This window comes from Providencia rettgeri, from assembly GCF_001874625.1.
In the GTDB taxonomy this organism is placed as follows: domain Bacteria; phylum Pseudomonadota; class Gammaproteobacteria; order Enterobacterales; family Enterobacteriaceae; genus Providencia; species Providencia huashanensis.
Genome location: NZ_CP017671.1, coordinates 3,631,925 through 3,689,595, shown reverse-complemented (window position 1 = coordinate 3,689,595; position 57,671 = coordinate 3,631,925). Strand labels below are relative to the sequence as shown.

Genomic DNA, 57,671 nt, shown 5'->3' with positions numbered 1-57,671 from the left:
ACTGGCATTCCGCCGTTAAAGTTCTTACTGGCGAATCTGCAGTAACTGCAATCGTGTCTAATGCAGAATAGTTAATGGTACACTGACCCGATTGACCACCCCATTTAACGTTAATACGACCAGTATTTGGTAACCCACTCATGTAAAGTTGGCCATTTGAACCCACAATTCCGGTATTGATATCGTTTTCATCGTCTTCTGATACTAACGTCGCGATCGCCCCAAAAGGTGGGATTTTCCCCGTAGCTTTCAGATTAATAATCGCTTGATAACCAATTTTGGTTTTAAACTTACGCTTAATAACCGCCCCTTCCGTTGGATATACCATCATCGAGGTGTCTTTAAAGGTCGTATCATCCGGTAATGTGTTCACATTAACCGCAATTTGGTTAGCCGTGTTACTGGATAACTGAGGAATAATGGCATTCCCAAAGCGGTCAAATTGCGCGCCAGAGGATAATGACGCCCCTTTTGCCCCCTCTGCGGTGATAATCGCAATCGTATCCCCCACGTTTGGCGACAATGTGACCCCATCTGAATGCGCAACTACACCGCCACTTAGGGTACCGTTCATTGAGCGGCTCATATCTGAATAGCTGTAACCGGCTGATAATGTTGCGTTGTTCGCGGAGTAAGTCCCATTCAGGCTTCCCCCGTAGTTGTTATTGTAACTGTCATAGTTCTGGTAGATACCATAACTAAAGCGACTCTTCATCGCGCTACCAGTTAACCCTGCTTGATGACGAGTTTCACCGTGCTGATCTACACTGACCCCATAACGCGCGCTCATGGTTTGTGCCATTTCACTGTTCGTCAATAAGCTGAGCGGCACAGACACATCAAAGGAAACCACGCGGTTCTCAGGCCAAGTATTGTTATAGCTCTTCACGCGGTCAACCATATAACTGAGACTATAAGAAACCCCTTTATAGTTATTGTTATAAGACACCCCAACCGAGGTATTTGAGTTTTGGCCGCCCCAATAAGTATTTTTTGACGCTCTTAAAGAAAGGGAACCATAAGAGTCAAAAGATTGGTTAATTGAGGTTTGGAAACTATAACGTTGACGCGCTCCCGTCCAAGGCGCTAAGTCATCTTTAATCGCATAACCGGCATTATTGTAATCTGAGAACGAATAGAAGTTCTCAGAGGTATAACGTAATGCCGTTAAGTCAAATGAGGTCCCCGTTGACAACAAACTTTTTGAGTAACGGATACGATAGGGTTGCCCTTTGAGGCTTTTCCCTGAAAACCGAGCATCCGAGTGGGTAATATCGGTAGATAACGCCCCTAATACACCCAACGATAAGCCGACCCCACCCACAAAGGAGTTATACCCATTAGAAACTAACACCCCACCATAAGTGGTAATGTTATGTGGTAGCCCGATGCTGAAGGAACCAAGCGTAAAGTTTTTCCGCTCAGAGTCCACGGCAATTCCGCCATTGTAACGACCCGCGGAAATTTCATAATTATAAGCGCCTTGGCGCTCCATCATTGGCAGCGAGGAATAAGCCTGAGTGAAAACGGTTTGTTTGCCATTTTCTTCTTCAACCGTGACTTCCATATCCCCGGCTAAGCCGCTGGCAGGGATGTCACGAATAATAAAACGCCCTGGCGCCACAAAAGTTTGGTAGACCACACTGCCGTTCTGGCGCACAGTGACAGTCGCATTGGTGTTCGCCACCCCTTCCACTATAGGTGCAAACCCTTGCATGCTGCTAGGGTCAAGCTGAGGGTTTGATTTTAGCGTGGCGCCTTTCATAGGAATGGCGTCAAAAATATTCCCACCGGTCGAGATTTCCCCGGCTTTTAGCGTTGATTTAATCGCATTAATGGTGCGATAGATATAAGTATTGGAAAAGTTGGAGTCACTTGTGCTGGAAGACCCACTGCTTTTACTGTAGTTATATAAATAGCTCGTTCTTAGGCGCCATGGCCCCATGTTAATCCCTGCATTGATATTACTAAACAGAGAATCACTGGTACCTGCTTTTTGGTGATATTTGCCCAGTTGGCGGTTATTACTGTAGTTAAAGACATAGTCCATCACTAACGCGGTAACACCATCATCGCGTAATTCAGGCGGTACATAGCCAGCAAAGTTTGGCACCATGGCAATTTGAGGTACGGATAAATTCACCGTCAGCGTTTGTACATCAAAGGTGATGGCAGCATCGGCAATGTAACTGGATAAGTTTTCAATCTTCGTGTCTTCACTCAAATCTCTTAACTTGGGCAGAGATGCCGTATTAACACCCAGTTTTTTCAGTTCGCCGACTGTAAAGACGGGGGCAACATGACCATCTTGCTGTTTTTCAAATGCGAGATTAAATTCCCCTGACGGGATCATGTTAACATTAACGAGCACGTCATAGACGCCGGGCGTTAATGTATTGTTATCCGCAAAGTCATTTAAATCGAGTTGAGAAACGTCTATCCCACTGCCGTGCATTAATAGGCCGGGGTCAAAATACGATTCGGCATGCATAAAAGAGGGGGCCATTGCATAGCAACAAATAAAGACCTCTAATGCAATTAATTTTATTTTCATCCCTTTCACTGCATCACCTTTCGTTATTTATTCTTGTTATTTATGTTTCAATCGATGTTTATTCTATGGATTGAGGAGGTAACTCCATTAAATTTTCATCGGTAAATCGCCATTCGATTTTTCCAGTTTGCGAGTGAACTTCATTTGTTTCGCTAAATAGTTTTTTGTTTATTTAATCGATTTAAGGCGATATAGATATTTAAAATAGAAATTAATAGCGAGTTGAAATCTATTTTCTATTTTAATTTATTATCAATAACAAGATTATTTCTTAATGGAAATTTATAATGAAATATAATTATAAATGGTTATGTTCAATAAATATTATCTATATATCAATCGGCATAATAGCCAATAGTTAATGTTGCAGAGAAATCACCATCGCTAGGGCTACAATTGCTTTCAGCGCAACGTAATTTGGCTGTCACCATTTTTGTTTCACTGACACTTTGAATATTATCCCAAATTATTGAGGCTGCATCTGGCTTTAATAATGAGCTCTGATTAACATCAATAACCCGATTTCCTTCTAATAACTGAACACCGATGACACCATTTGGGTCATCATTGAAGAAGTTTTTGCTGCCATTTAATGTATTACCTGATGCTAAATAAACCGCCGCCGTTTTTTGATCCGTCGTAGTACAATTTCTTAAACCAATCGAGAAGTTCTTTGCCACCGTATCCTTTTTAATTTCACTGACGGTTGTGACACCAGATGCATTACCAAATATAATTTCATTTGGGACATCGATTTCACAGGTCTTAGCTAAAAATAAAACAGAAAATTGGTATTCTACTTTGTAATCATCTGCCGCCATCACGGGGTAATGCATGAGGAGCATTAAAAAAGTCAGTAACCCCTGTTTTATTTTTTTCATGGCTCTTAATCCTGATAATATTCAAAAGTAACCGCAGCATTAGCATCGCCTGGCTTAACGTTATTCTCTCGTTTGACAAGGCTAACTTGGTAATTCACAACAATTGAATCTCTGGTTGTGGAAGGAAATGTGGAAATCCCTTCATCTTTCACCGCCTGACAATTTTGGTTGTTATTGTCGCAGGATTCAAGTAAAAAACCCGTTTTAGTTGTATCTGCTAATCCAAAAAAAATACCATTATTAAATGTTGTTGATGCGGCCGATTTAGATTTTATTTTAATTTTCTTTTCAGTACCTGCCGGGAAATTCTGACAAGTAATGGTATAAGAAAAACTTTCAGTTTTTATCGGTTGATTAATTGGGCTTTCGTCAACATCAGATGCTGTTAGCATTCCACTTTTATTAAAATCAATATATTTATCTAACTCACTGTTATCATCAAACTCACAAGTTCCTTTTATGATTTTGGTTTTGAACTGTATTTGCCCATTCTGAGCAATAATTGAGCCTGAGAATACAATGACACTTAGCGCTAATATCCCTTTACTCAACAGTCCCATGATATTCATTGTATCCTCCAAGGTCGTTGATAACAGCCCACTTAACAGCACCCACTTTTGATTGAGAAACAAAGTTCATTTCAGCAAATGGGGCAATAACATTATTTTGTTTATTAAGCTTAATCGCTTTGTTATTAACAGATAAACCAGCCAAATTGATATAGTAAGGCGAGTTATTGACTACCTTAACGCCATTGGAGGTACTTTTAGTTTTGATGCCTTTAAATGCTTCTTCTTGCTGCATCGGCAGATTAGCCGGTCGATAGAAAATTTTAATAACACTTTCTAACCCGACTTTTACCCCATCCGCTTTATCGGATTCAGGGACATTTCTTGAGTGAAAGTAATACATACTTTCACGATCTTTTGGAAACTTGTGTGTGAGCGCTTTTATTTTAATAATATTACGTTGTTTTGGCGCTAATTTAAAAATAGAAGGTGTAATGACAAAGTAACCTTCAGAAGGTGTTTTGCTGTCTAATTTTTGTGTAATAAAACTGGCGACTAAATACGATTTACTGTCTTCATTTCGTGCAGTAATTGCAGCAGAGTTTGTTGCTTCATCAATAACAATACGCGTTTGACTTAAACCGACACCCGCTTGAGAAGAAAACGAAAAAGCAAATAAGATAAAAAGTAAGGATTTTAATTTTAGCATTCTTTTTTTCTCTTATAATTTGCAGGCAGCAATAAATCACTGCCTGCTTTACTAGCTAAATTAACGCACGACGGTGATTAGTCGTATGCTACGCTGAATGTTACTGGCACATTTAAGTTTTGTGCGACAGCATCAGAAGCCGTTGCGTACAGACCAGCAACAACTGGGATGACGTAGTCATTTTTACCCGTTACTTTCAGGTCAGTAATTTCAGTTGCGATGTTAGGTTTAACTTCAGTTTTTGCTTTACCAGCAGCTAATTTAACACCGATTTGTGATGCTTGAGCGTCAGCAAACATATCTGAGTGACCAGTTAATGCTTCACCAGTTGCTAAGATAGAAACAGTCGTTGCATCAGCAGTTTGGTTTGTAGAATCGTCATAAACTTTAGTACAGTTATTTAAAACTAAGTTAAAGTTTGCTTCAGATAATGCTTTAGTAGTGTCTAGGTTTTCAGTTGAGTGTGTACCTAAGCTAACTAAATCTTTAGAAGCGCTGATATCACAAGTTGCAGCAACTAAACGTGCATTAAAGTTAACAGTTGCATCTTGTGCAGCAAAAGCTTGAGAAGAAAGAGTAGCAACCGCGAATGCACCAACTAAAGCAAGTTTATTCAATTTCATAATAATCATTCCTAAGTATGTGAGAACGCCTTAATTTAAAGATTAAATTAATGGGTATATAAATTTTAGAATTACAGATTAAGTTTTTATTTTATTAATGTAGATTTAATATGATTTATCTCATTATTAAATCCAAACAAATAAATATATTTATTCGGCCATTTAATAAAAATTAAACTAGCTTATAAGTAAAAACTTAACTTTAAAATATCTTCATGTCTATTTAATTAACTCTTGTCTACCAGAGTTCGTGGATAATATTAATTCTACTCATATAGGTTGTCAAACTGGTGAAAAATCCATTTTTAGGGTTTTTAAATAGTTTTCAAATTGTTATTTTCAATTAATATCAATAGGTTATGTTTTTTATGTGTAGCTTAACTAATATTTCGAGTTGTGATTCAGTTATATATTCTAAAAATAATTTAATTAACATGTTAATTCAGGCATAAATGTTGAAATTAACATTTACACACAATTTGTCGCTAAAAATAACACACAAGATGCGTATGCGGGCTAAATGTTACGAATAACTACGAGGTGTGATAAAAATGCCTATTATTTATTTTCTATTAACACTTAAATTAATCTTGATCATTTTTTTGGTAACTTACATAGAACACCATTAATTAAAAGAAGATAGTTGTTAGCCTCATCGAAATAGAGGGAAATGTGAAAACAATGTTTTTCTATTTTTTCTCTGGGATTATTCTTATAAAAATTTGCTATTTCTGTTTATTCTGAGTTTCACACGGGGAGATACTCGTTATAGTATCTAGTGTATAAGTGAAATCACTAAGCGATAGTGTCTGATTATCATAAAGAACAATTGATACAGGCTGACTTAAAACAAGGGAAAACCATGATGCATTATTTTATAAGTGTTCTTTCATTAGTTTTTGTCTCTTTTTTGTCTGTTGGGCAAGGCCTTGATGAACAATTTCGTTTATGGGTTTCTGGTGAGAAAGACAATATTCAGTGTTTTGACAACCAATCTTATTTTCAATATTGCTTACGCAAACTACCGAATAAGGGGTTAGTTGTGGTCGATAAGAAGGGGGATGAGGTTTATCAACTTTATTATTTTGATAATTGGCCTGATGAACCTCAAGAGGGGTTATATCGGTTTCGTAAAGGGAACAAAATAGGTTTTGCAGACGAAGTCACAGGGAAAATTGTATTCGATGCTATTTATGATTGTGCTTACCCTTTTAAAGGTGGGAAAGCGAAAGTCGGTATTGGTTGTGAAACACAAACGGATGGCGAGCACAGTTGGTGGGCAGGTGGTAAATGGACAACAATTACTCACTAGTAACGTGTTTTGATATTTAAACACATTAATTACGAATGATTGGCTGTTTTTACGTTTTATTTGCCATTTATTTACAATAATACTCATTTTAGTTAATTAATTTATAGTAATTAACTAATTGAAAACTAATTGTAATTGTTATTTAGATCACAGTTTTTATCTTGTTTAACCCCCCTAAAAACCATTCACAGCAAAAAATAAACCGCTTAAGTCTGTATAACACCGCTTAGCATAACTTTAAACAATGACGGCGTATAATTTATTACCATAGACCCCATGGCAGAACTCATTTTTATTTTTACCGTTCAACCACTGCCAATAAAAAATCATCAGTGATGAATGACACGCTAGCAATAAATAGTTATCCATTTTTCACTGATGGTAAATACAAAATCAAAGGCATGTTCGTTTTACCTCAGAAGGGTGTTCTATGAACAAAAATGGCATTTTAAAGCATATTCCGTGGATGATCCTTGGAATTATTGGTGCAGTCTGTTTAGGTGTAGTCGCGCTTAGACGTGGCGAGCACATCAGTGCGCTATGGATAGTTGTTGCTTCTGTAGCGGTCTATCTCATTGCATATCGATATTACAGTTTATACATCGCTAAAAAAGTGATGAAGTTGGATGAAACTCGTGCAACACCCGCCGTCATTAATAATGATGGATTAAATTATGTACCAACAAATAAAAACGTTCTTTTTGGTCACCACTTTGCTGCAATTGCAGGGGCGGGGCCATTAGTTGGACCGGTGCTTGCTGCTCAAGTTGGTTATTTACCCGGTACGTTATGGTTATTGGCCGGGGTTGTGCTTGCGGGCGCGGTGCAAGACTTTATGGTGTTGTTTATTTCTTCACGCCGTAATGGGGCATCATTAGGGGAGATCGTTAAGGAAGAGTTGGGGCCAATCCCAGGTACTCTAGCACTTTTTGGTTGCTTCCTTATTATGATCATTATTCTTGCTGTATTAGCATTGATTGTGGTGAAAGCTCTAGCGGAAAGTCCATGGGGGGTATTCACTGTTTGTTCTACAGTACCAATCGCATTGTTTATGGGGATATATATGCGATATATCCGGCCGGGACGTGTGGGTGAAGTTTCGGTTATTGGTATTGTATTACTTGTCGCATCAATCTGGTTCGGTGGGGTGATTGCTCATGATCCATATTGGGGACCTGCACTGACCTTTAAAGATACAACTATTACCTACGCATTAGTTGGCTATGCATTCATTTCTGCATTATTACCTGTTTGGTTAATTTTAGCGCCACGTGACTATTTAGCGACCTTCTTAAAAATTGGGGTCATCGTGGGTTTAGCCATCGGTATTGTTATTCTTAACCCTGAACTGAAAATGCCAGCAGTAACACAATTCGTTGATGGAACTGGCCCAGTTTGGAAAGGGACATTATTCCCATTCTTGTTCATTACCATTGCATGTGGTGCCGTATCTGGTTTCCACGCATTAATTTCTTCGGGAACAACTCCGAAATTATTAGCAAACGAAAAAGATGCGCGCTATATCGGTTATGGTGCCATGTTAATGGAATCTTTCGTTGCTGTTATGGCGCTGGTTGCTGCTTCAATTATCGAGCCTGGTCTGTATTTTGCTATGAATACACCGCCAGCGGCTTTAGGTATTACAATGCCTAACTTGCATGAACTCGGTGGGCCTGACGGCGCAGCTATTATGGCTCAACTGAAAGATGTTTCTGTTCATGCGGCGGCAACAGTCAGCTCTTGGGGCTTCGTAATTTCACCTGAACAAATTATGCAAACGGCGAAAGATATTGGTGAGCCGTCTGTTTTGAACCGTGCGGGTGGTGCGCCAACTTTAGCTGTCGGTATTGCATTTGTATTCCATGAAATTATGCCAGCGGCAAATATGGGCTTCTGGTATCACTTTGGGATCTTGTTTGAAGCGCTGTTTATCTTAACTGCACTTGATGCAGGAACTCGTTCTGGCCGCTTTATGCTGCAAGATTTGTTAGGTAACTTTGTTCCATTCCTGAAGAAAACGGACTCATTGGTTGCGGGTATTATCGGTACCGCAGGGTGTGTTGGTCTATGGGGTTACTTACTGTATCAAGGTGTTGTTGACCCTCTGGGTGGTGTTAAGAGCTTATGGCCATTGTTCGGTATCTCCAACCAGATGTTAGCTGCGGTTGCATTAGTCTTAAGTACAGTTGTTCTGATTAAGATGAAGCGCAGTAAATATATAATGGTTACCGTATTACCAGCAGTATGGTTATTAATCTGTACTACTTGGGCGCTAGGTCTGAAACTATTCAGTGATAATCCACAATTAGAAGGCTTCATGTATTTAGCTAAATCTTATAAAGATAAGATTGCAGCGGGTGGTGCGGAATTAACGGCACAAGAAATTACTAATATGAATCACATTATTATTAATAACTACACCAATGCTGGCTTGAGTGTTCTATTCTTAGTGGTTGTTTACGGTATCATTTTCTATGGTATCCGCGTCGGGATGAAAGCACACAAAAATCCGCAGCGTACAGATAAAGAAACACCTTATGTTCCTGTACCGAAAGAGGGCGTGAAAGTTTCATCTTCACATTAAGTCACCCTTCAATCATGCTGAGTTACCGAAAGGTACTCGGCAACTGAAAGGTCGCCCTACATTGTGTATTCATAATGTAGGGCATTTACATTGGAGAGGCTGATGTTTGGAAACCTCGGCAAAACAGGTAAGTACCTTGGGCAAGCTGCGCGTATGTTAATCGGTATCCCTGACTATGATACTTATGTGCAGCATATGAAAGATAATCATTCCGATAAACCGGTGATGACGTATAACGAGTTTTTTCGTGAAAGGCAGGATGCACGATATGGTGGCAGTGGCAAAGGCGGGTTTCGCTGCTGTTAATGATTACTTCGGTAAATGAATGCGGTGGGGGTAATAATGAAACCAATTAATGTCACAATTTTAACCGGTTTTCTCGGTGCAGGTAAAACGACACTCCTTAGTCATATTCTTCATACAGAGCATGGCCATAAAATAGCGGTGATTGAAAATGAATTTGGCGAAGTGCCTATCGATAATGCATTAATTGGCGATCGAGCGACACAAATTACCACATTAAGTAATGGATGTATTTGTTGCAGTCGTTCCAATGAATTAGAAAATGCATTATTAGACCTATTAGATGGGTTGGATAGTGGGAAATTAGACTTTGACCGTTTAGTGATTGAATGTACTGGCATGGCAGATCCAGGGCCAATTACTCAGACGTTTTTTTCCCATGAGGTATTGTGTGAACGTTATTTGTTAGATGGTATTATTACTTTAGTGGATGCCGTTCATGCAGAGAAACAACTGAATGATTTTGCTATTGCTCAAGCGCAAATTGGTTATGCTGACCGCATTTTACTCACCAAAACAGATATTGAGCCGAATACTGAAGCTTTAATTGAACGCCTACAACGGATCAATGCGAGAGCTCCGATTTACCCTGTTATTCATGGGGACATCAATTTAAATTTATTATTAGATATTGAAGGTTTTTTACTCGATTCAACACTGAATGTGAAACAACCTACTTTCCGTTTTGCACCTAAACAACAAAACGAGGTGGGGTCGATTGTACTTGAATTTGATTACCCTGTTGAACTGATGGAAGTTTCCCAAGTGATGGAAGATTTGTTGCTCAGTTTTGCTGATAATCTATTGCGGTATAAAGGTATTTTATCCATTAAGGATGAACCTAAGCGGCTCTTATTTCAAGGGGTTCAGCGTCTTTATAGTGCAGATTGGGATAGAGATTGGGAAGAGGGTGAACAACGTAGCAGTGTGTTAGTCTTTATTGGCATCGACCTTCCTGAAGCGATGATCCGTGAAAAATTTGCGGCATTAGAAGCCAAATAAAGCATGGCTGAAAAACGGATTTAAAGCGGTTTATTTCAACGAAAAGTCATTAGCGCTGATGGGGAGCAATGAATTTTAAGGTACCATCAGCGTTCAAGACGAAGAGTTAACGTGCTTTAGCCGCCATAATCTCAATGATTTGCACATCCGTATATTTCATTGAACCAGCAGCAAGTGAGCATAAATTAGCGATAGATTGGTCAACATCGTCAGAAACAATCCCATCAGACCCTTTGACACAGCTATTATCTAACGCCATGAGTACGGCTTTATAGGCTGCACTTGCACCCGTGGAAACTTTCATTGCACAACTGTTTGATGCACCGTCGCAAATCATCCCACTGACATCGCCAATCATGCTAGAAATTGCCATAGCGACAACTTCATAGCGGGATTCTAATAACCAGGCTATCCCCGCGGCAGCACCCATTGCAGCGGTAGTTGCTGCACATAGCGCCGACAGGGCTGGGAGTTGATTATGGATGTAAATTGCCATTAGGTGCGACAACATTAATGCACGAGCCAGTTGCTCCTCAGAGGACTGTAAATAATCGGCGGTGACAACAACAGGCATGGTTGCGGCAATACCTTGGTTACCCGAACCTGAGTTGCTCATCGCGGGTAAAACGGCCCCTCCCATTCGCGCATCAGAGGCAGCGGAGGTGCGGATCATAATTTCTGACATTAGATCTTTTGACAGCAAGCCACGGTCACGTTGAGTTTGCAGTGTTTTACCAATATGTAAACCATAGACATTACGTAGCCCTTCTTGAGATAACGCTTCATTTAAATGTGCGGCTTCTAAGATGAAACGAATATCTTCCAATGGTGCTTGGGTCGCAAATTGATAAACTGACTTCGCGGTGACAGGGGGAAGGGCAACATCTGCTGCACAGTCAGCAGCATCATCGGATTGAGGTTTGTTTAATGTAGCATCGAAGCATATTTGCTGGTTATGAATGATTTTAACGATATTTGTGTGAGAACCCGCAATAATAACGGTAGCTGAACCCGTTTGTGTATACACCGTTGCTTCTGAATATATAACGTCACTGCATGGATGTTTAATATCAACGGTGATAGCTCCTTGTTCTAACATCGTTTTACTTAGCGCAATGGCCTGCGCTGATGCGGATTTTAGAACTTCTAAACCTGCTTCTGCATCACCGCCAATGGCGCCTAATGCTGCTGCGATAGGCAAACCCACCATACCGGTTCCAGGAACGGTGACACCCATACCATTTTTCATTAAGTTTGGTGAAACAAAGGCACAAACACGAATAACTTGCCCATCAAGGAGGGACGCCGCTTTAGCGGCTGCATATGCCAATGAAATTGGCTCAGTACAACCTAAGGCTGGTTTGACTTCTTGTTTTACCGCATTGATAAAATATTGCCAAAGTAATGGTTGTGATTGAGCATGCATGGCAAGTCCCCCTTAATAAAATCTTTTTTGATTTTGTTATTTTAAACAACAAGCTGGAGAAAAACTTCGCTATGTTTGGGGGGATATAAGATGCAAAGAGAAAAATTTTCCCTAATTTAATTTATAAAGAATAAATTTTCCCAATGTTGAACTCGGTCACTTTGCCTTGCTGCTTAAAAATGAGCAAGACAAAGTGATCATAGTAGGTTACTAACTTTCAAGGTCTAGGCGTTTGCTTTGCCATTTGCGTGAACGCCAGCGCCATGCATTGGTTAAACCACGTAACCATTCATCGGCGAAGAAACCGAGCCAAATACCGAGTAAGCCCATTTCCATTTTAATGCCTAAGAAATAACCTAACGGAATGGCGACACCCCACATAAAGATAATTGCAGTGCACAGTGGAAAACGGGCATCTCCTGATGCGCGTAATGCATTCACCATCACAATATTAATGGTCCTACCTGGTTCTAAAAAGACAGACAGTAAGAACAGTGGCAATAGTAGTTCAATAATACCTTGGTCATCAGTAATGTTATTTAGGATAGGGTCACGTAATAACCAAAAGGCGATCACCACACCAATAGTGACGTAGAACCCCATCTTGAGGCTTTTCACTCCCCGATTAAAGGCATCTTCAAAACGTTTTGCACCAACAAGGTGACCAACCATAATTTCATTACCAATACTGATAGAAATACCAAATAGCATGATAAATAAGGATAATTGAAAATAGAGTGTCTGCGCTGCTAGTGAGGTTTCGCCCATTAAACCAATAAAGGCAGAAGCCGTCATAAAGTGTAGGATCCAGACAAGGTTTTCCCCTGCAGAGGGGAGACCAATATGCAAGATTTTGCCCAGCATTTTACGTGACCAGTGGACCAACATTATCGGCACAAATTTGATACGTAGGCCATAAAACAGCAGGCAAAAGAGTAGGATCACGGCAACAACACGACCGACAACTGTCGACCATGCAACGCCTTCAAGACCGTATTGAGGTAAGCCAAAGAAACCATAAAGTACAATAATATTTCCAAAAACAGTAATTACGTTGGCAATCAATGTAACCCACATGGCTGGCTGAGCCTTTCCATAAACCCGCAAGCATGCGGCTAAAATAATGGAAATGGCTTCAGGAATTAAGCAAATACCTAAAATACGTAAATAAGTATAACCGTCAGCCATCAAATGTGATGGCATATTCATAATGGTTAAAATACTGTAACCAAAAAATAAAGCGACGAGGGCACTAGAAAAGCCAAGAATAAAGTTAAATGCGATAGAAATATGGATCGCTTGGCTTGCCTTTTCACGGCGTCCAGCCCCTAAATATTGAGCAATAACAACACTGCACCCCACACTAATAAAGTTAAAAATAGTAATAAAAAGGTCAAACACTTGGTTACCTACACCCATTGCAGCTAAATAGGCAGTAGAAACGTGGCTGACCATATAGGTATTAATTAATAAAGTGGCCAAATGGAGAAAAATATCGATAAAAATTGGCCAGCTGAGCGAAAAGAGTGATCGCTCAGTCACATCGGATTGATGCATTGAGAACCTTTATATTCATAAGTATTTGGGAAAGTATTCTGAACCGCTAATTCTACATGGATTCCAACAATGAAAATAGGGTTAAAATGCTTCCATCTGAATAAAGCTAATGTTTTGTTTACTTTTACTTATTCTGTTAGATTTAATTTCGCTATAAATTAATTAATAAGCAACATCAGAACTGTATAGGAGTAAAAATGACAAAAATTAAAGCAGCAATAGTGGGCTATGGCAATATTGGTCGCTATGCACTAGAAGCTGTTCTAGCCGCTGAAGATTTTGAGCTGGTTGGCATCGTGCGTCGTAATACACAAGATATTCCTGCTGAACTTTCCGCTTATAAAGTGGTTGATGATATTGAAAAGCTAGGGAAGGTAGATGTTGCTCTACTGTGTTCGCCAACGCGTGCGATCGCGCCATTAGCAGAAAAAATACTGGCCAAGGGGATTAATACTGTTGATAGCTTTGATGTTCACTCAGATATTGTGGCGTTAAAACATCGTTTAGATGACGTGGCTAAACAGCATAATAGTGTGGCGGTTGTCTCTGCTGGCTGGGACCCCGGCTCAGATTCTATCATGCGTACTTTAATGTTAGCTATGGCGCCAAAAGGTGTGACTTATACTAACTTTGGTCCCGGTATGAGCATGGGGCACAGTGTGGCAGCCAAAGCCATTGATGGGGTAAAAGATGCTCTATCTGTGACTATTCCGTTGGGAACAGGGGTTCACCGCCGCATGGTATACATTGAACTTGAAGCGGGTGCAAAGTTTGATGATGTGGCTCAAGCCATTAAAGCGGATAGTTATTTTTCATCAGATGAGACGCATATTCGCCAAGTCGATAGTATTGATGCACTAAAAGATGTTGGTCATGGCGTTCATATGACCCACAAAGGGGTTTCAGGGGCAACACATAATCAGTTATTTGAATACTCAATGCGCATTAATAACCCGGCGTTAACCTCACAGTTTATGGTTTCTGCTGCTCGAGCTACCATGAAGCAAGCTGCGGGTGCTTATACTGTGATTGAAATCCCACCAGTGAATTTCCTGCAAGGTGACTTAGATACATTAATTGCCAAATTGGTTTAATCACAATAGGTAATTTTTCATTAATGGCATGGAGGTTCATTCCATGTCATCTTGTCTTAATTTATTACAGTTGTTCTTACGCTAAATTTGTTATTCAGATTTAAGGCACTGTTTATTATTTGTATTATCAAGTAGCTTATAAAGAAAAAATATATTGTTGAAAACGGAGTAAGATAATGGCGAAGTCGTCAGGGAATGGACAAGTGGAAACCAAAACAAATAAAAACCAAGGTTTTTTCCCAAAAGAACCAGCAGTAAAAAGTGTGCAAGAAAGTTCACATTCTTTTAGTCTTATTCGCGTTTTTTCAAAGCTAATTAATTATGGTTTCTCTCTTTTCTATGTTGGCTTTATTTTATCAGTGTGGTTTTTTCCTGAGTATTACACGGTGGAAATTATCTATAACCTAACGCTGATCCTGATCTTTGAATTTATTTTAGTTCACTCCGGTGTATTTATGGCGGTATTTCGTGATTGGCGGATATTAATGCTATTTGCGTTGCTATATGGTTTATTTGCATTAGCAATTAATATGGCAGTATTAGGTGACTCTCCGCTAATCTTATACTTGTATAGTGCTACTGTGGCGAACCGAATGCTTTTTGGTATCAGTAGTCGTACAGAACAAGAACGCGGAGAAAATATGGGCTATTCGGCTTTGATGGCATTAAATTTTATGTTTTGTATTTTCTTTGTAATTATTTTGTCTTTTCTTGTTCCTTATGGTGGATTAACGCCAGAGTATTTAAGGTCCATTGATTATTATTCCAGTATTTCTTCAGGCGGTGAATTTCCAGAAAAACCTCATGTGGCTTTTGCTTTTGGTGTTCTTTACTTTGGAATGCCGTTATTTATGGCCTGCCTAATGCATTTTTTGTGTAAAGGGCACTCTATTTACCAAAAAAAAGAGAAGTAATATTGTGGCAAGGAAGATCAGAAATAGAAAACATGCCAATAAACGCTCGACATCATTTACAGCGAAAGGGAAACGTCATTTTGTTGCATCAGACAAACAGCAAGGAATGATGAGTTTTTTACCTGAGTTAGTGGATCACGGCTTAACTATTTTTTATATCGGTTTTTTATTGTCTTTATGGTTTTTCCCCGATTGGTCGGGGGTTGAAGTTGTTTACAATATGGTGTTGATTCTGCTGTTCGAATTTATTTTAGTGCATATGGGCACGATGATGGCAGTGTTACAACGTGGTTTTTTCTTTGTTTTTGTGGCTGCTATTTTAGGCGGTGTGGCCTATATTTTTCATACAACACAGATTAATTCTTCTGCTATTCTTTATATTTACGCTGCTACGTTAATTAATCGAATTATCATTGGACGCCAACAAGGGAGCCAATTTGATAATTTTAATGCCTTCGATGAAGGGCTTGCAAAATTACGCCATTATGTTGCGTGTTTTATCATTGCTGTATTTCTAACGCATTATTTACCCCAAGGGGGGCTCACTGAGCAATACCTTGAAGAGAATAATTATTATGGCATGTTAAAAATGACAGGCATGACAGAAAACCCATTAATCATTATTCAATTTGGCGTTTTGTACTATTCTACTTCTCTGCTTTGGGTGTTGTGGCGTTTTTTAAAACGGCATAAAAAATAAAAAAGCGCCTATCGAAATAGGCGCCTGGTGTTGGCAAAACAAAAAAATAATAAAAATTAACGTGTTATTGTTTTAAATTGCTGTGTAGTCTTTGTGAGTGCGACTTCGGTAGGCAAACGTTCCATTGAACTTGCGCCATAAAAACCATGGCAGTCAGGGCAGTTTGCTAAAATATATTCGGCATCTTCAGGTGTTGCGATAGGGCCACCGTGACAAAGCACAATAACATCATCACGTACTGCTTTAGCGGCTTTAGCCCATTCATTGATTAGTGGCACACAATCTTTCAGTGTCAGTGCGGTTTCTGCACCAATATTACCACCTGTTGTTAGCCCCATGTGTGGCACGATGATATCAGCGCCTGCTTCAGTCATCGCTACAGCATCTTCAGCGCTAAATACGTATGGCGTTGTCAGGAGGTCTTTTTCATGTGCCATACGGATCATATCGACTTCTAGGTCATAACCCATTCCCGTTTCTTCCAAATTAGCACGGAAATTACCATCGATTAAGCCAACTGTTGGGAAGTTTTGTACGCCCGCAAAGCCTGTTGTTTTGATGTCATCTAAAAACTTATCAAATTGGCAGAATGGGTCAGTACCGTTTACACCAGCAAGAACAGGGGTGTGCTTAACTACTGGTAATACTTCTTTTGCCATATCCATGACAATTTCATTGGCATTGCCGTAAGCGAGTAAGCCTGCGAGTGACCCACGACCCGCCATACGGTAACGGCCTGAATTATAAATAACAATTAAATCAATACCGCCAGCCTCTTCACACTTAGCAGATAGACCCGTACCAGCACCACCGCCGATAATTGGTTCGCCACGAGCAATCATTGCTCTGAATTTTTTTAATAAATCTGCGCGGTTATGTTTCATAATTAACCTCTATTATTTGTTCAAAATATCCTGGTGTAGTTGAATAACCTGCTCACAAAACTCTTGGGAGTTAATGTGATAAGGACTCAAAATAAGCTGTCTTTTTTCTGTTTTAATTAAATTTTCATTGAGCGCATCAATAAAGGCTTGGTCAGCAATTGGGTCCCAGAAAGGAGCCCCATCGATATCTAATGCTGAAAACCCTGCTGTTGGAACAATAAAACGGATCTCTCCCTCACAACGATTTAATTTTTCGGCGATCCAGCGGCCCATCTGTTGGTTTTCTTCTTTTGTTGTTCTCATCAATGTGACTTGGGCATTATGATGATAAAATAAGCGGTCTTGGTAATGTTCGGGAACCGTAGAAGGGCGGCCAAAATTGACCATATCCAAAGCGCCACAGGACATAACGCAAGGTGTCTGAGTGCGTTCGATAGCGCCAAAACGATCTTCATCACAGGCTAACACGCCGCCAAAAAGGTAATCACAAACCTCAGTCGTCGTGATATCTAATACGGAATGAAGTAGCTTACTATCAATCAGTTTTTCCATCGCTTTACCGCCACTGCCTGTTGCATGGAATACAAGGCAGTCATATTGTTCTTCTAATTGCGCGGTTAATTGCTGAACACATGGGGTGGTGACACCAAACATAGTTAAGGCAATTGCTGGTTTCAAATCAATGTTTTCTTCGGTGTCTTGATCAAACCAAACAGCCCCAGCGATTTGGTTAGCGGCATTTTTTAATACCTTACGGGAAATTACATTTAATCCTGATACATCTGTTACGGAGTACATCATAGAAATATCACTGGCTCCGATATAGCCAGAAATATCTCCTGAGGCCATAGTGGATACCATGAGCTTAGGAATACCAACGGGTAATACTTGCATTGCTGGTGTGATTAGCGCAGTACCGCCTGAGCCGCCTAAACCAAGAATTGCAGCTACATCTGTTTGGGCTGAAAGATATAAGCTAAAGGCTTGTGCCATCGCTTCTATTGCTTTACCTCTATCGCCACAGAATACGGCGTTTGCACCAAGAGGGTGAAAACTTGCTACAGTACTTGCACTGACATCTGCATTTTTTTCTAATTGAGTCTTTTGTGTTGTCAGGTCAACAGTACGCACAGCTAATCCGGCACTTTTTATTAATTCACTGACATAAAAAACTTCAGCGCTTTTGGTATCAAGTGTTGTTGCAACATAGATAAAACCCTGATTTTTTTTCATTGAAAAATCCTTTCAGATAGAAGCGGGTCGTTGAATTTCCCATCACAATGAGACTATAGTATCATTTTGGATAAATGTAAAATGAGACTATCGTCTCATTTTTAGGTTTGTTGTAGAGGTAAATAGTTGTTAGTATCTATATCTTATTGATAAATATTAGTAATTGTTTTTATGATGGTGAATCAATGATTAGGTTGGTAATACAAAGTTACAGTATAATTTATCATGAATGATAATTTGTTTTATGGAGAGCAAGGAAAAGCTCGAGGTGACAGCGTAAATTCATCTTTTTAATAGAGATGGTTACTTGCTTGTTGTTGTGCTTTATTAGTGACATTGACTAAACTTGTGGTAAGAAACAGTATTTTAAGGGTAAATAATGCCGAAGATTAATTCAGAACTACAATATAAGGGCACTCGAAAACGTACCTATGTACTATTGGTCACTACGGCTTTAGATTTATTTGAAAAGGGAGCTATGCCTTCTGTTTCGGAACTCGCTTTAGAAGCAGGAGTTTCTCGTGCAACTGCATATCGATACTTTCCAACACAAACTGATTTAATTACCGCAGTAGTTAATGAGAGTTTAGGGCCTATTTTAACTTGGCGCCCACAAAGCGTAAAAACGGAAGAGCGCATTGATGAGCTATTAACATATGCTTTTCCTCGAATGTTTGAACATGAAGGAGTATTGCGAGCGGCGTTACAAGCATCATTACAACAATGGGCTCAAGGTCGGTCTACCCCACTCAGTATAAAAGACAAACGGCTGGAAAGAGGTAACCGTAAAGATATCCTAACGATGGTGACGTCACCAATGAAATCAGAATTTCCGCAAGAAATTATTGATAAAGTGATCCGTGCTTTTTCTGTTATTTACGGCTCTGAAATATTTTTAGTGTTGAAAGATATTTGGAAAATGGAAGATTCCCAAGTCACCGAATTAGCGCAGTGGATGGCAAAAGCGATCATGAACCAAGCCGTTGCAGATAATGCGAATAAGTAAATATTCGTTAACGGACTTAACTGGTTTTTATCGACTGAAGTCAAAAAGATAAAATCAAAGTCTGATAAATAATCAATTAGTAGTGAATAATTACTATGGTGATAATTAAATCGATACTAGCCCCATATGGCATCGTTAATATGATATAAACTAAGGCTATAAATAATCTGAACGGTTAATGCCATATGATGAAGTTATTGAAAATGATAGGTGGGATTGCCATCTGTTCATTGATCGGCGGTGGGCTTACTTACCTAGGTATCCCACTTGCACTTATGTTTGGGCCGATTATCGCTGTTATTATTTTTCATCGTTTTGGTGTTTCTTTTGCTGTACCTAAGCATACGATTACTTTCGTTCAAGTTACCTTAGGGACTTCTGTTGGCTTGATGTTTAATCAGGTTTCCCTTAATGAGGCAGATAATTTATTTCTTTTATTATTAATGTTAGTTGTATGTTTAGCGGTACAATTTTCATTTAGTTTTTTTTGGTTTTATCGAAAAGTTGGTTGGACGAAACAAGAAGCAATGCTTGGCTCAGTGCCTGGGGCAATGGCCGCTATTTTAGCCTTAACTGACCATACCCATACGCCACCACAAAAAATTGTTATTTCACATACAATTCGCTTAATTATCCTGATTCTATTAGCAGGGATTGTTGTAGGTAGTGATGGTGATCCGCAACCTATCATAGAATTACCAGTACTAACTTTAACCTCAACGCTATGGTTATTGGTGATTATAGCGGTTGGTTTGGGGGCAGGGCTTATTTTGCAGCGTTTAAGGGTTCCAGCCCCTTTTATGCTAACGTCATTAGCTGCAGCAACGTTGATTCAAAGTTTTCTAGATATCCCATTAAGTTTCCCATTGATGTTAACTGAACTGAGTATGGTATTAATTGGGATGAACATTGGTAATCATTTTATTGTTTTCCCACTTTCCTCATTGATTAAAAATATTTACTCCTCTGCACAAGTGGTTATCATTAATATCGCATTAACTTTCCTGATTACTGTATTTGCCTCTTGGGTAACGGGTTATGATATTTCTGTACTCTTACTGGCTTGGGCTCCAGGTAGTATGGAAGCAATGACCTTTGCTGCGATTACGATGAACCTTGATGCTGGCTTTGTTATGTCAAACCATATTATCAGAATGGTTATTATCCAAAGTATTCCATCGATTGCTTTATTTTGGCAGGAAAAAAAGGCTAAAAGGCAAGGTTAATGTAGCGTGGTAAAAAGAAAGAAAACAGACAGAAAAGGTACGGGTGTGTTTTCTTTCTTTTGTTATACTTGGTTTTAAACAACCTGTATTAATTCATTTTAGGGTTATTTAACGTAAGCAAAAAGGCCGAGGGAATCCCGAGCAAGTGATTGGCATTTAAACTCGGTTGTCAGTGGTATTCCTTTTAAGTCTTTATAACTTTCTTTATTGAGAACGGTCATTTTTTCAGAATTATAATTGCTCAGATCCCATTTATTACTTTTAGCGAAGTAAACAATAGCCCGTTCGATTTCCCTGTCAGGGATTTGGGAGTACCCACAGTCATATTTTAGATAAATGAAAACAGCCGTCAGATCAGCGAGATCTTCAGCTTCATTGTTAGAAAGTGCTCTGGAAGAATTGGTTATCCCTAACAGAGTCATCAGGCATGACATCAATATAAATTTGCGCATTCGTTATTCTATCTGTTTTCTATGTCAAGTTACGTTAGCATAAGAATAGAATTGTTAGTCAACTATATTTTTCTTAAATCCATGTAATAAACCCACAATTATAGAGTGGATTTATTGACCTTCCTGTAAGGGGAGGCTTTATCATTCCTTTATTAAACCATGTTTTGCATAGAAAGGGTAATTTGCCATAAATTACTCTGATAATGATTATTTATTTGATAAACAAAAGGAAGGTTATCAATGCTACGTCGCGATTTTCTTAAGTTAAGTGCTATCACATACGCTGCAAGTGCGCTGCCTATTTGGAGCCGCATCGCGGTCGCAGCCGAAAATTACCCAACTCTTGCTATTCCGCCATTACTAGAGCCTGATGAGCAGGGAAATATTCAGTTAGCAATTCAGCAAGGTGTTTCTCAATTTGTCCCTGGAAAGAAAACGACAACATGGGGCTATAACGGAAATTTACTGGGGCCTGCGGTTAGTTTGAAAAACGGGCAAAGTGTGAATGTGAATATTATTAACCAGCTACCGGAAGAAACCACTGTTCATTGGCATGGTTTAGAAATCTCAGGTGAACAAGATGGTGGTCCGCAAGCGATTATCCAACCAGGAGCAAGCCGTAAAGTCAATTTTACGGTTAATCAAAGCGAAGCAACTTGCTGGTTCCATCCTCATACTCATGGAAAAACAGGCCACCAAGTGGCGATGGGGTTAGCGGGCTTAGTGATAATTAAAGACGATGATAGCACCAAGCAGGGGCTGCCAAGTTCTTGGGGAGTGGATGATATTCCTGTTATTTTACAAGATAAACGTTTAAAAGATGATGGTCAGATTGATTATCAACTCGATGTGATGAGTGCTGCGGTGGGTTGGTTTGGCGATATGATGCTAACTAACGGGGCTGTTTATCCAAAACATGTGGCACCTAAAGGCTGGCTACGCTTGAGATTACTGAATGGCTGTAATGCTCGTAGCTTAAATATTTCGACCAGTGATGGGCGTAAAATGTATGTTGTTGCCAGTGATGGCGGTTTACTCGCTGAGCCAGTTGCTCTAACTGAATTACCTATTTTAATGGGCGAACGCTTCGAAGTACTTATTGATGCTTCAGATGGTCGCGCTTTTGATCTTGTGACCTTACCTGTTGGGCAAATGGGTATGACTATCGCACCTTTTGACCAGCCATTACCTGTTTTACGTATCGAAACAACATTAACACCGAGTGAAGGAAAACTGCCTTCAACGCTTGCTGCAATACCGGCTATCCCTTCTCTTGCTGGTTTAAATCGCCGCCGGTTCCATTTAATGATGGATATGCGTTTGGATATGCAAGGTATGATGATGTTACGTGAAAAATATGGTCCGCAAGCGATGGGCAATATGGGCGGACATGGCGCTATGATGGGAAATATGGGTCATGGGGCGATGATGAATAATGGAGAAATGAACCATGGGAACATGGGACAAGGAAATAAACGTGGTGGGATGGGAAATGGAGGCCATTGTGGAACTAATTCAGGTGATTTAGACATTCACAATGCAAATACTATTAATGGACAAGTTTTCTCAATGACGCATCCTGCATTTAATGCCCCAATAGGTAAGCAAGAGATTTGGGTTGTTTCAGGGCGTGGTGACATGATGTTACACCCATTCCATGTGCATGGAACGCGTTTTCGTATTTTGAAAGAAAATGGCCAAGCGGTAGCGCCACACCGGCAAGGTTGGAAAGACATCGTTAAAGTTGAAGGGCAAGTGAGTGAAATTTTGGTGGAATTTAATCACCCTGCAACACAGCAGCATCCTTTTATGGCTCACTGTCATCTACTTGAGCATGAAGACACCGGCATGATGATGGGCTTTACTGTAAGTTAAGCGATATCCTAATTTTTAGGACAAAATGCAGTACTAAATTTTAGTACTGCATTTTCCTTTATTAGTATCTAGGTTCTGCCTATGCTAAAATTACGCGCTTTCCATTTCCATAGATGCGTAATTGAAGATGAAACATACCCTTGAAGTCATGATCTCTGAAGAAGAGATTGCACAACGAATCAGTGAATTAGCAGATAAAATTAGCACTCATTATCAACAAGTTGATGGTGAGTTAGTCCTTGTTGGTCTGCTAAAAGGTTCCTTTATTTTTATGGCTGATTTGTGCCGTAAAATTAATGTTCCCCATGAAGTCGATTTTATGACTGTTTCAAGTTATGGCAATGCAATGACATCGAGTCGTGATGTGAAAATTGTCAAAGATTTGGATGAAGATATTCGTGACAAACATGTCTTGATCGTGGAAGATATTATCGATTCAGGCAATACCTTAAATAAAGTCCGTGAGATTTTCGAATTACGTGGCCCTAAATCAGTCGCAATTTGTACATTACTTGATAAGCCTTCACGTCGAGAAGTGGATGTCCCTGTCGAGTGGATTGGCTATTCAATTGAAGACAAATTTGTGGTTGGTTATGGTATCGATTACGCTCAACAGTACCGTCATTTACCTTATATTGGTCATGTAACCTTACTTGAAGATTAAGGTATAAACAACGAATAACTAAAAAGGACAGCAATGCTGTCCTTTTGTTTATTCTCATTGAAATTTCAATGAATTATTTTTAGTTATTCTCGATAATTACAGGATAACCAGTAATCTTTCCATTCTTATTATCAAGGTAAGGCGTAATCAGTGTAGTGATATCTCCTGAACTGATTTTTCCATAATAATTAGAAATAGAATAGTCTGCTTTAGCCGTTAAATCAAGACCTGCACTCATAATACCGTCATAGTTAGAAATCTCGTTCGCACTCGCATTTAGATTTCCTGCACTATTAATTTGAGCATAGTTATTAATGATTTCGTTGCCCATTGTAATATCAATGTCAGCTTGCCCTGCTGCGGGGAAGATAGCATTTGTCTGAATAATCCCTGACTTATTATTCAGCTGATAACCTTTGATATTAATGCTACCATCATTAGCGATAATTCCGCCTTTTTGAGATGATGATAAGCCAAGGTGGAAGGTACCTCTTTTAAAGTCGGCAGCATTGGTATTGCTAACGTATTCAGCATTCATCACTATATTATTGTCAGCTTTAATTAATCCACTACTATTATCTAGATACTTAGAGATAAAGTTAAGATCAAAACCTTTAATATAGCTTAAATTGTTTACCAAATTACCAATGTTGAATGTGGACTTACCATTGTTAGAAACAATAGTACTACTCTTAACATTGGTTAGCTTCGGTGATGTGATATTCATCAATTTGTCGCTACTAATAGTCGATACAGTATCGTTGATGATTTCTCTGCTGGCGGTGATGTCCATTCGACCCGTTTCCGCTTTAATTACCGATTCTTTGTTTGATAGGTAAGTACCGTCAATATTCACACGACGATTAGCATTAATGGCACTAGAACGATTCTCTAATTCAGTGCCCGTAAAGCTAAAGTCCCTCCCAGCTGTTATAGCTGAATGTTCATTTATTATCCGAGCATCAGTAATATTGATATCTCGGCCTGCGATCAGCCTATTTTTTCCGTATTTACTATTGCTATTTTGCCTATTATAAACAAGACCGTTCTTAACATTAATATCGCCTTGTTCAGCTAAAACTAAACCGCCTGTATTGTTAATGGTGGAGGTGGAGTGAAGATTCAGGTTGACGTTTTTCTTTGCACTGATTAAGCCATCATACATATTAGCTATGTAACCAGTAATAGCGGTAATAGTGATGCTTCCATCAGTTGAAATAATGGTTCCTTTATCATTCAGAAGCGCCATTTCAGTTCCATGAAGGTAGTTGACATCTGGGGTGCCAGTTATATTAATATCCCCTTTACTTTTTATGGTTCCTGTATTATTTATCGAATAAGAATCCACAGTTAACCCACCGTTTCCAGCATTGATTAACCCTTTATTCTTTAAATAATTGTGTTTAACATTAACATTCAGGTTTATTTTGTTGGCATTTAAGCTGCCTTTAGAGTCAACAGTGATACCATTGAAATTTGGATCATAAGAAGCTTCCGACAAGGTAGAAAGTGTCTTACCATTTGGGTCAAACAGACTCGCGCCTGCTGATATATTTAGCTCATTGGCTTCGACCTTACCCTTAACCAATACAGCAGAGGAAATAAGGTCAATAGTATTATTGGATGTTAGGTGGTTATTAACTGTGATTTTGCCTTTATTGACGTTATATCCAATTAAGTTATCACCAGCCATAAGAGGGGTGCCTGCTACAAAGGCACCACGTGATGCATTAATAAACCCACAGCTATTACAGGTAATACCGGAAGCATTAGCTACAATCACTTGCGCTGTTTTGCCTGCAACTTCCATCATCCCATTTATAACACTAGTTTTGTTAGAAACTACTTCATTTAAAATAACTTTAGCTTCATTACCAGCAGTTAAGTTACTATTACCGAAGATGCTTCCTGCTAATTGAGTGTTAGTCGTTGAACTACTGTTATTGAAAATAACACCCTTTTCACTCACATTGAAGCTGTCAAAAGTATTATGTGAAATACCTTTATCAGTTGGTTTTTTAATGTGAATAATATTAGGGCCATTAGTATTATAAATGATACCTGTACCATCTAGACTATAAGTTTGATTGTAATCAGTAGATGAAAAATAAGGAGTGTATAACTCTGTTACATCTTTAGAATTAAGCTCACTATAGCGGTGATAGATTCCATCAGAGCCTTTCAGTTTTATTTTTGCACCTGAATTTATTTTAGCATCATAGTTATATATCTCTTTGGCATTAATAACGATATCTCTATCGCTGTTTAGTTCACCTCTTCTATTATCAAAGTTTCCTGTTAAATTAAACTCTATTCCACCTTTGCTAGCAGCTCTTTCTCTTATTTCGCTTTTAAAGAAACCATAGTCGCTGGATATTATATCACCATTGACAGTGATACCGCCATCTAAAGTTTCAATCCCACCAACGTTATTAGCTAATCCAAATTTGTATGCAACTTGATTGAAATTATTCGAGTATGTGTTATATAACTGATTAACATTAAGCGTTATATCATTATATGAACGAATATATCCGCCACTGTTGCTTAGTGAGTTAGCATCAACATTGAGTTTGTTTGCATTAATAAAACCCAGTCCATTATCAATGGTGTTTGACTCAATATTTAGCTGGTCACCTGAGATATGCCCACCGTTATTCTGAATATTATTGACCTTAATATTGGATATATAGGTTGGTGTGGTGCTAGCTGTATTTGTCGCAGAAACTATTTTTCCTTTATTGGTAAGCTTATTAGCGGTAATATTTAATCCTCTTCCACTACTAATAATTGAGTTTGCATCATTACTAATTTCATCTGAAACGATTAAATCTAATTTAGCATTCTTCGCAGTAATTGATGATGCTTTATTTTTTAGTGTATAAGCATTAAGTGCTAGTTTACGATTGGCAGTAATGGATGAGTTAGTAATTTCACTATAACCTACAGTTATATTGACATCTCTACCTGCTTTAATTTTTGCATTTTCGTTATAAATACGGCCAGCATTAATATTGACATCTCTGCCTGCAATAATTCTATCTTCAGATCTTGAAGTATCACGCCATTGATAAAGAGTGTCTCTAGTATCGACATTAATATCGCCTGTTTCAGTTTTAATTAAACCACCACCATTCTGAATAACATTGGACTTAATGCCAACATTATTTTTAGCATTAATTATGCCACCCCTGGTATTTGATATCAGGCTATGGGATGTTAAATTGATATCACCAGAGGTTGAAGTAAGGCGGCCTCCCTGATTATTAAAAGTCGTATCAATTTCACCAGGTTTTCTAGCGATTATATTAAGATCTTGTTTGGCAGTAATAGCAGCTTCACTGTTATCCAAGGTGTCAGCATTGATATTAATATTACCAGAAGATTCAATTCTCTTATAGTTAGTCAACCCACCTGCCGTGTTAACGGATAGCCCTTGATCTCCGGCTAAGATAGTTCCTTGGTTTTTTACACCCACTCCACCTTCTGTGGTAATTAAGGTAATTTTATCCGCATACATACCACCTAACGCAGAGACATCAATACCGACAGATGGACGACTTCCTGTACCCGCAACAGACGTTACTGCAGTTCCATTCGCATCAACAAAATTATTGCCGGTAACCACTTTAATTTCTTCAGCTTTTAACCGCCCATTGATGAGCGCAGAACGAGAAATAAGCTCTGTTGGTGAGTCTGAATTTAAACTATTATTGACAATGATTTGCCCTTTGGCAACATTATAGCCAAGGAGTTCACCATTTGAAACCAAAGGCTTACCAGTCGTCAATGTTGTACTTTCAGTATTAATAAAACCACATGAGTTACAAGTAATACCTGATGGGTTAGCGACAATAACTTGAGCTTTCTTACCCGCAACTTCAACCATACCATTCAGGGTAGTTGCATTATTAGAGTTAACCTCATTTAGGATAACTTTTGCTTCACCACCTGATAGATTAAGGTTCCCGTTAATTAAACCGCCTAATTGTGTATTAACATTATCTTTACTGTTATTTAGAATAGCGCCGTTTTTATCAACATCGAACTTACTGTATATATTGTGAGAAACACCTTTATCACTAGGTTTGTTAATATGAACAATGGTAGGACCATTGTTTTGATTCATGACACCAGCACCGTTAGTATTGATTATTTCTGCGTGAGCAATAGAGGTAACTCCTAAAATTGCTGAAACGCATAAAACGATTGGTTTTAGTTTTAACGTGGGGGTTGATGACCCACTTTTAATAGGCAAACTCATAGAAATATCCCTAAATATAATTGGAGATTGATATTTATAAACTAATAATATTCCATTATAGCCAGTAAATTATGATAGAATTAAAAAATAAGTATATTTAAAAGTGTTTAACTGACTTTGTTTTTTATTTGATAAAATTAAATACCATTAATAAACTAAATATGGATTAAAATGTAGTTTTTTTTACTAAGTCCTTTAGTATCAATGAATAAGGTTTACTCTGCGGCAGGATAATTATGTGTTAATACTTAAATGTCTATACTTACATAATTTTTCTTATTTGGAGTTAATGTTAAGTTTCATTGAATATATATATTTTGTTTTGTTATTTATTACCTTTAATGAATCTCTATTTTATTTTATTTTTATATTACTCTAATTTTGGATTAAATAAAAAAGCCCTCATATGAGAGCTTTGAATTTAAATTATTTTTTTTGAGTTAATGTTGCAATAGCTTCTCTATAACAGAGTTCAAGTTTTTCTCTGCTGTCTGCAGTGATATGTAAATCTTGTAAACGACCATTATTAATCCCGTAAACCCAACCGTGGATCATAACATTTTGTCCACGCTTCCAAGCTGATTGCATAATTGTTGAATGGCCTAAATTATAAACTTGTTCAACTACGTTTAGTTCGCATAAGCGGTTAAGGCGCTCGCATGGTTTGAGTTCACCTAACATTGAGCTGTGGCGATACCAAATATCACGTATATGCAGCAACCAGTTATTAATTAAACCGAGCTCGGTGTTATCAACAGCAGCTTCAATCCCACCACAGCCGTAGTGACCGCAGATAATAATATGTTCGACTTGAAGCACATCAACCGCATACTGTATAACTGACAAGCAATTGAGGTCTGTGTGTATAACCAAGTTAGCGACGTTACGGTGAACAAATAGATCACCAGGGGCTGCGTTAATTAATTTTTCTGCAGGTACTCGACTGTCTGAGCAGCCTATCCATAAGAATCTCGGCTTTTGCGCTTTTGATAATTCTTTGAAGAATTCAGGATCTTGTTCTTTTACTGATGCTGACCATGCTTCATTGTTAGCAAACAGCTCTTCGATTTTTCTCATCATGACTTATAGCCTAGTTGTGTTACTTTGCGATAAAATCTTATACAACATTTATTGATTAAATAATAATTAGTTATACTAATTACAGTATCCTTATGATGAACCTCTCTTTTAGACAAGACAACCATTAATTACTAACTCATTGAATTATTTTAAATAAATCAATTATCTCTTTTCTGCATAACATAGAACAGAAAAAAGTGGCATCATAAGATTATATTGCCTGTAAACCGTCTTAAGAATAAAGGTTTTTTTTACATATGCACTTGAGTTATCACAGTTAACCAAAACCTACCCTGGTGGAGTGAGAGCCCTAAGAGGAATAGACCTAAGCGTTGAAGATGGAGACTTTTATGCTTTGTTAGGGCCAAATGGCGCGGGTAAATCTACAACAATTGGCATCATCAGTTCATTAGTTAATAAAACTAGTGGTTCTGTAAAAGTTTTTGGCTACGATTTAGAAAAACAAGTTGTTCAAGCTAAGCAGCAACTTGGTTTAGTCCCTCAGGAATTTAATTTCAACCCATTTGAAACAGTATTACAAATAGTGCTTAACCAAGCGGGTTACTATGGCGTAGCTCGGCCCGTGGCTGTACAACGTGCCGAGCAATATTTGTCGCAGCTTGATTTATGGGAGAAGCGTAACGAGCGTGCGCGTAATTTGTCTGGGGGTATGAAACGCCGTTTAATGATTGCTAGAGCATTAATGCACCAACCGAAACTGTTAATTTTGGATGAACCAACCGCTGGAGTTGATATCGAATTACGCCGCTCAATGTGGACATTTTTAAAAAGTTTAAATGCGCAAGGGACAACCATTATTTTAACGACACATTATTTGGAAGAAGCTGAAATGTTGTGCCGTAATATTGGTATTATTCAACATGGCGAATTAGTTGAAAATACCAGTATGAAACAATTGTTAAGCCAACTGGAATCAGAAACTTTCATTTTCGATTTAGTACCCAAAAGTCCTATCCCTCAGTTATTGGGGTATGAGTCCCGTTTAATTGATACATCAACTCTTGAAGTTGATGTCAAAAGGGAACAAGGGCTGAACAGTGTTTTTAGTCAACTTAGTGAGCAAGGTATTCAGATTTTAAGTATGCGTAATAAAGCTAACCGTTTAGAAGAGTTATTTGTGAACTTGGTTAAAAAAGAAAATAATGTGACTGAAAAGGGGATAGTGTCATGATCTCATTATATTGGGTTGCATTGAAAACCATTTGGATAAAAGAAGTTACTCGATTTGGTCGTATATGGGTACAAACCTTGTTACCACCAGTTATTACAATGTCATTGTATTTTGTCATTTTTGGTAACCTGATAGGTTCTAGAATTGGTGATATGGGGGGCGTGGACTATATGCAATTTATAGTACCAGGTCTGATAATGATGGCAGTGATCACGAACTCATACTCAAATGTATGTTCTTCATTTTTTGGGTCTAAATTTCAGAAAAACATTGAGGAATTACTTGTTGCTCCAGTTCCAACCCATATTATTATTGCTGGTTTTGTTGGTGGGGGGGTTGCAAGAGGGATTTTAGTTGGCTTCTTGGTTACTTTAGTATCACTATTTTTTATTCCATTACAGGTTCACTCATGGGTTATGGTCATAGTGACACTTCTATTAACTGCAATTGTGTTTTCATTAGCTGGGTTATTGAATGCTATTTTTGCCAAGACATTTGATGATATTAGCATTGTTCCTACCTTTGTATTAACACCACTAACTTATTTGGGGGGTGTTTTTTATTCATTGTCATTACTACCGCCATTTTGGCAAGCAGTATCCAAGCTGAATCCCATCGTTTATATGATTAGTGGTTTTAGATACGGTTTCTTAGGTATTGCTGATGTTTCTATCGGAATTACCCTTGGGGTGCTTATGATTTTCTTGGTTGTTTTCTATTTGCTGACTTGGTATTTAATTGAGCAAGGTAGAGGGTTACGCAGCTAACTTAGCATATTTTATTTTTCTTAAGGCCATATCTAAATTTGTTATTTAATTAATTAGATATGGTCAGTTTTTAAGTATAAATACGCAGGTGATTTAAAATTAAATTAACTGGTAAAAATACTTAGTTTATTAGAGATTAAGTTTGGTAGTATAAATTTTGGAATAAATTTAGCGATTATTTACATATGAAATAGTTTTATTGGGAAACTGCAAGGTTTATAACATCTCATTCGGAATATTCCGAACTAAATCTATAGCTTTTTTCAATAAATAAACGGTTATTTATAACACCCCCTTCAAAATATATAGTTATTTATCTCTGATGTAATTAAAATTTAGAGTTAAAGACTCAAAATACAATTAAAGTATTTATATTATTAACTCGTGCTTATTATAAGTAGACAAAGTAGTTGTTATAGCTGGTTATAATTATATTTTAACTTAATTAGCTTGTTTTGTTATCGTTAACAAATGGTTTTTCTTTATTTTTTGATATATTTCTCTAAATGATCATTGTCAATAAGTTTAATTATGGATTTAATTCTTTCCTTAAATTAAATTTGCGAGTTTACTCTTAATATGGATTTTATCTAAAAAAGCTAATATACTTTTTGTGAATTAAATATATGGGGTATTAAGTATTTAAAAGTAATTTAACTACTAGTCTTGTACATAATTAATAATTATTTACTGGTATATAAGAGGTTTATATGATTTTAAAAAAATCTGTATTAATGACATCAATTATTATTGTGTCATTATCGGGCATGGCACATGCAGCGGTTGATAGTGGTAATGCTAGAGGTACGATAAATTTTAAAGGGCAATTTATTGATACAACTTGCACTATTGAAGTTAATAATACAAATAAAAATGAAGGTACTGTGCAACTGGGTACTTGGATGACAAATACCTTTGATAAAATCGGTGAATTAACAGAAGCTGTTCCTTTAACAATAGGCTTAAGTGGCTGCCCTGCAACATTAACTCGGGCACGAGTTACTTTCGGTGGGACGGCACATGCTGATGACAACAAACTATATGCGGTTAGTGAAGCAACAGGTGTTGGTATTGGTATTTCTGGTGATGTAAATGGAACAAATTTTTATACTCCAGACACTGAAGCTGATGGTATTGATTTAACGAGTAATGGCGGTGAGAAAATCTATTACGCACGCTACGTTACAACTGCGAATGAAGTTACAGCAGGTAAAGCGAATGCTGATGTCACAGTAACTATTCAATACAACCAATAATTAACTTAATTAGGGAACGATTGTTCCCTCTTTTTGATAGGGGAAAATTTTGAAAAAATCTCTTATTTTGCTAGTACTTCTATGTATGACAGCAGTTAACGTAAATGCTAGTGTGGTTTTAGGTGGTACGCGCGTCATTTATGAAGGTAATAAAAAAGAAGCCTCTATATCAGTTCGGAACGATGAAAAAATCCCTTTTCTTGTTCAGTCGTGGGTGAATAGTTTTGATGATAGTGAAAAACAGAAAATACCATTTACAGTAACACCGCCTCTTTTTCGTATTGAGCCTGAATCAGTAAATGCAATTCGAATTGTATTAACGGATCCTAAATTACCATCAGATAAAGAGTCTATTTATTGGTTAAATGTTAAATCAATACCGCCGTCTGACCCTAATGCAACAAATAATTTAACTATCTCAATTAATAATAAAATTAAGTTAATTTATCGCCCAGTGGATTTACCAACAGCAGATGCATTTACTGCCTATGAAAAGCTCACCTTTGAAAAGAAAGGAAATAGCTTAAAATCTAAAAACCCAACACCTTATTATGTGTCATTTGGTGAACTAAAAATTGGCAATAAAAAAATTACTGATCCTGGCATGGTGCCTCCAATGGGAGAAGCAACTTGGAATATTTCAGAAATCCAAGCAAATCAGGTGACTTGGAGTGCTGTTAATGATCATGGAACGATAACAAAAACAAAAACTCAGACATTAAAATAATTCGTTGGAAGAATATACATTATGCGTTGTATTCCAAGAAAACAACTCTTATCAATTTGTTGTGCTAATGCTATAACCTGTTCGCATAATTGGGTAATGTATTTTCGGTTAAAGAAAGTATGTCAGGCAGTGGCTGCAATTATTTTCACTGGTATGAATGTTAATTATGCATTTGCTGATGACTATTTTAGCCCAAGCTCATTAAGTGTGGTTGATGGTCAAAATATTGCAGATTTACCGAATTTAAATCAATTTGCTAATCCGGGTGGCCAGCTTGCAGGGGAATACCATGTTGATGTAATTGTAAATGGTATTTTAATGGAATCGAAGGTCGTTGAGTTCATTAAGGATAAGTCGTCAAATCAGCTAATTCCCCTATTAACGAAAGAAGAATTAGCACTTTGGGGTGTTAAAGTTGATGCGATTCCTGCGTTAAAAGCTCTTCCTGAGAAACAAGAAATTGTTCCTATCAGCGAATATATACCTGATGCAAAATCTATATTGGAATTGAATCAACAAAAGTTAAATATTTCGATCCCTCAAATTGCGATGGACAAGCAAGCATTAGGTACTGTGCCAACAAGTCAGTGGGAAAACGGTGTTCCCGCTTTGGTCTTAAATTATTATTATAGTGGTTCAAATAATTGGAGCCGCAATAAGTCTAAAGACTCCAATTCTCATTACTTTAATTTGCGAAGTACTGGAAACCTAGGTCCGTGGCGTTTAAAAAACTACTCAACCTATACAGATAATAATGGGAAGCGTGAGTGGGAGAACATTGAAACCAGTTTAGAAAGAGGAATTAATTATTTAAAATCACAATTAACAATAGGTGATACTGCTACACCAAGTGAAATATTTGAAGGATTTCAATTTCGAGGCGTACAGTTACGAAGTGATGAATCTATGCTACCTAGTTCAATGAGGGGATTTGCACCCGTTATTCGTGGTATAGCACAAAGTAATGCAGAAGTTACAGTTAAACAAAATAACTATGTTATTTACCAATCTTATGTTTCGCCCGGAGCATTTGAAATTGATGATTTATACCCAACAGGAACCAGCGGTGATTTGACTGTTTTGATTAAAGAAGCAGATGGTTCTGAACGTTCATTTGTAGTTCCTTTTTCATCAATTGCCATAATGCAACGTGAAGGACAGCTCAAATATTCACTAACTGGAGGGAAATATAAGTCTAATACTTCAGGTGAGGTTGAGCCAAACTTTTTGCAAAGTACATTTATTTATGGATTACCCAAAAGTATTACGGGGTATGCAGGGACTTTATTATCCAAAAACTACCAGTCTTATGCGGCAGGAATGGGGATTAACTTAGGAAGTTTTGGGGCATTATCGGCAGATATAACACAAGCTAATAGCCAAAACTTATTAGGGAAAGACAATACTGATAGCGGGCAGTCATATCGTTTTCAATATTCTAAAAATGTCACGTCTACAGGTACTTCAGTAACGTTAGCAAACTATCGTTATTCAACTGAAGGGTTTTATACATTTAGTGAAGCAAATAGCAATCAGCCTAAAATCTATCGTAATAATAAAAAAAATCGTTTTCAGGTTTCGCTTAACCAATCACTAAATGAATTCGGTAATGTCTATTTTTCGAGTTATCAGCAAGATTATTGGAACCGTTCAGGTAAAGAACGCTCATTGAATGCAGGTTATAATAATAATATTGGCGGGATCACTTACAATTTTAGCTACAGTTATACTGATAGTGCTTATCAACGTAAAGCGGATAACTATTTTTCTTTTTCAATGACTATTCCTTTGAATGATTCATCAGGCAACTACACATCGATAAACAGCAGCGTTACAGCTGATAACAGTGGTAATACGGATGCAATGATGGGGATAAGTGGTACTTTAGGTGAGAGTAATAATTTTAATTATGCTATTCAACAATCCTATGGGAATAAAGAAACACGTGCGAGCGGAAATGCATCAGCATCTTATCGGGGAAGCTATGGGGTTGCAAATGCGGCTTATGGATATGATAAATATTCACAACGAGCGAACTATGGTCTAACGGGGGCCGTTGTCGCTCATCCACATGGAATCACATTGTCTCAGCCAATCAATGATACTTTTGCTATTGTCCGTGCTCCTGGGGCGAAAAATGTACAAGTTTCAAACCGAGCAAATATTTCAACGGACTCTCGTGGTTATGCAATTATTCCTTATTTAAACCCTTATACGAAAAATGAAATTACGCTCAACATAGATTCATTACCAGATAATGTTGAATTAAAAACGAATACCGTGAGTGTCGTACCAACGAAAGGTGCAGCGATTCTGGCAAGTTATCAAACGCATGTGGGTTACAGACTATTATTTACTGTAACGCATAATGGCAAACCTGTGCCTTTTGGTGCAATGGCACAATTCTCTCAAAGTGATGATCAAAATATAAGTACAGGTATTGTGGGCGATAATGGTGATGTTTATCTCAGTGGAATGCCGGAACAAGGGCAATTACAGATAAAATGGGGTAAAAGTTTACAAGAACAATGCATTGCAGAATACCAATTAACCGCGGAACAATTAAAACAGCATTTACCTATATTGCCTGTTAATTGCCACTGAGAATAGGTTTTTAATATGAATATAAAACAGATTATTACTTCGATTGGTATTACATTGTTTTCATTTAGTGCATGCAGTATTGGGCAATTTCGTGTCAATTTAGGGGATTTAGAAATTGATTCAGCGGCACATAAACTTCCCCGTGAATCTATACTCGGTAATGGATGGAAGCAATTTGAACCTAGCGCTAACCATGAATTATGTGTTGCAGAAAATGCGGGAAATTTTAAATTTATGTTACAAGCTAATAGTCAGCCGACCGGAATGACTATTAATGATGGTTCAGGTAGTTACCCTGTTTTTAGTACTGGGATTGATGGTGTTGGTTATGTGGTTGGTGTAAGGCAAAAAGGAACGAGTCAATGGTATCCATTAACGGGAAGTAATAGCGAAATTAATGCAGTTGATGGCTCATCGGCACTACAACTTGAAACGCGGATGATGTATATCAAAACGGTTCAAGGGGATATTGAAGGGTCAGAAAAAGTTGCTACACATTTTAGCACAATTAAAGTGCAATGCACTGGTGATATGAATTGGATATCATCAGTTGGCGAAATATTACCTGCATCAACTTTAATTTCATGGGCACAGCGTACTTGCTCTATTTCATCTGTTCGTCAATCTGTTGATCTTGGAGTTCACGATATTGCTAAAGTTCGTTCACTTAATATAGGTGATACTTTTGGTCATGCTCAGCAGTCGATCACGATTAATTGTCCAAAAATAATGTCTGTTGCCTATACGATCGCAGATAATTTGCACCCCAGTAACATCAATACAGATATCATTTATTTGGAAAATAACAATGAGAACCCAGGATTTGCTGTACGTGTATATGAATCTGGGAAGTCATCTCCGTTGAGGTTGGGGGGAGATCGCTCATTATCTAATAGTTATGTATATTCTCTGCTAGATAAAACGAGTCTAAGCCCGATTATTACAAAGACATTTGAATTCAAGTACGTCAAAACGTCTAATGAAGTGAAAGCGACTAATGGTAATGCACAGGTCACGGTTACCCTTGTGTATAAATAGAAAAGGTAAATTATCAATGAATTATATAATTAATTTGCTCGTTTTTTTATTTTCTTTAACCTATATGAATGTTCTTGTCGCGGACGAATATATCAAGGTGAATTTTAGCGGCTCAATCAAAGCTAAGTCGTGTACCGTGTTCTCTGCAGCACAGAATATTGATTTAGGGACTTGGTTTTTAGAGGGAAATGGGCGTAACTTTGCTCGCGATTCAGTCACTGATTGGGTGGAATTTGATTTGGCGTTTAATTGTTCACCGGACAAGCGGCAAGTGGTCGGTGTATTAGAAGGTACGCCAGCCGAGTTAGATAATAAACTATTTGAGTTAGATAAATCAGCTGGTTCAGCAAGCGGAATGGCCATTCAAATTGAAGCTTATTCACCAGAGAATAAGCGTTGGGAAGAAAAAAATGCGAATGAAGTGAGCACATTAATTAGTTTTGCGGGAACAACATCAGGAATGAATACGGTTCAATTGCGCGCACGTTATAAGCAACTAGCAGACAGTGCAACAGGAGGAGATGCAAATGCCTCTATTACATTTGTTGTGCGAAATAACTAAGGAAAAGCAATGAATCAAAATATTAGATATGCGACTTATGTTTTTGCAATAGCACTGCTCTTTTTTTCTACAAAATCTATGAGTTATGATGCTATTTTTAATATTACAGGGCGAGTATCTGCAAACACGTGTTCAGTTCAATCTGCGAAAACATTCAATGTTAATCTTGGTGACAACATAATTGGTTGGAGTGGTTTTGGTTCTGGTATCAATACGAAATCTAAAAAGGTAGATTGGCGGATTGATTTTAACTGCGATAAAGATGCTACCATTTACTTTAATTTTCGGGGAAATAATTCTAGTAGAGATCGTGAATTACTAATGTTGAGTCCTTTGCCTGGAAGTGCTAAAGGGGTCGGAATAAAGACGGAATTGGATTTCGGAACTAGCAGTGTAACCATAGGATTTTATAGCAGTATATTGGCATCATATAGTGGCGTTGAAGGAAAAAGAACACTTATACTTAGATCGTATTATGTACAAACAGATAGTGTAGTTACTCCTGGTATCGCGAATGCTTCGATGGATATAGACGTGACTTACCAATAAATAATAGATATTGAATAAACTAAAGCGCCATTAATATGATGACGCTTTAGTCTTATGTTAAGCCACTTGTACGGGTACCGCTTTTGCCACACGACTCATAACGTTATTTTCATCAAAGTAAGCGACTTTAGGCTTATGAAGGCGAGCATCTTCATCTTCAATTTGTACATAAGAACAAATAATAAGTTTATCCCCAACAGCGGCACGACGTGCAGCCGCGCCATTCACAGAGATAATCTTCGAACCTCGTTCACCTGAAATCGCGTAAGTTGAAAAGCGTTCCCCGTTATCAACGTTATAAATATCAATCGCTTCGTATTCAAGGATACCGGCTGCATCCATAAAGTCTTGATCGATAGCACAGGAGCCCTCGTAGTGTAAGTCAGCCTGAGTAACAGTGACGCGGTGTAGTTTTCCTTGCAACATTCTTCTTAACATTTTTTCTTCCTCACTCGGCCCACAGCGTTGTTGGCGTTCTCCCTCCCTAGTCTTAGGCTCCTAGAGATTTGTTTATTGAACGCCTAGCTGTAAACTCTGTAATTGCAGTGTGTTGTTTTATTGTTATAAGTACTTTGTTTCTATGCAATATCGACGGGAAGGTCAACTTGCAAATTGTCAATTAGTCGAGTCTGCCCTAACCATGCTGCCATCAGGATGACGGCTCGTTTACTCGACCCATTAAGGGGTAACAAGGTTTCTGCATCACGAATAAATAGCTCATCTGGTGTAAAACCAGCTTGGCGTAAAGACTCTTCCATTTCATTGACAAGGTCATTTGCAATGCTAGGGGTTTCTGCTAATTTTTGCCCGGCTTGTAACATAATTTGATAAAGCTGAGGGGCTATTTTTTGCTCTTCAGCAGATAAATTATTATTGCGAGAACTTAAGGCTAGCCCATTTTTTGCTCTAACTGTTGGAATACTGATGATTTGGGTATCGAATGATAAATCATTAACTAATTTACGAATCAATTGTAATTGCTGATAATCTTTTTTACCAAACAGCGCAATATCAGGTTGTACTAAGTTGAACAGCTTAGTAATAACAGTTGCGACACCACGGAAATGCCCCGGACGACTTGCGCCTTCTAGTATCGTTGATAGTTCAGGGACTTCAACATATGTCTGCTTTTCCATCCCGTCAGGGTAAAATTCGAGAGGAGAAGGTGCAAAAACTAAATTGATACCAAGACGTTTTAATTTCTCACAGTCTTCTTGCAACGTTCGCGGGTAATTTGCTAAATCAGACTGCCTATCAAATTGCATTGGGTTAACAAAGATACTGGCAATAACAATATCAGCTTGCTGTTTAGCTTGGTCAATGAGTGTTAAGTGACCATCATGCAAATTGCCCATTGTTGGCACAAGTGCAATACGTTTGCCTTCTTGTTTCCAGCGACGGATTTCACGGCGTAGTATAAGTGCCGTTTCAACGATAAGCATACGTGTGTTCCTTATGGTTTTTTGTAGTCAATTAGGAAAAGGAGTGAGCTTCACTTGGGTAAATCCCATCTTCCACTTCTTGAATATACATGCGGATAGCATCATTGATATTACCCGCTTGCGCTAAAAAGTTTTTAGCGAATTTTGGTGGGCGGGCTGTAATACCAAGTGCATCATGCATAACGAGAATCTGACCATCAGTTTCATTTCCTGCGCCAATACCAATAACGGGGAGCAGCAATTCTTCAGTGATATGACTCGCTAATGAAGTAGGAACACATTCAAGTACTAATAATTGCATTCCTGCATTTTCGAGGGCGATTGCATCTTTCAAGACTTGATTAGCAGTCACTTCATCACGCCCTTGGACTTTATAGCCCCCGAGTATATTGACGGCTTGTGGTGTTAAACCAAGATGGCCACAAACAGGAACAGAGCGTTCACATAGCATTTTTACGGTGTCACACAACCAACTGCCGCCTTCAATTTTTATCATATTGGCGCCTGCTTGCATTAAAATAGCGGCATTTGCACAAGCTTGTTCTGGTGTGGCGTAGCTCATAAAAGGCATATCAGCGATGATAAAGGCGTTTGGAGCCCCTTTACGAACACAACGTGTGTGATAAGCAATTTGTTCAACGGTAACGGGTAATGTGGAAGACTCGCCCTGAATAGTCATGCCAAGTGAGTCGCCAACGAGCATGACTTGAATTCCTTGCTCATAAAATAATTGAGCAAAACTAGCATCATAGGCTGTCATGGTTGCGAACTTGCGTTTGTCTTGTTTAAACTGACATAAATCAGCCAGAGAAATTGGTTTCATTATAATAACCTCCGGAAATGATCTCCTTGCGACCATACCTCATAAGAGGTTGCACACTTTAAGGGGTAATGTCCCAAAGCGTCAGGCCATTGCGAGGAACTTGTGTGAGTCTTTCCAAAAGCGTTTCGCCATCAGGAAAAACTAGGGTGGGGGCAATTTCACTGAGCGGATACAACATAAATTCCCGCTCTTTTAGCCCGTAATGTGGAATGGTTAACCGGGGGGTATGGATAACTCGGTTACCAAAAAGCATGATATCAAGGTCAAGAGTGCGAGGACCCCAACGTTCTTCTTTACGCACTCGTCCAAGATCTAATTCGATTTTTTGTGTGTGATCAAGTAGCTCTTCGGGCTCGAGATCTGTTTCTAGTAATACAGCCAGATTGAGAAAATCTGGCTGATCCTGTGGCCCTAAAGGCTTAGTTCGATAAATAGAAGAGATTGAAACGACACGACTGTTAGGGATCGCATCTAATGCTGCAATAGCTTGCTGAGCCTGTTGTAGTGGCTTACCAAGGTTACTTCCTACAGCAATATAGACTTGTTCCATGGTACTCTCTCTATGTATTACTATGACTTATTAGGCTTGCGAGCCCCAGCGTTTGATGAGCGTTGTGGGCGGTGACGCCGACGCGTTGGCATATTGCCTAATTCGGAAATCATCTCACGCTGCTTGCTATTATTAGCTTGTTGGAAATCCGCCCACCACAATGTTAATTCTTGTAGTTCATTCCGGTTTTCGACATTGGCTCTTAGTTCTAATAAATCAAACGCAGCACGGAATTTAGGGTGCTCCATTAGTTTATTTGCACGGCGGCCTTGACGACGAGGTAATCGAAGTTGTAATAACCAAATATCACGCATTGTGGTTGTGATACGTTTCGGTATTGCAATCGACCGACATTGTTCGTCTAAAATGTCATTCATGGCCAGCGCAAAGGCATCATAATAAGCCAATCCGCCCTCCTGAGTAAGCTTTTCAGCATGCTCGGTTACGGGGTACCATAACATAACCGCAAATAAAAAAGCAGGGTTAACGCGTTTATCATTTTTAAGCCTGAAATCGGTATTTTTCAGGACTTGCTCAATGATTTTTTCCATTGGTGAGTCACCGTTTTCAGTGAAACGGCTGGCAACAACAGGGAATAGCTGCTCAAATAAACCATATTTTTTGAGCATCATATAAGTGGTATAACCTTGCCCAGCTTGTAGCAACTTAAGTGATTCTTCAAACAGCCTTGCCGACGGTATCTCTTTTAATAAATGAGCGAGTGAATAAATAGGATCTGCGGTTTTTGGCTCGATACTCATATTGAGTTTGCATGCGAAGCGTACCGCTCTTAGCATCCTAACTGGGTCTTCACGGTAACGGGTTTCAGGGTCGCCAATTAAGCGAATAACCCCATCCTTTAAGTCTTTTAACCCATTAACGTAGTCACGTACGGAGAAATCATCAATATTGTAATAGAGACTATTCACTGTGAAGTCACGACGAATCGCATCTTCTTCAATAGAGCCGAAGATATTATCACGCAGCAACATGCCGTTTTGTGCTTGAGAAGACAGGTTTTTATCTTCTGAAGCATTTTGGTCATGATTCCCCCGGAACGTTGCCACCTCAATAATTTCAGGACCGAACATGATATGAGCCAAACGGAATCGGCGGCCGACTAGGCGACAATTACGAAATAGCTTACGAATTTGTTCCGGTGTTGCATTGGTGGTGATATCGAAGTCTTTAGGTTTTTGACCTAAAAGTAAATCGCGAACCCCTCCGCCGACTAAATAGGCTTCAAAGCCACTTTTATTTAATCGATAGAGGACTTTTAGAGCATTATCACTAATATCACTACGGGAAATAGAGTGCTCCGCACGGGGAATAACAGTAATGTTTTCGTCGTTAACGGTTGTCATTATGGTGTGTTTCTCAGGCGTAGGGTCGGCACGTTGAGATTGACGAACCGTTTTTTTAATAGGCGCTGTTTTATGAGTTTGCTTAGTGTTCTGTTCTTTTGATGCAGTTTGCGCATCAGCAGAATGAGTGACTGGCCTTTTACCGGCTGCCTGAGTATCTCGTAAAATGTCACGATGCTGTGATGCATCTTCATCTGATGCATTTGTATTGCGAGATAAAATATTACGGCAGAAATTTGCTACACGGTTAAAAATAGTACACCTCGATGTGATTACCAATATTCATTAAACAAAATAAGCGGCTAATCATAGCTCACAGAAGTTTCTTTGAGAATGGTTAAACGCATAAAAGTCATGTCTAATCATTAATTTTACCAATAAAATTAACTCAAAAAATAGCATAATTTATTTTTGCTTTCGTAAGATATGACCTGCAATGCCTTATTTTAAGCTATTTTAGGGCGTTAGGTTATTTGTTTTTTTTAATCATTGGCCAAAAAAATGGCTAATTTTAAGCCCTCTAAAATTTTAGGTGTAATGGATGAGTATTATTTAGTATTAATGATAATACTAAATTTAGATAAAACAGCAAGATAGCTTAAAAATACCATAAAAATGCAGGGGGTAACCAATATAAACCATGACTAACGGGGAGGAGAATGCTGGGAGAGCAAGTTTTCACGGTGACAAAACCTTATAACGGCGCACGTAATATGCGCCGTTTAGGACTCCATCTGAGCTATTAGCCTGCCATTTGCTTTTCGCGAATTTCAGCTAATGTTTTACAGTCGATACATAAATCAGCAGTAGGACGGGCTTCCAAACGGCGGATACCAATTTCTACGCCACATGATTCACAAAAGCCAAAGTCATCATCTTCAACTTTTTTCAGGGTTTTTTCTATTTTCTTGATCAGTTTACGCTCACGATCCCGGTTACGTAATTCAAGGCTGAACTCCTCTTCCTGAGCGGCTCTATCAACGGGGTCTGGAAAGTTAGCTGCCTCATCTTGCATATGAGTAACAGTCCGGTCCACTTCATCTCTGAGTTGATTGCGCCATGCTTCGAGAATGAGCTTAAAATGCGCCAACTGGGCCTCGTTCATGTACTCTTCGCCAGCTTTTTCATGATAGGGTTCAACCCCAGCAATGGCGAGAATGCTTAAGGACGATGTCTTACGTTTTTGCCCTTCTTGCATAATGCTTCTCCTACACACGCAAATTTTACAAAAACCCCAAAGGGGAAAAATTAAGGTCGCTATAAATAGCAGAAGAGAGCTCTCTTGGCAATCGTTCCTGCAATGAGTTTTGTAATGCTGTGAGGGCGAGCGTGTTTATTCCCTTTCTAGCGCCCAGAACTCAGCGGCCTCGTATAAAAATTGGTTAAAAAAACTTTATTTAATAGAGTTAAAGCAAATCTGCTTCCCTAACGCCATTTGTTGAACAGTTATATCAGCTTGATAACAAAGTACTTCAACACCACTTTGCCGTGCCTCCTCTAATAACTGCGCATATTTTTTATCAATATGTGCAGCCGCAGATGCTACGTGAATACCTGTGTGTAAAGCAACAAACAATAGTATGGCTCTTTTTCCTTCTTTAGCAATCTGTGATAGCTCGCGTAAATGTTTTTGCCCTCTTAGCGTGACGGTATCAGGGAAAAAACCGTGGCCATTTTCAAGTAAAGTTACTGATTTAACTTCAATAAAGCAATCTGGTAATTCACTGTTTGAGAGAAAAAAGTCAATTCGGCTATTTTCTGAACCATATTTCATTTCTGGCTTTATTATGCTGTACTCGGATAATTCTGGAATGTGTTTTTCGGCTAAAGCTTGAGCAACTAATTGGTTCGCACGCAGCGTATTAATACAAATAAAATCGCCATTAGCTGTTTGGGTAAGTTCCCAGCTGTAGGGATATTTACGTTTTGGGTTATCAGATGTGGAATACCAAATAGTATCACCCGGTGTCGCACAGCCAGTCATTGCGCCGGTGTTAGCACAATGAATAGTGATTTCTTCACCATTAGGCAGGGTGACATCAGCCAAAAAGCGTTTATAGCGTTTAATTAGCGTGGCCGATTTTAAACAAGGATTAAACTCCATATATTCTCCGCTGTCATACGAGGTGAGTTGTCAATACACTGATTTTAATATGATTGAAAGTGGCTAATGCTACAATGTCTGATAGTAAAAGTTAAATGCATGGAGTGATAACCAAAGTGTTCCCCATATTAGACGTCAGAGAATCACTAATTACCGCATTAAAATCATCCCCTCAAGTGCTATTACATGCACCGACGGGAGCCGGTAAATCCACCGTTTTGCCATTGGAAATCTTAAAAAGCGGGGTGGTTAATGGGCGGATTATTATGTTGGAACCTAGGCGTCTTGCGGCTAGAGCAGTTGCCGCGCGTTTAGCGGAGCAACTTGGGGAAGAAATTGGCCATACCATTGGTTTACGTATGCGTTCAGAAACTAAAGTTAGTCGTGATACTCAGTTAGAAATCGTAACGGAAGGCGTCTTAACACGACTATTACAAAATGACCCTATGCTTGAAGGGGTTGGGTTGGTGATTTTAGATGAATTTCATGAACGCAACTTACAAGCAGACCTTGGCCTTGCATTATTACTTGATTCACAACAAGCTCTACGGGATGACCTGCGGGTGTTATTGATGTCTGCTACCCTTGATAACCAAGGGCTCTCCCAGTTGTTCCCTAATGCTCCAGTGATCACTTCACAAGGACGCAGTTTCCCCGTTATTCGTGAATATCATCCCATAAATCCTAATAAATTATTTCATAAAGAAGTCGCGGCGGCAGCATGGCTGTTTTTGCAGCAAGAGAAAGGGTCACTATTATTATTTCTCCCGGGCGTGGGGGAAATAGAAAAAGTAAGAGCTGAATTAGCTTCGATAGTGAGTGAGGACATACTTTTGTGTCCTTTATATGGGACTTTACCTCTTAAAGCACAGCAGCAAGCAATCCAAATAGCCCCCGAAGGGAAACGTAAAGTTGTGCTAGCGACTAATATTGCGGAGACCAGCTTAACTATAGAAGGTATTCGCTTAGTGATGGATAGCGGCTTGGAGCGAGTAGGGCAGTTTAACCCTCGTTCAGGGATAACAAAATTAGTTAAGCAACGCATTAGCCAAGCATCAATGACACAGCGAGCTGGACGAGCGGGGCGCTTAGAAGCTGGGGTATGTTGGCATCTATTTAGTGAAGAGCAAGCGGAGCGTGCGGCTCAATTTAGTGAAGCACAAATCAACCAAAGTGACCTCAGTGGGCTATGGCTTTCTTTACTACAGTGGGGCTGCCATGATGTGACACAATTATCATGGCTCACCTTACCCCCAGCCCCCGCGATTGGGGCGGCAAAAAATCTACTTGCTAAACTTGGCGCGATTGATGCACAAGGGAAACTGTCTATCATGGGACAGAAGATGGCAGAACTAGGTAGCTCAGTACGTACTGCCGCGATGTTGTATAAAGCACAAGTCGCTAAAGATGAGTCAGTTTTGCAATTAGCCGCATTATTAGTGGCTATTATTGAAGAGCCGCCAAGAGGTGGTGAGTGCGACTTACGTTATTACTTAGACCGGCCAAGCGAAAGCTGGTGCCGGCGTGCGACCATTTTAAGTGGGCGAAAAGTTAACGCGAGTATAGGGCAGCAAACCGCACTGATAAGTAAGTGGTTACCAACCTTATTAGCAGCCGGTTTTCCCGACCAAATAGCAAAAACGAGGGACAATCAATTGCGTTATCAGTTATCCAGTAGGCTTGGAGCATCGCTACACGAAACGGATAGGCTATTGGGAACTTCTTGGTTAATCGTGCCATTGTTGTGGCAACCAGAAAATAGCGCAGATGCACGAGTGGCACTTGCGTACCCCATTGATATACAAGAATTGCAAAAAGATTGTACTGAATTATTTAATGAGCAAGAAACCGTTGAATGGGATGAGCAAAAAGGGACATTGCTAGCATGGAAGCGCTTGCAGTGCGGCCAGTTAGTGGTGAAATCAGAACGCATGAGTAACCCAGATAAAGCTGATATCAGTAAAGCGTTGGTTTATTGGCTAAAACAAAATGGGCTGCAACAATTGAATTGGCAAGAGGATGCGTTGCAACTGTGTATTCGTTGTACGTTAGCACAGCAATATTTCCCTGAGTTTGAATTACCATCCTTTGATGAAAGTACATTGTTATCAACATTAGATGAATGGCTTGAGCCTTATCTTATTGAGGTAACCAATAAACAAAAGTTGCAGCAAATTAATTTAGCAGAATTGCTAATAAACCGGTTAGATTGGCAACAACAGCAGTGGCTAGCGAACATGTTCCCTACAACTTACCGCGCACCTTCTTCACATGATGTGAGTATTCACTATGCATTGGATAAGCCGCCTGTCATAGAAATTCGTATGCAAGAAATGTATGGTGAGAAAACGAATCCAACTGTTGCGCAAGGGAAAATGACGTTAACGGTTTGTTTGCTTTCCCCTGCGATGCGCCCATTACAAATTACACAAGATCTCAGCGCATTTTGGCATGGAAGCTACAAAGAAATACAAAAAGAAATGAAAGGCCGCTACCCAAAACATTTATGGCCCGATGACCCAGCAAATACAGCACCAACGCGGCAAACAAAAAAAGCGATGATGGGTGCGAAATAAACTATTTTTATGCTCTAATAGCAGGTTCATAAAAATGGCTTATCCCTGCTTAATGTGAGTAAGGAAATGTAATTAAGAGCTTTCTTTGGTGAAATCTCTAAGGTTATGAGCCAAAATTAACCACTAAGCTATTCAAATAGTGAATGATTATGTTGTTAAGTTATTTTGTAAGGTGATATGGAGCGACCATGTCAGGTAAAGATTTTGAACCAATAGGCAGACGCAACAAAAAATCTGCTGGGAAAAAACAATCTTCATCCCGCCGTCGCAGAGACCGCGATGATTATGACGATGAAGATTTATTCGAAAATGATGATATTGACCAACAATATCTCGATGATGAAGACGAAGAAGAGCAAATGGCTAAAAAAGGCTCGAAAAATAACAAACCACGTAAAGTGAAAAGCAAATGGCGTTGGTTCTGGCTGTTAGTCAAACTAATGATTGTGTTTGCTGTTTTATTAGCAGCATACGGTTTTTATTTAAATCAACAAATTAAAGAACGTCTCGATGGTAAGGTGTGGGATTTACCTGCGGCAGTATATGGCAGGATGGTTAACCTTGAACCGGGAATGGACTATAGCCAAGCTGAAATGGTTCGCCTGCTCGAAGGTATGCAATACCGAAAAGTGAGTAAAATCACCACCTCCGGCGAATTTGTGGTTCGCGGTAATAGCATTGAAATTTTACGCCGTCCTTTTAATTTCCCTGACCAAAAAGAAGGGCAAATATTAGCGCGTATGGTGTTTGAAAATAATGGGTTAAGTAAAATTGAAAATATGGAAAATGGCCGTTCATTTGGCTTTTTCCGATTAGACCCTAAACTGATCACGATGATGCAATCGGCGAATAATGAACAACGTTTAGTATTGCCATTGTCTGATTTCCCCGAATCGTTGGTCAAAATTTTACTGGAAACCGAAGATCGCAACTTCTATGAGCACGATGGGGTCAGTTTATACTCTATTGGCCGTGCTGTTGTTGCCAACTTAACGGCTGGGCGTTCGGTTCAGGGGGGCAGTACCCTGACGCAGCAGTTAGTAAAAAACTTATTTTTAACTAATGAACGCACATTAAAACGTAAAGCCAATGAAGCTTACATGGCTATTTTGCTGGATTATAACTACAGCAAAGAACGTATTTTAGAGCTGTATCTAAACGAAGTGTTCTTAGGCCAAAATGGTAATGATGAAATTCGTGGCTTCCCGCTAGCAAGTTTGTATTATTTCGGTCGCCCAATTAATGAGTTAAGTTTTGACCAGCAGGCACTGTTAGTGGGTATGGTACAAGGGGCATCAACTTATAACCCATGGACTAAGCCACAAAATGCAATTAAACGCCGTAACATTGTGTTGAAAATCTTGGAAACACGTGGCGTAATCGACCAAGAAATGTACCAAGTGCTCAGTGCAAGGCCTCTTGGCGTGAAAAATAAAGAAGGGTTGGTGGCTTCTCAGCCTGCCTTTATGCAAATGGTACGTTTAGAGTTAAATCAAAAACTGGGTGATCAAGTTAAAGAGTTATCCGGTGCAAAAATCTTTACAACCTTAGACCCTGTCGCTCAAACGGCTGCGGAAAATGCGGTGGAAAATGGAGTCGCTGATTTACGTAAGGCTCGTAAGTTAGACGATATCGAAGGCGCAATGGTGGTCGTTGACCGTATTAATGGTGAAGTTCGTGCCATGGTTGGTGGCTCTCAACCTCAGTTTTCTGGCTTCAATCGAGCATTGAATGCACGCCGTAGTATTGGTTCGTTAGCGAAACCTCCTGTTTACCTTGCTGCACTGAGTGAGCCTGATCGCTATCGTTTAAATACATGGTTAAAAGATGAACCACTCACTGTTAAGGTGGGTAATCAAAATTGGAGCCCAAGGAATTATAGCCGTAATTTTAATGGACGTATGATGTTAGTCGATGCACTTGCTCGCTCACAGAATATCCCAACAGTAAACTTAGGGTTGGAAGTTGGTCTAGATCAGGTATTTAATACCTTTGTACGTCTAGGAACCCCAGCTGCAGCAATGGAAAAAGTGCCTGCGATGCTACTAGGGGCGGTAAATTTGACACCAGCTGAAGTCGCACAAGTTTATCAAACCATTGGCGGCGGCGGTAATCGCGCTAAATTATCTGCGCTGCGTTCAGTGATTGATGGTGATGGTAAAGAGATTTATCAAAGCTATCCATCTGCAGAGCGTGCTGTACCTTCACAAGCTGCCTACTTAGCGTTATACGGTATGCAACAAGTGGTTAAGCAAGGGACTGGCCGTGTATTATTGTCTAAATATGGCAAATATAACTTAGCAGGTAAAACAGGGACAACTAACGATTTGCGCGATAGCTGGTACGCCGGCATTGACGGTAAGGAAGTCGCGATTGTATGGGTAGGTCGTGATAACAATGGCCCTACGCAATTAACAGGCGCAACAGGAGCACTGAAGGTATATCAACGTTATCTTGATAATCAAACACCTTTGGCATTAATCAATCGTGCCCCAGAAGGGGTTGTAGATATGCAAGTGACTGCCGATGGGCAATTAAGCTGTTCAAATTTTGGTGGGGGTAGAATGCTACCAATCTGGACGGATAACCCCGATGCTTTATGCCAAGCATCAGAAAACCAAGACCCAGTTTGGAACCTAAATGGCAATAACGATGAGCCACAAAATGATGCACCGGATTGGGTTAAGGATATGTTTGGCAATAATCCCTAAATTCTCGTCATACTTCAACCTGTAGCGTTGTTGGTTGCACTCGCTAGACCTAGTCACATACTATTGTATGCTCCTAGGTTCTAGCTCACTTACCGCCTAGCTACAGGCTGAATTATTTAGAGAATTGCCGCGTAACGTTTCACTTTTTAGCGTTGTTGGTTGCACTCGCTAGACCTAGTCACATACTATTGTATGCTCCTAGGTTCTAGCTCACTTACCGCCTAGCTACAGGCTGAATTATTTAGAGAATTACCGCGTAACGTTTCACTTTTTAGCGTTGTTGGCTGTATTCACTAGATTTAGCCCCACACGGTTGTATACCTTAAGTTCTAGCTCACTTACCGCCTAGCTACAGGCTGAATTATTTAGAGAATTGCCGCGTAACGTTTCACTTTTTAGCGTCGTTGGTTGCACTCGCTAGACCTAGTCACATACTATTGTATGCTCCTAGGTTCTAGCTCACTTACCGCCTAGCTACAGGCTGAATTATTTAGAGAATTGCCGCGTAACGTTTCACTTTTTAGCGTTGTTGGTTGCACTCGCTAGACCTAGTCACATACTATTGTATGCTCCTAGGTTCTAGCTCACTTACCGCCTAGCTACAGGCTGAATTATTTAGAGAATTACCGCGTAACGTTTCACTTTTTAGCGTTGTTGGCTGTATTCACTAGATTTAGCCCCACACGGTTGTATACCTTAAGTTCTAGTTCACTTACCGCCTAGCTACAGGCTGAATTATTTAGAGAATTACCGCGTAACGTTTCACTTTTTAGCGTTGTTGGTTGTATTCACTAGATTTAGCCCCACACGGTTGTATACCTTAAGTTCTAGTTCACTTACCGCCTAGCTACAGGCTGAATTATTTAGAGAATTACCGCGTAACGTTTCACTTTTTAGCGTTGTTGGTTGTATTCACTAGATTTAGCCCCACACAGTTGTATACCTTAAGTTCTAGCTCACTAATCATCTAGCGACGGGCTGAATTATTTAGAGAATTACTAAGTACAGTTTGAGTTATTGCATGAGGATATAGTTATCTATCGTTAACTATAAGAAGAATAGAGGTGAAAGTGGAGATAGCTTCACCTCTATAATGTTAGTGTAAATTAATTGTTTTTAATTTTCATCAGTGCAGTTTCGGCGGCTTTGATCGTTTTTTCAATGTCTTCATCACTGTGAGCGATAGACATAAAACCAGCTTCAAAAGCCGAAGGTGCAAGGTAAATGCCTTGTTCTAACATATAATGGAAGAATTTCTTAAACCGTTCTACATCGCACTTCATCACGTCTTGGTAGCAAGTTACAGTCGGTGCATCAGTAAAGAAAACCCCAAACATACCGCCCACATGGTTGATTACCATCGGGATACCTTGTTCTTGGGATACGCGTTTTAAACCACGGGCTAATTTTTCTGTTAGCTCATTTAAACGTGAGTGGACGCCTGGCTGAGCGACTTCTTTTAAGCAAGCGAGACCCGCTGCCATCGCGACAGGGTTACCCGATAATGTACCAGCTTGGTAAACAGGGCCAATTGGCGCGAGTTTTTCCATGATCTCAAGTCGGCCACCAAACGCGCCAACAGGCATACCGCCACCGATAATTTTACCTAAACAAGTTAAGTCAGGTTGAACATCGTAATAGTCTTGTGCGCCGCCCAGAGCTACGCGAAAGCCTGTCATGACTTCATCAATGATTAATACAGCATTGAATTCATCACAAAGCTCACGTAAACCCGGTAAAAACTCAGCAGTAGGAGGGACGCAGTTCATATTGCCAGCAACAGGTTCAACAATCACACAAGCAATATCTTCAGGGTAGTTTTCAAATGCTTGGCGAACTGAGGCAAGATCGTTATAAGTACAGGTTAAGGTGTGTTTAACAAAATCTTCAGGGACTCCTGGAGAATTCGGCTCCCCCATAGTGAGTGCCCCTGACCCTGCTTTTACTAATAAGCAGTCTGCATGGCCGTGGTAACAACCTTCAAATTTGATAATTTTATCACGTCCAGTGTAGCCCCGAGCAAGGCGGATAGCGCTCATGGTAGCTTCTGTTCCTGAATTCACCATACGTACCATATCCATAGAGGGCACTAGTTCACAGACGAGTTCAGCCATTTCAACTTCCGCTGCGGTTGGCGCTCCAAAACTTAAACCTTTATGCACAGCTTTAATTACTGCATCACGAATAACTGGGTGATTATGCCCTAAGACCATCGGCCCCCATGAGCCAACGTAATCCACATAGGCTTTGCCATCGACGTCATAAATATATGAACCGTCAGCCTTTTCTATAAACAAAGGGGTTCCGCCAACACCATTAAAGGCACGAACTGGTGAGTTTACACCACCAGGAATTTGTTCTTTTGCTAGTGCATAAAGTTTTTCAGATTGCGACATGGCAGGGCTCCAAAAAGAGGCTAAATAGAAATTTGCCTCCATTCTAAAGCACTGTCTCAATTAAACCAAATGTTGATCCTAAGATATGCACAATGTGTCTAATTGTGTAACAACACTTGAACGATTTAGTCAAGTGGCGGATAATTAGATTAATTGATCTGGGGCGGCTTTTGCTTCCCATGAATTTACCGGTTACCGGTTTGGAGCTAAAAATGAGTGATGATTCAGCTCTGCCCTTACAATTTACTGATGCGGCAGCAATAAAAGTTAAAGATCTAGTTTCTGACGAGGATAACCCAAATCTGCGTTTACGTGTTTATATTACCGGTGGCGGATGCAGTGGTTTCCAGTATGGTTTCACATTTGATGACCAAATCAATGAAGGTGATATGACCATTGAGAAGCAAGGTGTTGCTCTTGTGGTTGACCCAATGAGCTTACAATATTTAGTTGGCGGAAGTGTTGACTATACTGAAGGTTTAGAAGGCTCGCGCTTTATTGTGACGAACCCGAATGCTAAGTCTACTTGTGGGTGTGGGTCGTCCTTTAGCGTCTAATTTTCGTCATATTTCGAGCTGTGGCGGTGTTGGCTTCATTCAGCTACTCGGGTCACATACTTGTGTGTGCTCCCCGAGGTATCTTCATTCGCCGCCTTGCCAAATTTTCGTCATATTTCGAGCTGTGGCGGTGTTGGCTTCATTCAGCTACTCGTGTCACATACTTGTGTGCGCTCCCCGAGGTATCTTCATTTGCCGCCTTGCCAAATTTTCGTCATATTTCTAGCTGTGGCGGTGTTGGCTTCATTCAGCTACTCGGGTCACATACTTGTGTGCGCTCCCCGAGGTATCTTCATTTGCCGCCTTGCCAAATTTTCGTCATATTTCGAGCTGTGGCGGTGTTGGCTTCATTCAGCTACTCGGGTCACATACTTGTGTATGCTCCCCGAGATATCTTCATTTGCCGCCTTGCCACAACTCGAACTATTTAGAAAATTTCTGTAATCTGTAATCTGCAATCTGTAATCTGTAACCTGTAATCTGTAATCTGTAATCTGTAATCTGTAACCTGTAACCTGTAACCTGTAACCTGTAACCTGTAACCTGTAACCTGTAACCTGTAACCTGTAACCTGTAACCTATAATTCTCGGATTTTAGTTCCTAATTATCAATTAGATAGTGAGTTTAGCTGTTCGCACAGTTGTTCGGTTGCATGCACAATCCTTGGGCCTGCTCGATGAAACCAATCTTCGTTTAACCGAATAACAGGGACATTGAGTTGGGGATGCCAAAATTCTTTCACTGCTTTTTCCTGTTCTGATGAACCTGTCATGATAATCACATCTGGTTTGCGGGTGAGTACTTGCTCACGGCTGACTTGCGGCCATTGCACTGTACTATTAGCAAAAATATTTTCACCACCACAAAATTCCACAACATCATTTTGCAATGTCTGATTACCAGTACTAAATAAAGGCTGGATACCTAATTGAATAAACACACGTTTTGGTTTGTTGATTAAGGCTTTTTTATTTTGATAAGAGGCTAAGGTTGCCCGCATCATTTCAATATTGTGTTGTGCAATTTTGGGGTTAGGACTGTATTGTGCTAATTCAGTTACTGAATTAATCACTTCATCGATGCTTTGCGGGTCGAAATAAATAATAGGAATACCAAAAGATGTGAGTTGTTCGAGAGGGCGCTGTGGGTTTCCTCCTCGCCATGCAAGAATTAAATCTGGTTTAAGTGCGATAATACGCTCCACATTTAGCCCTTGCCAATCAGCAACTTGTTCTATTTTTTTTGCTTGTTCTGGATAGTCGGAGTAAGCACTAACTGCAACTAAATTATCACCTAATCCAGCCGCGTAGGCGAGTTCGGTGTTTGCTGGTGATAAACTAATAACCCGTTGTTTGGGGGTAGCTAGAGCAGAAAAAGTAACCAACAAGGTACATAACAAGGTAACAGTGAAGGAATAAAAATGAGGAATTCTTTTCATGACTATCATTTATCTTAGCTGCAATGAAAAAGCATAACGGAATGTTAGTTATGCTTTTTCATAGGAGAAAATTAAGCGAGTTTTGTTAAAATCGCGTTGATCATCAGTGAAGATTGGCGAGCAGCAATAGGTAAAAACTCATCAAAACTGGTATGAGACTCTTTATCGGCTACATCAGAAATGGCGCGAACGACAACAAATGGTACGCCAAACTGGTGGCAAACTTGCCCTATCGCAGTCGCTTCCATCTCAACTGCAGCAACTTGAGGGAACATGGCTTTGATACGAGCTAATGGTTCTGCTCCATTAATAAAAGCATCACCACTACAGACTAAACCACGTACTGCATTCATATCCAATAAATTAATGCACTGTTCCGCAACGTTTATCAGGTTGCTATCCGCGACAAAAGCTGGTGGGCATTGTGCCATTTGGCCTGGCTCATAGCCAAACGCGGTGACGTCGGCATCGTGATAACGAACTTCAGTAGAGACAACAATATCACCAACATTTAAACGAGGATCTAACCCACCTGCGGACCCAGTGTTGATAACTACATCAGGTTGGCAATGTTCTAGTAATAATGTTGTACCGATTGCAGCCGCAACTTTACCAATACCTGATTTTAATAAAGCAACGTCAACACCATTAATTTTTCCGGTATAAATTTCACAGCCTGCGCGGCTGATCGTTTGGCAATTTTCAATTTGTGAGCGCAAAATAGCAACTTCTTGCTCCATTGCACCAATGACCCCAACTTTCATTTTGTCTCCTTCACCATATTCCCCTACTTAGTGTTTACAACACATTATTTAGGGAAAATAGAATTTTGTTGTGTTATTGCTTTGATCTTCGAGCGCTATCGCAACTAATATTGCAATATCTCATGTTTAAGCAATGAAATTACAAAGCTGTACGAAGTGTAGCATTGAAAGTTGAGGCGTGAAGTATTTTTCCTGCACTTTGGTTATATAATGACTAATAAATTTAGATAAGGGAGAGGAAAGAATGGGGGAGATTAACTTTCTTAAAAAGCTAAGCTTTCAGCGTAATTATACGAGTAGCGCAAAGAATCAAAAAGTTTCGGAAAAAGATGAAGACGCCGTTAATCGCTTATTTGAAAGTGATCGGGGGCGTATCATTAATTCTGCTGCCATTCGTCGCTTACAACAAAAAACACAAGTTTTTCCGTTAGAACAAAATTCTGCTGTACGTAGCCGATTGACTCACTCACTAGAGGTTCAGCAAGTGGGGCGTTACATTAGTAAAACCGTTTTGGGTGAATTAAAAAAGAGAAAGTTATTAGAAACCTATGGGTTAGATGAAAGGTGTGACGCCTTTGAAAGCCTCGTTGAAATGGCTTGCTTAATGCATGATATCGGCAACCCACCTTTTGGTCATTTTGGTGAAGCTGCAATACAGCGTTGGTTCAGTAAATTATTGGCTCCCGGCTATCTTTATACACCAGACTCTCCTGATCCATGCCAAATACACGCCTTACAATTGACAGGTAATGAAAAGCAAGACCTTTTTCGTCGTCAATTGAAGCACGATTTGTGTTCATTTGAAGGCAATGCTCAAGGGTTGCGTATGGCTCATCGGTTGCTCAAATTAAATTTGACCTACGCACAGATTGGTTCAATTTTGAAATATACTCGCGGGGCTTATGATTTAGCTCCGATCCCTGCAGAATTTGACTATTTAATGAAAAAACCGGGTTATTATTGGTCTGAATCAGATTTTGTCAGTGAATTGACAAAAAAACTCGATATGGAGAAATATTGTCGCTTCCCTCTCTCTTATATTATGGAAGCGGCTGATGATATTTCATATTGCATTGCTGATCTGGATGACGCTGCTGAAAAAGGTATTTTTACCGTCGAAAAATTAATCGATTATTTAAAGGCAGAATGGGGTCCTATTGAACCAAACGATTTGTTTGACCAAACCATTATGCGTGCTTATAACAATATTAGTGATAATCACACAAGGCGCATTCAACAAGATCAGTTTTTTATGTACTTACGCGTCAATATTACGAGTAAATTATGCCATTACAGTGCTCAACAGTTTATAAAAAACTTACCTGAAATTTACCATGGTAATTTTAATAGCGCATTACTGGAAGATAAAAGCCCTGAGCATAGGTTATTGAAAGTATTAAAAACAGTGGCATTTAAGCATGTTTTTAACCACCATGAAGTTGAGGAACTAGAACTTCAAGGGTATCGCATTATTAGTGGGTTACTCGATTTCTATAGCCCATTATTAATGATGAGCAGAACAGATTTTGCGGAACTAGTGGACAAAAACTATCATAAGCATTTTTTTATTGAAACTCGTTTATTCCATAAGTTATCTAATAAGCACCGCTTATCTTATACTGAAGCGCTTGAAAAAATTTCTGCGACCAATGAGTCTGACCGCTCAATCCTCGAGTTTTATTACCGGGCACGTTTAATACAAGACTATATTAGTGGGATGACAGATCACTATGCCTATGAAGAATATAGAAAATTTATGGTCAGCAACTAACATTATATTGATGTTATGTAATAAATTCGCAAAGTATTCAATAAAATGATAGGAAAAACAGGTATACTAAGGGGACAGGTTTTTCCTTATTAATAGGCGGAAAAAGCAACGTGTTGAAACGGGAAAAACGGCAATCATTATTTTTATAACTTAATACTCCGTAGTGACTACTTATGGCTCAATTTTACTCTCCGAACCGCCGTACTACTTCACGCCGTCAAATAACGGTTATTGCTGAAAGCCTTGATGCTGCTGGGCAAGGTGTCGCTCGTGTCGATGGCAAAACGATTTTTGTGGCAGGCTTATTGCCTAATGAAGAAGCTCAGATTGAATTAACAGAAGATAAACGTCATTTTGCAAAAGCGAAGATTATTAGGCGGTTGAGTACCAATCCACAAAGGGTTAAGCCACGCTGCGGTTACTTTGAACAATGCGGTGGTTGCCAACAACAGCATGTTGATATTGAACTACAAAGGGAAAGTAAAGCCCTTGCTTTACAGTATGTAATGTTACGCGAAACGGGGGTAGATAAACCAGCAACCCCGGTTATCAGCGGTGAGTCATATGGCTACCGTCGACGAGCACGCTTGGGTTTGCAATACCATTCTAAAAGCCATCGGTTAGTCATGGGCTTTCGAAAAACTCAATCGAATACTTTGGTTGATATAAAACATTGTCCTGTTTTATCACCCGATCTAGACATATTGCTTGAGCCGCTTTCACAATGTCTCAACCAGCTCAGTATTGCCGCGAAACTGGGGCATGTTGAATTAATTTATGCGGATAACTGCAAAGTTGTATTGATCCGGCATTTGGCTCCTTTGCTATCTTCAGATAAGCAAAAACTCATTGATTTTGAAAATCAGCACGGAGTGTCTATCTGGTTAGCAGGTAATGATGAAAACTTACATACGCTGACTGAGGCTTCCCCATTACCTGAATATCAAGTCGCAGGGGAAAGGTTGAGATTTAATCCGTCAAACTTTATTCAAGTTAATGCGCAAGTTAACCAACAAATGGTCGAGCAGGCGTTAGCATGGTTGGATATCAACAGTGAAGACAGGGTATTAGACCTGTTTTGTGGAATGGGTAATTTTACACTGCCTATTGCTCGGCTAGCGAAATCTGTCGTTGGGGTTGAAGGTGTTGAAAATTTAGTCGAACAAGCACGAAACAACGCTCAGCTCAATACTATTTATAATGTAGCATTCTATAATGAGAACTTAGAAGCACAAATTCATACACAGCCATGGGCAGCTCAAGGGTTTAATAAAGTGTTATTAGACCCTGCAAGGGCTGGAGCTGCTGGTGTAATGGAACATTTAATTAAACTGATGCCAGAAAAAATTGTCTATGTTTCATGTAACCCCACAACATTAGCTAGGGACAGCAAGGTTTTGCTTGGTGGGGGTTATCAATTATTACATTTGCGGATGTTGGATATGTTTCCGCACACTAGCCATTTAGAGTCAATGGCATTATTTATCCGTCGCCCAGAGGTTTAATCGGTAGGGAGAATATATGGTTGCAGTAAGAAGTGCACATCTTACCCCAGCAGGTGAGTTTGCCCCAGAAAATTGGGTTAATGGTTTAGGTTTGGGCAATAAGCAATCAGAAGAAAAGCTCA

At 39.3% G+C, this 57,671-nt stretch carries 47 protein-coding genes (2 of these 47 running past the window's edge); 25 read left to right on the top strand and 22 right to left on the bottom strand.

Translation table 11 applies throughout. The annotated features are described in order from the left end of the window. From RB151_RS17110 to RB151_RS17090, 5 genes are all read right to left on the bottom strand, one after another. On the bottom strand, nucleotides 1-2,554 hold the 5' portion of the coding sequence (locus RB151_RS17110; protein ID WP_151457912.1) for a fimbria/pilus outer membrane usher protein. 2 nt of this gene lie to the left of the window's left edge; 2,554 of the gene's 2,556 nt are visible here — the first part of the coding sequence; its start codon is at nucleotides 2,552-2,554; its stop codon straddles the left edge of the window (only 1 of its three bases is visible, at nucleotide 1). Nucleotides 2,555-2,889: 335 nt separating this feature from the next. Continuing rightward, nucleotides 2,890-3,435 carry a fimbrial protein gene (locus RB151_RS17105; protein ID WP_071548544.1) on the bottom strand — a complete coding sequence of 182 codons (546 nt, stop codon included), beginning with the start codon at nucleotides 3,433-3,435 and terminating at the stop codon, nucleotides 2,890-2,892. A gap of 5 nt (nucleotides 3,436-3,440) precedes the next feature. Beyond that, a complete protein-coding gene (locus RB151_RS17100) occupies nucleotides 3,441-4,004 on the bottom strand; it encodes a hypothetical protein (protein WP_071548543.1) in 564 nt (187 codons plus the stop codon). Next, entirely contained in the window at nucleotides 3,979-4,653 is a 675-nt protein-coding gene (locus RB151_RS17095) for a fimbrial biogenesis chaperone (protein ID WP_048609192.1), read from the bottom strand. The genes RB151_RS17100 and RB151_RS17095 overlap by 26 nt, the downstream gene beginning before the upstream one ends. 77 nt (nucleotides 4,654-4,730) lie before the next feature. Continuing rightward, a complete protein-coding gene (locus tag RB151_RS17090) occupies nucleotides 4,731-5,276 on the bottom strand; it encodes a fimbrial protein (protein WP_071548542.1) in 546 nt (181 codons plus the stop codon). A gap of 805 nt (nucleotides 5,277-6,081) precedes the next feature. On the opposite strand from RB151_RS17090, the gene RB151_RS17085 reads away from it, so the two are divergent. From RB151_RS17085 to yjiA, 4 genes are all read left to right on the top strand, one after another. Then, nucleotides 6,082-6,588 (top strand): WG repeat-containing protein, encoded by a 507-nt coding sequence (locus RB151_RS17085; RefSeq protein ID WP_225833038.1) that lies wholly within the window; start codon nucleotides 6,082-6,084, stop codon nucleotides 6,586-6,588. A 430-nt stretch (nucleotides 6,589-7,018) separates the two neighbouring features. After that, the gene (locus tag RB151_RS17080) at nucleotides 7,019-9,172 is read left to right on the top strand and encodes a carbon starvation CstA family protein (RefSeq protein WP_042848244.1); all 2,154 of its coding nucleotides are present in this window, start codon (nucleotides 7,019-7,021) and stop codon (nucleotides 9,170-9,172) included. 102 nt (nucleotides 9,173-9,274) lie between these two features. Further along, nucleotides 9,275-9,478: a YbdD/YjiX family protein gene (locus RB151_RS17075; RefSeq protein WP_042848243.1), complete on the top strand. Its 204-nt coding sequence runs from the start codon at nucleotides 9,275-9,277 to the stop codon at nucleotides 9,476-9,478. A 36-nt stretch (nucleotides 9,479-9,514) separates the two neighbouring features. Further along, on the top strand, nucleotides 9,515-10,477 hold the full coding sequence (gene yjiA / locus RB151_RS17070; protein WP_048608108.1) for a GTPase: 963 nt from the start codon (nucleotides 9,515-9,517) through the stop codon (nucleotides 10,475-10,477). A 106-nt stretch (nucleotides 10,478-10,583) separates the two neighbouring features. On the opposite strand, the gene RB151_RS17065 is transcribed toward yjiA, so the two are convergent. Together RB151_RS17065 and RB151_RS17060 are read right to left on the bottom strand one after the other, a co-directional pair. Beyond that, the gene (locus tag RB151_RS17065; protein WP_048608107.1) at nucleotides 10,584-11,903 is read right to left on the bottom strand and encodes a serine dehydratase subunit alpha family protein; all 1,320 of its coding nucleotides are present in this window, start codon (nucleotides 11,901-11,903) and stop codon (nucleotides 10,584-10,586) included. A gap of 210 nt (nucleotides 11,904-12,113) precedes the next feature. Continuing rightward, entirely contained in the window at nucleotides 12,114-13,460 is a 1,347-nt protein-coding gene (locus RB151_RS17060; protein ID WP_042848235.1) for an MATE family efflux transporter, read from the bottom strand. A 197-nt stretch (nucleotides 13,461-13,657) separates the two neighbouring features. Between RB151_RS17060 and RB151_RS17055 the strand changes: the two genes are divergently transcribed. The 3 genes from RB151_RS17055 (at nucleotide 13,658) to RB151_RS17045 (ending at nucleotide 16,168) form a co-directional block, all read left to right on the top strand. Next, on the top strand, nucleotides 13,658-14,554 hold the full coding sequence (locus RB151_RS17055) for a diaminopimelate dehydrogenase (RefSeq protein WP_042848233.1): 897 nt from the start codon (nucleotides 13,658-13,660) through the stop codon (nucleotides 14,552-14,554). Between the two features lie 176 nt (nucleotides 14,555-14,730). After that, nucleotides 14,731-15,468 (top strand): hypothetical protein, encoded by a 738-nt coding sequence (locus RB151_RS17050; protein ID WP_042848231.1) that lies wholly within the window; start codon nucleotides 14,731-14,733, stop codon nucleotides 15,466-15,468. Between the two features lie 4 nt (nucleotides 15,469-15,472). Next, nucleotides 15,473-16,168, top strand: a complete 696-nt coding sequence (locus RB151_RS17045; RefSeq protein WP_048608106.1) for a hypothetical protein — start codon at nucleotides 15,473-15,475, stop codon at nucleotides 16,166-16,168. A 56-nt stretch (nucleotides 16,169-16,224) separates the two neighbouring features. Here RB151_RS17045 and RB151_RS17040 read toward each other — a convergent pair whose 3' ends face one another. Both RB151_RS17040 and RB151_RS17035 read right to left on the bottom strand, forming a co-directional pair. After that, nucleotides 16,225-17,052: a phosphoenolpyruvate hydrolase family protein gene (locus tag RB151_RS17040; protein WP_042848226.1), complete on the bottom strand. Its 828-nt coding sequence runs from the start codon at nucleotides 17,050-17,052 to the stop codon at nucleotides 16,225-16,227. A gap of 12 nt (nucleotides 17,053-17,064) precedes the next feature. After that, on the bottom strand, nucleotides 17,065-18,285 hold the full coding sequence (locus RB151_RS17035) for a Tm-1-like ATP-binding domain-containing protein (RefSeq protein WP_042848224.1): 1,221 nt from the start codon (nucleotides 18,283-18,285) through the stop codon (nucleotides 17,065-17,067). Between the two features lie 379 nt (nucleotides 18,286-18,664). On the opposite strand from RB151_RS17035, the gene RB151_RS17030 reads away from it, so the two are divergent. Both RB151_RS17030 and RB151_RS17025 read left to right on the top strand, forming a co-directional pair. Continuing rightward, nucleotides 18,665-19,291, top strand: coding sequence for a TetR/AcrR family transcriptional regulator (locus tag RB151_RS17030; protein ID WP_042848223.1), 627 nt, complete (start codon nucleotides 18,665-18,667; stop codon nucleotides 19,289-19,291). A 185-nt stretch (nucleotides 19,292-19,476) separates the two neighbouring features. After that, nucleotides 19,477-20,517, top strand: coding sequence for an AbrB family transcriptional regulator (locus RB151_RS17025; protein WP_042848222.1), 1,041 nt, complete (start codon nucleotides 19,477-19,479; stop codon nucleotides 20,515-20,517). A gap of 104 nt (nucleotides 20,518-20,621) precedes the next feature. On the opposite strand, the gene RB151_RS17020 is transcribed toward RB151_RS17025, so the two are convergent. Further along, nucleotides 20,622-20,969, bottom strand: a complete 348-nt coding sequence (locus RB151_RS17020; protein WP_042848221.1) for a YacC family pilotin-like protein — start codon at nucleotides 20,967-20,969, stop codon at nucleotides 20,622-20,624. 240 nt (nucleotides 20,970-21,209) lie between these two features. Here RB151_RS17020 and cueO point away from each other — a divergent pair, with 240 nt between their 5' ends. Both cueO and hpt read left to right on the top strand, forming a co-directional pair. Beyond that, the gene (cueO, locus tag RB151_RS17015) at nucleotides 21,210-22,844 is read left to right on the top strand and encodes a multicopper oxidase CueO (RefSeq protein ID WP_042848220.1); all 1,635 of its coding nucleotides are present in this window, start codon (nucleotides 21,210-21,212) and stop codon (nucleotides 22,842-22,844) included. Nucleotides 22,845-22,971: 127 nt separating this feature from the next. After that, the gene (hpt, locus tag RB151_RS17010) at nucleotides 22,972-23,508 is read left to right on the top strand and encodes a hypoxanthine phosphoribosyltransferase (RefSeq protein ID WP_042848219.1); all 537 of its coding nucleotides are present in this window, start codon (nucleotides 22,972-22,974) and stop codon (nucleotides 23,506-23,508) included. A gap of 79 nt (nucleotides 23,509-23,587) precedes the next feature. Here hpt and RB151_RS17005 read toward each other — a convergent pair whose 3' ends face one another. Both RB151_RS17005 and can read right to left on the bottom strand, forming a co-directional pair. Beyond that, nucleotides 23,588-27,772: a filamentous hemagglutinin N-terminal domain-containing protein gene (locus RB151_RS17005; RefSeq protein ID WP_071548541.1), complete on the bottom strand. Its 4,185-nt coding sequence runs from the start codon at nucleotides 27,770-27,772 to the stop codon at nucleotides 23,588-23,590. 426 nt (nucleotides 27,773-28,198) lie between these two features. Then, nucleotides 28,199-28,852 (bottom strand): carbonate dehydratase, encoded by a 654-nt coding sequence (can, locus tag RB151_RS17000; protein WP_042848217.1) that lies wholly within the window; start codon nucleotides 28,850-28,852, stop codon nucleotides 28,199-28,201. A gap of 238 nt (nucleotides 28,853-29,090) precedes the next feature. On the opposite strand from can, the gene RB151_RS16995 reads away from it, so the two are divergent. The 8 genes from RB151_RS16995 to RB151_RS16960 all read left to right on the top strand — a co-directional run bounded on the left by RB151_RS16995 (nucleotide 29,091) and on the right by RB151_RS16960 (nucleotide 37,547). Further along, a complete protein-coding gene (locus RB151_RS16995) occupies nucleotides 29,091-30,044 on the top strand; it encodes an ABC transporter ATP-binding protein (RefSeq protein WP_071548540.1) in 954 nt (317 codons plus the stop codon). Beyond that, nucleotides 30,041-30,811, top strand: a complete 771-nt coding sequence (locus RB151_RS16990; protein WP_042848215.1) for an ABC transporter permease — start codon at nucleotides 30,041-30,043, stop codon at nucleotides 30,809-30,811. The genes RB151_RS16995 and RB151_RS16990 overlap by 4 nt, the downstream gene beginning before the upstream one ends. 710 nt (nucleotides 30,812-31,521) lie before the next feature. Next, nucleotides 31,522-32,067 carry a fimbrial protein gene (locus tag RB151_RS16985; protein WP_071548539.1) on the top strand — a complete coding sequence of 182 codons (546 nt, stop codon included), beginning with the start codon at nucleotides 31,522-31,524 and terminating at the stop codon, nucleotides 32,065-32,067. Nucleotides 32,068-32,116: 49 nt separating this feature from the next. Next, on the top strand, nucleotides 32,117-32,794 hold the full coding sequence (locus RB151_RS16980; RefSeq protein ID WP_042848213.1) for a fimbrial biogenesis chaperone: 678 nt from the start codon (nucleotides 32,117-32,119) through the stop codon (nucleotides 32,792-32,794). Between the two features lie 96 nt (nucleotides 32,795-32,890). Continuing rightward, nucleotides 32,891-35,398 (top strand): fimbria/pilus outer membrane usher protein, encoded by a 2,508-nt coding sequence (locus tag RB151_RS16975; protein ID WP_225832995.1) that lies wholly within the window; start codon nucleotides 32,891-32,893, stop codon nucleotides 35,396-35,398. A 15-nt stretch (nucleotides 35,399-35,413) separates the two neighbouring features. Beyond that, nucleotides 35,414-36,436: a fimbrial protein gene (locus RB151_RS16970; protein ID WP_042848207.1), complete on the top strand. Its 1,023-nt coding sequence runs from the start codon at nucleotides 35,414-35,416 to the stop codon at nucleotides 36,434-36,436. A gap of 16 nt (nucleotides 36,437-36,452) precedes the next feature. Next, nucleotides 36,453-36,998 carry a fimbrial protein gene (locus RB151_RS16965; protein ID WP_042848204.1) on the top strand — a complete coding sequence of 182 codons (546 nt, stop codon included), beginning with the start codon at nucleotides 36,453-36,455 and terminating at the stop codon, nucleotides 36,996-36,998. Between the two features lie 9 nt (nucleotides 36,999-37,007). Further along, on the top strand, nucleotides 37,008-37,547 hold the full coding sequence (locus tag RB151_RS16960; RefSeq protein WP_042848202.1) for a fimbrial protein: 540 nt from the start codon (nucleotides 37,008-37,010) through the stop codon (nucleotides 37,545-37,547). Nucleotides 37,548-37,604: 57 nt separating this feature from the next. Here the strand turns inward: RB151_RS16960 and panD are convergent, their stop codons facing one another. From panD to sfsA, 7 genes are all read right to left on the bottom strand, one after another. Further along, the gene (gene panD / locus RB151_RS16955; protein WP_042848200.1) at nucleotides 37,605-37,985 is read right to left on the bottom strand and encodes an aspartate 1-decarboxylase; all 381 of its coding nucleotides are present in this window, start codon (nucleotides 37,983-37,985) and stop codon (nucleotides 37,605-37,607) included. 140 nt (nucleotides 37,986-38,125) lie between these two features. After that, entirely contained in the window at nucleotides 38,126-38,989 is an 864-nt protein-coding gene (gene panC / locus RB151_RS16950; protein WP_048608094.1) for a pantoate--beta-alanine ligase, read from the bottom strand. 31 nt (nucleotides 38,990-39,020) lie between these two features. Beyond that, the gene (panB, locus tag RB151_RS16945; RefSeq protein WP_048608092.1) at nucleotides 39,021-39,812 is read right to left on the bottom strand and encodes a 3-methyl-2-oxobutanoate hydroxymethyltransferase; all 792 of its coding nucleotides are present in this window, start codon (nucleotides 39,810-39,812) and stop codon (nucleotides 39,021-39,023) included. Nucleotides 39,813-39,870: 58 nt separating this feature from the next. After that, nucleotides 39,871-40,362, bottom strand: coding sequence for a 2-amino-4-hydroxy-6-hydroxymethyldihydropteridine diphosphokinase (gene folK, locus RB151_RS16940; RefSeq protein ID WP_042848194.1), 492 nt, complete (start codon nucleotides 40,360-40,362; stop codon nucleotides 39,871-39,873). 20 nt (nucleotides 40,363-40,382) lie between these two features. Continuing rightward, on the bottom strand, nucleotides 40,383-41,726 hold the full coding sequence (gene pcnB / locus RB151_RS16935; protein ID WP_206074972.1) for a polynucleotide adenylyltransferase PcnB: 1,344 nt from the start codon (nucleotides 41,724-41,726) through the stop codon (nucleotides 40,383-40,385). Nucleotides 41,727-42,468: 742 nt separating this feature from the next. Next, nucleotides 42,469-42,924, bottom strand: coding sequence for an RNA polymerase-binding protein DksA (dksA, locus tag RB151_RS16930; RefSeq protein WP_042848193.1), 456 nt, complete (start codon nucleotides 42,922-42,924; stop codon nucleotides 42,469-42,471). 195 nt (nucleotides 42,925-43,119) lie between these two features. Then, nucleotides 43,120-43,830 (bottom strand): DNA/RNA nuclease SfsA, encoded by a 711-nt coding sequence (gene sfsA, locus RB151_RS16925; protein ID WP_071548538.1) that lies wholly within the window; start codon nucleotides 43,828-43,830, stop codon nucleotides 43,120-43,122. A gap of 116 nt (nucleotides 43,831-43,946) precedes the next feature. Here sfsA and hrpB point away from each other — a divergent pair, with 116 nt between their 5' ends. Then, nucleotides 43,947-46,406, top strand: a complete 2,460-nt coding sequence (gene hrpB / locus RB151_RS16920; protein WP_187265080.1) for an ATP-dependent helicase HrpB — start codon at nucleotides 43,947-43,949, stop codon at nucleotides 46,404-46,406. 188 nt (nucleotides 46,407-46,594) lie between these two features. Continuing rightward, the gene (gene mrcB / locus RB151_RS16915; protein ID WP_071548536.1) at nucleotides 46,595-49,117 is read left to right on the top strand and encodes a bifunctional glycosyl transferase/transpeptidase; all 2,523 of its coding nucleotides are present in this window, start codon (nucleotides 46,595-46,597) and stop codon (nucleotides 49,115-49,117) included. A gap of 1,106 nt (nucleotides 49,118-50,223) precedes the next feature. On the opposite strand, the gene hemL is transcribed toward mrcB, so the two are convergent. Further along, nucleotides 50,224-51,513 (bottom strand): glutamate-1-semialdehyde 2,1-aminomutase, encoded by a 1,290-nt coding sequence (hemL, locus tag RB151_RS16910; RefSeq protein WP_042848260.1) that lies wholly within the window; start codon nucleotides 51,511-51,513, stop codon nucleotides 50,224-50,226. A 212-nt stretch (nucleotides 51,514-51,725) separates the two neighbouring features. On the opposite strand from hemL, the gene erpA reads away from it, so the two are divergent. Continuing rightward, nucleotides 51,726-52,070, top strand: coding sequence for an iron-sulfur cluster insertion protein ErpA (gene erpA / locus RB151_RS16905; protein ID WP_042848258.1), 345 nt, complete (start codon nucleotides 51,726-51,728; stop codon nucleotides 52,068-52,070). Between the two features lie 608 nt (nucleotides 52,071-52,678). Here the strand turns inward: erpA and btuF are convergent. Continuing rightward, a complete protein-coding gene (btuF, locus tag RB151_RS16895; protein ID WP_071548534.1) occupies nucleotides 52,679-53,509 on the bottom strand; it encodes a vitamin B12 ABC transporter substrate-binding protein BtuF in 831 nt (276 codons plus the stop codon). Nucleotides 53,510-53,580: 71 nt separating this feature from the next. Further along, complete coding sequence (gene mtnN / locus RB151_RS16890; protein ID WP_048608086.1) at nucleotides 53,581-54,273, bottom strand: 5'-methylthioadenosine/S-adenosylhomocysteine nucleosidase; 693 nt, start codon at nucleotides 54,271-54,273, stop codon at nucleotides 53,581-53,583. Between the two features lie 244 nt (nucleotides 54,274-54,517). On the opposite strand from mtnN, the gene dgt reads away from it, so the two are divergent. The 3 genes from dgt to relA all read left to right on the top strand — a co-directional run. Then, entirely contained in the window at nucleotides 54,518-56,044 is a 1,527-nt protein-coding gene (gene dgt / locus RB151_RS16885; protein ID WP_042848185.1) for a dGTPase, read from the top strand. A 173-nt stretch (nucleotides 56,045-56,217) separates the two neighbouring features. Then, nucleotides 56,218-57,549, top strand: a complete 1,332-nt coding sequence (gene rlmD / locus RB151_RS16880; protein ID WP_071548533.1) for a 23S rRNA (uracil(1939)-C(5))-methyltransferase RlmD — start codon at nucleotides 56,218-56,220, stop codon at nucleotides 57,547-57,549. 16 nt (nucleotides 57,550-57,565) lie between these two features. Then, nucleotides 57,566-57,671, top strand: partial view of a GTP diphosphokinase gene (gene relA, locus RB151_RS16875; protein WP_042848182.1) — the 5' end (the start) only. The gene runs 2,126 nt beyond the window's last position; only the first 106 of its 2,232 coding nucleotides appear in the window; the start codon lies at nucleotides 57,566-57,568; its stop codon lies beyond the right edge, outside the window.

Coding starts and splice junctions, on each gene's coding strand:
- RB151_RS17105 (WP_071548544.1), bottom strand. CDS start 3,435: ATGAAAAAAATAAAACAGGGGTTACTGACTTTTTTAATGCTCCTCATG.
- RB151_RS17100 (WP_071548543.1), bottom strand. CDS start 4,004: ATGAATATCATGGGACTGTTGAGTAAAGGGATATTAGCGCTAAGTGTC.
- RB151_RS17095 (WP_048609192.1), bottom strand. CDS start 4,653: ATGCTAAAATTAAAATCCTTACTTTTTATCTTATTTGCTTTTTCGTTT.
- RB151_RS17090 (WP_071548542.1), bottom strand. CDS start 5,276: ATGAAATTGAATAAACTTGCTTTAGTTGGTGCATTCGCGGTTGCTACT.
- RB151_RS17080 (WP_042848244.1), top strand. CDS start 7,019: ATGAACAAAAATGGCATTTTAAAGCATATTCCGTGGATGATCCTTGGA.
- RB151_RS17075 (WP_042848243.1), top strand. CDS start 9,275: ATGTTTGGAAACCTCGGCAAAACAGGTAAGTACCTTGGGCAAGCTGCG.
- yjiA (WP_048608108.1), top strand. CDS start 9,515: ATGAAACCAATTAATGTCACAATTTTAACCGGTTTTCTCGGTGCAGGT.
- RB151_RS17065 (WP_048608107.1), bottom strand. CDS start 11,903: ATGCATGCTCAATCACAACCATTACTTTGGCAATATTTTATCAATGCG.
- RB151_RS17060 (WP_042848235.1), bottom strand. CDS start 13,460: ATGCATCAATCCGATGTGACTGAGCGATCACTCTTTTCGCTCAGCTGG.
- RB151_RS17055 (WP_042848233.1), top strand. CDS start 13,658: ATGACAAAAATTAAAGCAGCAATAGTGGGCTATGGCAATATTGGTCGC.
- RB151_RS17050 (WP_042848231.1), top strand. CDS start 14,731: ATGGCGAAGTCGTCAGGGAATGGACAAGTGGAAACCAAAACAAATAAA.
- RB151_RS17040 (WP_042848226.1), bottom strand. CDS start 17,052: ATGAAACATAACCGCGCAGATTTATTAAAAAAATTCAGAGCAATGATT.
- RB151_RS17035 (WP_042848224.1), bottom strand. CDS start 18,285: ATGAAAAAAAATCAGGGTTTTATCTATGTTGCAACAACACTTGATACC.
- RB151_RS17030 (WP_042848223.1), top strand. CDS start 18,665: ATGCCGAAGATTAATTCAGAACTACAATATAAGGGCACTCGAAAACGT.
- RB151_RS17025 (WP_042848222.1), top strand. CDS start 19,477: ATGATGAAGTTATTGAAAATGATAGGTGGGATTGCCATCTGTTCATTG.
- RB151_RS17020 (WP_042848221.1), bottom strand. CDS start 20,969: ATGCGCAAATTTATATTGATGTCATGCCTGATGACTCTGTTAGGGATA.
- cueO (WP_042848220.1), top strand. CDS start 21,210: ATGCTACGTCGCGATTTTCTTAAGTTAAGTGCTATCACATACGCTGCA.
- hpt (WP_042848219.1), top strand. CDS start 22,972: ATGAAACATACCCTTGAAGTCATGATCTCTGAAGAAGAGATTGCACAA.
- RB151_RS17005 (WP_071548541.1), bottom strand. CDS start 27,772: ATGAGTTTGCCTATTAAAAGTGGGTCATCAACCCCCACGTTAAAACTA.
- can (WP_042848217.1), bottom strand. CDS start 28,852: ATGATGAGAAAAATCGAAGAGCTGTTTGCTAACAATGAAGCATGGTCA.
- RB151_RS16990 (WP_042848215.1), top strand. CDS start 30,041: ATGATCTCATTATATTGGGTTGCATTGAAAACCATTTGGATAAAAGAA.
- RB151_RS16985 (WP_071548539.1), top strand. CDS start 31,522: ATGATTTTAAAAAAATCTGTATTAATGACATCAATTATTATTGTGTCA.
- RB151_RS16975 (WP_225832995.1), top strand. CDS start 32,891: ATGTATTTTCGGTTAAAGAAAGTATGTCAGGCAGTGGCTGCAATTATT.
- RB151_RS16970 (WP_042848207.1), top strand. CDS start 35,414: ATGAATATAAAACAGATTATTACTTCGATTGGTATTACATTGTTTTCA.
- RB151_RS16965 (WP_042848204.1), top strand. CDS start 36,453: ATGAATTATATAATTAATTTGCTCGTTTTTTTATTTTCTTTAACCTAT.
- RB151_RS16960 (WP_042848202.1), top strand. CDS start 37,008: ATGAATCAAAATATTAGATATGCGACTTATGTTTTTGCAATAGCACTG.
- panD (WP_042848200.1), bottom strand. CDS start 37,985: ATGTTAAGAAGAATGTTGCAAGGAAAACTACACCGCGTCACTGTTACT.
- panC (WP_048608094.1), bottom strand. CDS start 38,989: ATGCTTATCGTTGAAACGGCACTTATACTACGCCGTGAAATCCGTCGC.
- panB (WP_048608092.1), bottom strand. CDS start 39,812: ATGAAACCAATTTCTCTGGCTGATTTATGTCAGTTTAAACAAGACAAA.
- folK (WP_042848194.1), bottom strand. CDS start 40,362: ATGGAACAAGTCTATATTGCTGTAGGAAGTAACCTTGGTAAGCCACTA.
- pcnB (WP_206074972.1), bottom strand. CDS start 41,726: ATGACAACCGTTAACGACGAAAACATTACTGTTATTCCCCGTGCGGAG.
- dksA (WP_042848193.1), bottom strand. CDS start 42,924: ATGCAAGAAGGGCAAAAACGTAAGACATCGTCCTTAAGCATTCTCGCC.
- sfsA (WP_071548538.1), bottom strand. CDS start 43,830: ATGGAGTTTAATCCTTGTTTAAAATCGGCCACGCTAATTAAACGCTAT.
- mrcB (WP_071548536.1), top strand. CDS start 46,595: ATGTCAGGTAAAGATTTTGAACCAATAGGCAGACGCAACAAAAAATCT.
- hemL (WP_042848260.1), bottom strand. CDS start 51,513: ATGTCGCAATCTGAAAAACTTTATGCACTAGCAAAAGAACAAATTCCT.
- erpA (WP_042848258.1), top strand. CDS start 51,726: ATGAGTGATGATTCAGCTCTGCCCTTACAATTTACTGATGCGGCAGCA.
- btuF (WP_071548534.1), bottom strand. CDS start 53,509: ATGAAAAGAATTCCTCATTTTTATTCCTTCACTGTTACCTTGTTATGT.
- mtnN (WP_048608086.1), bottom strand. CDS start 54,273: ATGAAAGTTGGGGTCATTGGTGCAATGGAGCAAGAAGTTGCTATTTTG.
- dgt (WP_042848185.1), top strand. CDS start 54,518: ATGGGGGAGATTAACTTTCTTAAAAAGCTAAGCTTTCAGCGTAATTAT.
- rlmD (WP_071548533.1), top strand. CDS start 56,218: ATGGCTCAATTTTACTCTCCGAACCGCCGTACTACTTCACGCCGTCAA.